The organism is Pseudomonas edaphica (assembly GCF_965277385.1).
GTDB classification, from domain to species: Bacteria; Pseudomonadota; Gammaproteobacteria; order Pseudomonadales; family Pseudomonadaceae; genus Aquipseudomonas; species Aquipseudomonas edaphica.
This window is the reverse complement of record NZ_OZ255725.1, coordinates 4,586,474-4,642,537: the sequence shown is the minus strand read 5'-3', so window position 1 is coordinate 4,642,537 and position 56,064 is coordinate 4,586,474. Positions and strand designations below refer to the sequence as shown.

Genomic DNA, 56,064 nt, shown 5'->3' with positions numbered 1-56,064 from the left:
CCCAGGAAACCACCCTGCCCCAATCGCTGGGTGAGCGCCTGGCGCGCTACAAACGCAACAAGCCAATGATCGCCATGGGCTTAGACCTTTTAGTGAGGTCCACTGCGGATAATGTGTGATCGGCCCGTGCAAGGCCCGTGCTAGCCTCGACAGCACAGTGGCCCCTTACAGGATGATCATGAAAACCACGCTTGCAGCGCTGTCTCTTACCGCCCTCCTCGCTCCGGCTTTGAGCCAGGCAGCGAATGCGCCGATTACCGCCGAGAAATACGCCAGCGTGCTGGCCGGCAGTTGGCGCGACCCGGCCAATAGCGCGCGTGACGGTTACCGCCACCCGCAGCAAACCCTGGAGTTCTTCGGCCTGAGCGCCACACAGAGCGTGATCGAAATCACCCCGGGTGGCGGTTGGTTCAGCGAAATTCTCGCGCCGCTGCTCAAGGACCACGGCCATTACATCGCCGCCGTGCAAGCTGCCAGCAGCAGTGCTTATGCTGCGACGTCCGAACAGAACCTGAAAAACAAATTCGCCGCCGACCCTGCGCGCTATGCCAAGGCCGAAGTCGTCGAGTTCAACCCAAAAGCCCCGGTGCTCGGCAAACCGGCTTCGGTGGACGCCGTGCTGACCTTTCGCAATGTGCATAACTGGGTAGACGCAGGCACCGCGCCAGCGACCTTCAGCGCGTTCTACACCGTGCTCAAACCAGGCGGTGTGCTGGGCGTGGAAGATCACCGGGCCAAAGACGGCGCGGACCTGGAAGCGATCAAGGACAGCGGCTACCTGACCACGGCGCAAGTGGTGAAGCTGGCGACGGACGCCGGGTTCAAGCTGGCCGGGCAGAGCGAGGTGAATGCCAACCCCAAGGACACCAAGGACTACCCGGGCGGCGTGTGGACATTGCCGCCGTCGTTGCGGTATGGGGAGCAGGATAAGGCCAGGTATGTCGCGATTGGCGAGTCGGATCGGATGACGTTGCGGTTCGTTAAACCCGCCCGATAACTCTGTTTGGAATGCATTCCAGATGTGGGAGCTGGCTTGTGTGGGAGCTGGCTTGCCTGCGATGCAGGCACCTCGGTTTATCAGTGTCACCGAGGCGATGCTATCGCAGGCAAGCCAGCTCCCACACAAGCTCAGCTCCCACATTTTTATCTCAGTGTGCCTGAGGGTTACTCGTCAGCCGTGGGATCCATATCCGGGAACATCACTTCGATAAACCCGAATTTGCTGAAGTCGGTAATCCGCGAGGGGTATAACCGGCCGATCAGGTGATCGCATTCATGCTGCACCACCCGTGCATGGAAGCCGTCGGCAACGCGCACGATCGGCTCGCCCTTGGGATCGAAACCCTCGTAGCGAATCTGCTGGTAACGATCTACCGCGCCACGCAGGCCCGGCACCGACAGGCAACCTTCATAACCCTCTTCGAGCACCGGGCTGAGCGGCGTGATCAGCGGGTTGATCAGGATGGTCTGCGGCACCGGCGGCGCATCCGGGTAGCGTTCGCTGGCCTCGAAACCAAAGATAACAAGCTGCAGGTCCACACCAATCTGCGGCGCGGCCAGGCCGACACCGCCGACGTGCTCCATGGTCTGGAACATGTCATCAATCAACTGCCACAGCTCAGGGCTGTCGAACATTTCCGGCGGAACCGGTGGCGCGATGCGCAGCAGGCGCTCGTCGCCCATTTTCAGGATTTCACGGATCATCGATCAGACTTCATCGGTAGTGGGCTTGGAGTGGTCCCGGCCCAGGCCTGAGACGTGCTGTTTTTCATTCGTGTGGCTGTCTTCATCAAATTCCTTTTCACCTGGGTCCTTGCCTTCGGCCGACATGTGCTCGATCACGGCATTCATCTCCGCGCCGAGCAACAACACGGCGGCGGAAATATAGAAGTACAGAAGCAGGACGATGATCGCACCGATACTGCCATACATCGCGTTGTAGTCAGCAAAGGTTTTGACGTAATAACCAAAGCCCAGCGAGGCGATGATCCACACCACCACGGCCAGCACTGAGCCTGGGGTGATAAAGCGGAATTTTTGCTCAACATCGGGCATCACGTAGTACATGAGGGCCACGGCGAACATCAGCAGAATCACGATCAAGGGCCAGCGCAGGATGGTCCATAAGGTGACCACGAATTCCTGCATGCCGATCTGCCCGGCGAGCCATTCCATCACTTGCGGGCCGAGCACCATCAGTGCGGCAGCAGCGAGCAACATGCCGGCGATGCCGACAGTGTAGAAAATCGACAGCGGGAAGCGTTTCCAGATCGGCCGGCCTTCGACCACGTCATAGGCGGCGTTCATCGCGCTCATCATCAGGCGCACGCCGGCCGAGGCGGTCCACAGCGCGATCACGATACCCACCGAGAGCAAACCGCCCTTGGACTGCTGCAACTGGTCGATCACCGGGTTGACCTGCTCCAGCGCCTGGGGCGGCAACACCAGTTCCGACTGCATGCGCAGCCAGGTAAAAAAGTCCGGCAGGTGCAGGAAGCCGATCAGGGCAATGAGGAACAGCAGGAAGGGAAACAGCGAGAACAGCATCTGGTAGGCCAGTGCCGAGGCGTAGGTGGGCATTTCGTCATCGACGAATTCCTTGACGGTGCGCAGCAGCACTTTGTGGAGCTTGAGGCCGTCTAGTACCGGAAAAATCATAGCGTCTCCTTTCGCCGCAAAAGGGTGAGGTCGTGGGCGACTCAGGGGCCGTTTTCTACATCAAAGTAGCCCATTTGGCGACTTTGAAACAATTTCCAAACTTTAGTTGCACGCTTCACATAAAAACGGCCATCCGTAGATGGCCGTCGGGCTGGATGAATCCAGCCGGCGATTCAGTGTTACTTGACGGCTTTTTTTACCGCATCTTTGGTGTCGCCGACGGCTTTCTGCACTTCGCCTTTCTTTTCCTGAACCACGCCTTCTGCGCGCAGTTTGTCGTTGCCAGTTACCTTGCCAACGCCTTGCTTGATGTTACCAACGGCTTCGTTGGCCAAACCTTTTGCCTTATCCGATGTGCTGCTCATGGTATTTCTCCGAAAGAACAATCAAGGGTTTTGGTCATTACCTAAAGATTGACCCGAGGCCGTTCGGCAGAGTTTCAATTATTTTCAGAGCGCATTTCATCGCCGGCGACAGGTTTGGCTTTATGTTTTGCCGCTAACCCATGAGAATGCCCGGCACATTCAGGCTATAACGCTGAATAACAGATCCCGTAGGAAGGTTATGAAACTCAATAAAGCACAGGCCATCGCCCGCAGAAACCAGGAACTGGGCGGTGCCGTACTCGGCGTCAACAACTGCCACTTCACCGACCTGGACAGCAAACGCAACATCTGGTGGTTCGACCTGCCGCTGGTGCGCATTGGTGTGGGCCAGTACGAGTGGGTTCACTTGTTGATGCACAACGCCGAGACTGACCAGTTGCTGCACCTGAAAGTGCCGACGGCGTTCCTGCGCGAACACATCGAAGGGTTGGTGGTGCGCAACGCGGGCAAGCGCAAGCCGGAGATTACCCTGGAGCTGAGCGCGGATAAGGATTCGTTCTTGAAGGATGTGCGCCCGGCAGGTGCTGGCGTGGGCTTCGCGCAGTTCGCCTTGTAACAACTCGATTAAAACATGTGGGAGCTGGCTTGCCTGCGATGGCGGTATACCCGTCACAGTTGGGCTAGCTGTTCCACCGCTATCGCAGGCAAGCCAGCTCCCACATTGGACTGTATTCCAGCTCAAGCTATAAAAAACCCCGCATCAGCGGGGTTTTTTATGGGTTACTTTTTAAGGCCCAGCTTCTTCAGCTCTTCATCGCGCAACTCACGGCGCAGGATCTTGCCCACGTTGGTGGTCGGCAATGCATCACGGAACTCCACGGCCCTGGGCACCTTATAGCCGGTGACGTTGGCGCGCATGTGTTCCATGACCTGGTCCTTGGTCAGGGTCGCGCCTGGCTTGACCACAATAAAGATCTTGATGTGCTCACCGGATTTTTCATCCGGCACGCCGATGGCCGCACATTGCAGCACGCCCGGCAGGCTTGTCAGCACGTCTTCCAGTTCGTTGGGGTAGACGTTGAAACCGGAGACCAGAATCATGTCTTTCTTGCGGTCGACAATGCGGATGTAGCCGTCTTGCTGGATGATCGCGATGTCACCGGTCTTCAACCAGCCTTCGTTGTCGAGCATTTCGGCGGTGGAGTCGTCGCGCAACCAGTAGCCCTTCATCACCTGCGGGCCTTTCACACACAGCTCGCCGGTTTCGCCCAGCGCCAACTCGGTGCCATCGTCGGCGATGACTTTGCACAGGGTGGAAGGCACCGGAATGCCGATGGTGCCGATCTGGATATGCTGGATCGGGTTGACGGTGGCCACCGGGCTGGTTTCGGTCATGCCGTAACCTTCACAGATGCCACAGCCGGTCACGGCTTTCCAGCGCTCAGCCGCAGCCAGTTGCAGGGCCATGCCGCCCGACAAGGTCACTTTGAGTGCGGAGAAGTCCAGCTTGCGGAACGCCTCGTTATTGCACAGCGCCACGAACAGCGTGTTCAAGCCGACAAAGCCGCTGAACTTCCACTTCGACAGTTCCTTGACCATCGCCGGCAGGTCGCGCGGGTTGCTGATCAGGATGTTGTGGTTGCCGATCAGCATCATCGCCATGCAATGAAAGGTGAACGCATAGATGTGGTACAGCGGCAGCGGCGTGATCAGGATCTCGCAGCCTTCGTTGAGGTTGGAGCCCATCAGCGCCTTGCACTGCAACATGTTGGCGACAAGGTTGCGGTGGGTGAGCATCGCGCCCTTGGCCACGCCGGTGGTGCCACCGGTGTATTGCAGCACGGCCACATCGCCGCTGGCCGGGCTGGCGTCGTTAACCGGTTGGCCGTGCCCCTTGGCCAGCACGTCGTTGAACTTGATCGCCTTGGGCAAGTGATAGGCCGGGACCATTTTCTTCACGTACTTGATGACGCTGTTGATCAGCAGGCGCTTGAACGGCGACAGCAAGTCAGCGACTTCGGTGACGATCACGTGCTTGACGGCAGTCTTGGGCACGACTTTTTCAGCCAGGTGCGCCATGTTTGCCAGGCAGACCAGGGCCTTGGCCCCGGAATCATTGAATTGGTGTTCCATTTCCCGCGCGGTGTACAGCGGGTTGGTGTTGACCACGATCAGCCCGGCACGGATGGCACCGAACACGGCCACCGGGTATTGCAGGACGTTGGGCAGTTGCACGGCGATTCGATCGCCGGGCTTCAAATCGGTATGCTGTTGCAGGTAGGCGGCGAAGGCGCCGGACAATTCGTAGAGTTCACCGTAGGTGATGGTCTTGCCCAGGTTGCTGAAAGCCGGTTTGTCGGCGAAGCGCTGGCAGGACTGTTTCAGTACCGCCTGAATATTCTGATACTCGTCTGGATTGATGTCTGCAGCAATCCCGGCGGGGTACTTATCCTTCCAAAAGTCTTCGTTCATGGAAGCCCACTCCTCAGCGACGCGAATTCATCATCGCATTTGATGCGATTATTATTGGTGTATGTTTTTTTAGGTGAATCTGGCGCTTTCAAGCAGGCCGAGAAGTCACAAAGCGCGCCGAGAGTAGCAGCTTTGCCAAGGGCCGCCTAGAGCCAAAAGAAGGCCCTACAGTCATAAACATGACTCAAGAATATCTAATGGTCATTTTTAGAGCAAAGATTCTATAAGCAGAGAAATAGCTCTGGAATGGGCTTTACAGAGCGATAAACAGCAATGTGGGAGCTGGCTTGCCTGCGATAGCGGTGAATCAGTCGATAAATCGGGTGACTGATACATCGCTATCGCAGGCAAGCCAGCTCCCACATTTTTTATTGCATTTCACATCAGGCGATGTCGCGCAGCTCCCTGCGCAAAATCTTGCCCACCGGCGTCATCGGCAACGACTCACGCAACACAATGTGCTTGGGCACCTTGTACCCGGTGAAGTTGGTCTTGCAGTACGCCTTCAACTCATCAACGCTCACACCTTGGGCGCGCGCCACCACAAACAGCTTCACCGCCTCGCCGGTGCGTTCGTCCGGTACGCCGATCACCGCGCAGTTGGCCACTGCTGGATGCGCCATCACCACGTCTTCGATCTCGTTGGGGTACACATTGAAGCCCGAGACGATGATCAGGTCTTTCTTGCGATCGACGATGCTGACAAAACCATCGGTGTCGATCACCGCAATATCACCGGTTTTGAGCCAACCTTCGGCGTCCAGGGTCTCGGCGGTGGCCACGGGTTGCTGCCAGTAACCCTTCATCACCTGCGGGCCTTTGATGCACAGCTCGCCGCGCTCGCCCAGGGGCAGCTCGCGGCCTTCATCATCAATCACTTTCATCGCCGTGCCCGGCACCGGAATGCCCACGGTGCCCAGCCGCGACTGGCTGCCGTAGGGGTTGGTGCTGGCCACCGGTGAGGTTTCGGTGAGGCCGTAACCTTCGCCGATGGAGCAACCGGTGAGTGCCTTCCAGCGCTCGGCGGTGGCCTTGACCAGCGCAGTGCCACCCGAATTGGTGATCTTGAGATGGGAGAAATCCAGGGTCTTGAAGTCGGGGTGATCCATGAGCGCCACGAACAGCGTGTTCAACCCGAGCAAGCAGGAGAACCGCCACTTTTTCAGCTCCTTGATAAACCCGCCGATGTCACGCGGGTTGGTGATCAGCACGTTGTGGTTTCCGGTCACCATCATGCACATGCAGTTCGCGGTAAAAGCATAGATGTGGTACAGCGGCAGCGGCGCAATCATCACCTCCTGCCCTTCTTTCACCAGCGGCTGGCCGTCATCGGTGACCTGGGACATGCACGCCCGCGCCTGCTGCATATTCGCCACCAGGTTGCCGTGGGTGAGCATCGCGCCCTTGGCCAGGCCGGTGGTGCCGCCGGTGTATTGCAGCACGGCGATATCATCCAGCGTCACCGGGTGGCGAACCACCGCCTGGCCCGCGCCCATGCGCAAGGCGCGCTTGAACGACACCGCACGTGGCAGGCTGTAGGCCGGGACCATTTTCTTGACCTTGTCGACCACGGTGTTGACCAGCCAGCCTTTGGCGGCGGGCATGAAATCGCCCATCCTGGCTTCGATCAGGTAGTCGATCTCGGTGTCGGTGCACACGTCCTGCACCCGCGAACCGAACAGGTTGAGATAGACCAGCGCGCGCACGCCAGCATCCTTGAACTGGTGGCGCATCTCACGCGGGGTGTACAGCGGGTTGGTGTTGACCACGATCAACCCGGCGCGCAGCGCGCCGAACACCGCAATCGGGTAATGCAGCACGTTGGGCATCTGCACCGCGATGCGCTCGCCAGGCTTGAGGTCGGTGTGGTTTTGCAGGTAGCCGGCGAACGCGGCACTCTGGCGCTCAAGCTCGGCGTAGGTCAGGGTGATGCCCATGTTGCTGAACGCCGGACGGTCGGCAAAGGCCTTGCAGGAGCGTTCAAAGACTTCGATCACCGATTTGTAGGTAGTGAGGTCGATATCATTGGGAACGCCCGCCGCGCGTTTGTCATTCCAGAAATCAGGTTGCATTATTCTTGTCCTCGTACCTGAGTGTGTCCGGCCGCTTTCTCATTGGTATAAAAAGCGGAGCTTTGGGGACGTTAGCAGCTATGGCCAAACAGGCAAATACGCGCAACTGTGTCATTTATTGTATGAATCTTGCCCCTAACGTGTAGGCAGATACACCAGCCCCGGCCAGATGAGCTATACACTGCAACGACCCTGAGCAAAGGAAGCGCTATGAATCACAGCACCTTCTGGCTGACCGCGAATGACCGCAGCCGCCTGTACGTCAATCAATGGCTGCCGGACGGGCCCGCCAAGGCCATGATCATGCTGTCCCACGGCATGGCCGAGCACAGCGGGCGCTATGCACGCCTGGCCGAAGCGCTGTGCGCAGCCGGCTACGGCCTGTACGCGCCGGACCAGCGTGGCCATGGCCGCACCGCCGATGAAGGCACGCTGGGCCTGTACGCCGAAAAGGATGGCTGGAATAAAGTGGTGGGCGACCTCGCCAGCCTCAACCAGCACATCGGCCAGCAGCAGCCGGGCCTGCCGATCATCTTGCTGGGCCACAGCATGGGCAGCTATATCGCCCAGGCGTACCTGTTGCACCATAGCGCGAGCCTGAACGGGGCGATTCTCAGCGGTTCGAATTACCAGCCGGTGGCGCTGTACCGCGCCGCCGGCGTCATTGCCCGACTGGAGCGCGCACGCCAAGGCCTGCGCGGGCGCAGTGCATTGATCGACTTTTTGTCGTTCGGCTCATTCAACAAGGCATTCAAGCCCAACCGCACCGCGTTTGACTGGCTAAGCCGCGACCCGCAGGAGGTGGACAAGTACATCAATGACCCGCTGTGCGGCTTTCGCTGTACCAACCAGTTGTGGATTGACTTGCTCGGCGGCTTGCAGCAAATCAGCAAAGCGTCCAACCTCGCACAGATCGATCCGGGCCTGCCAATTATGATAATGGGCGGCGAATGTGATCCGGTAAGTGAAGGCAAACGTCTCAAAAGCCTGGCCCATGCCCTGCGTGAGGCTGGTTGCCAGAACCTGCAATTGAATATCTACCCGCAGGCGCGTCATGAAGTGTTCAACGAAACCAACCGCGATGACGTGACAGCGGATGTTCTGAAGTGGCTCGACCAGGCCTTGACGTTACGCAGGCCGGCGCGCTGCGAATGACTTTTTCATTTAAAATCAATCTATTAAATTACCGATTAGCCACAGGATGCACCTTTAGATGACCCAGGTTACCAACACCCCATACGAAGCCCTCGAAGTCGGCCAGACCGCCAGCTACAGCAAGACCGTCGAAGAGCGCGATATCCAGCTGTTCGCGGCGATGTCCGGCGACCACAACCCGGTGCACCTGGATGCCGAGTACGCCAAGGCGACCATGTTCAAGGAGCGTATCGCCCACGGCATGTTCAGCGGCGCACTGATCAGTGCGGCGGTAGCCTGCGAGCTGCCTGGGCCGGGCACTATCTACATCGGCCAGCAGATGAGCTTCCAGAAGCCGGTGAAAATCGGCGACACCTTGACCGTGCGCCTGGAAATCCTGGAGAAGTTGCCCAAGTTTCGTGTGCGCATCGCCACCCGCGTCTTCAACCAGCGCGATGAGCTGGTGGTGGACGGTGAGGCTGAAATTCTTGCGCCGCGCAAGCAACAGGTTGTTACGTTGACTGAGCTGCCGCCGATCAGCATTGGCTGATAGAAATCTCAAAATCAATACAAAGCAAATGTGGGAGCTGGCTAGCCTGCGATACACACACCTCGGCGTATCAGTTACACCGGGGTGATGCTATCGCAGGCAAGCCAGCTCCCACATTCAGTTACAGCTTAGGCAGTTACAACACAGGGCTTACGAGTTAGCGCGAGCCTGGTTACGCAGGGCTTTCACCTGGTCGTGGTTACGTTGTGCGCCGTGGAACTGACGCTCAACCAGGTCACGAATACCCAGCAGGTTGTGCTTGTTGATTTTCTCGATCGCTTCCTTGTAAGCCTTCAGGGCGTGGTCTTCACCGCGCTCGGCTTCGTTCAGTACTGCCTCTTCATCTTTACCGGTGACCAGCGACTTCACGTCGACCCAGCCACGGTGCAGAGCGCCGGCAACCGAACCGGATTCTTCCGGATCGCCACCCAGGGCACGCACGGCGGTTTGCAGCTCGGCTGCGGCAGTGGCGCAATCGGCAGAGCGCTTCTGGAACAGCGCCTTGAGCTCCGGATGCTTGATGTCTTCAGCACAAGTCGCGAAGCCTTTCTGGCCGTCTTTGCTGGTTTCGATCAGGTCGTTGAGTACGGAGATCGATTCTTTGTTGATGTCAGTCATTTTTCAATTCCTTGTGCAGGTTAGAAGGTTGTCTTAATGATTGCAGCGCCCGTGCCAGGTTTTGAAAAATTAATTTATTGATATATATCAGCTGCTTACGAAATATTGAACCATCTGTATGTACGTTATTTGCATGATCTGTCATTTGGCCTTCATGCAGAATGCCTGTATTTTCCAAGGACTCGACACCAACCCTTGAAGCCCATGAACCCCGAAAAACTCGAATTGCTGATCACCCGCGAAATGCCCTTCGGCAAGTACAAGGGACGCATCATCGCCGACCTGCCCGGCCCTTACCTGAACTGGTTTGCCCGTGAAGGCTTTCCTCACGGCGAGCTGGGCGGTTTGCTGGCCTTGATGCAGGAAATCGACCACAACGGCCTGTCCGAACTGCTGGAGCCGCTGCGCGTAAAACACGGCAAACCTGCCCCCCGCCATTGAGAGCCCACGCTATGCCAAGGAATGCAGACAACGAACGTCACTGGCACGCCATCGCCCAGCGCTACGAGCTGGAGCCTGGCCCGATCAACCTGGAAAACGGTTACTTCGGGCGCATGAGCCGTGCCGTACAGGCGCAGTATCTGGAGCATGTAGCGTTTATCAACCGCAGCAATTCGCTGTATGTGCGTCAGCGCTTCGAGCAGGGTGAAAACGTCGAGATTCGTCGCCAACTGGCCGGGCTGATCGATGCGGACCCGGACGCGATCGCCTTCACCCGCAACGCCACCGAGGCATTACAGTCGCTGATCCGTAACTACAACGGCCTGCGGCCGGGCGATCAGGTGCTGATCAGTGATCTGGAGTACGACACGGTCAAAGGCGCCATGCGCTGGTTGGCCGGTGTTCGCGGCGTGGAAGTCGTCGAACTTGCCCACGCCCACCCGGCCAGTTTCGACAGCCTGGTGCAGACCTATCGCGATGCGTTCGTGCAGTACCCGCGCCTCAAGCTGATGGCGCTGACCCATGTCACCCACCGCACCGGCCTGGTGATGCCTGTCGCAGCCATCGCCAAGGCGGCGCGTGAGCATGGCGTGGACGTGATTCTTGATGGCGCCCATGCGTTGGGCCAGATTGACTTCAACCTCGCCGAACTGGGCATTCAGTTCGCCGGGTTCAACCTGCATAAATGGATCGGCGCGCCGCTGACCCTGGGCTTCCTGTACATCGCCCCGGAGCGCCTGGCCGATATCGACCCGGACATGGGTGAGTTTCACTACCCCGCCAGCGACGTGCGTGCGCGCACCTCCTACAGCACGCCGAATTTTCCGGCGTTGATGACCTTGCCGTTGGTGCTGGAGGAACATCGCAACCTCGGCGGCTCGGCGGCCAAGGGCGCGCGCGTCAATTACCTGCGTGATCGCTGGGTCAGCCAGGTGCGCGGGTTGCCGGGGATTGAGGTGCTGACACCGGATGATCCGCGGCTGTATTGCGCGATTACGGCGTTCAAGTTTACTGGGCGGGATCAGACGGCGATGGCGGACCGGTTGCTCAAGGAGTACGACCTGTTTACCACCACGCGCACAGGTGCGGCGTTTGGAACCTGTATTCGGGTGACGCCTGGGCTGGTGACCTCGGCGGCAGACATCGATGTGCTGGTCAACGCAATAACTGAGTTAAGCGCGGACTAAAACTGTGGGAGCTGGCTTGCCTGCGATGGCGGTGTATCAGTAGAAACATCCTAACCTGACCCACCGCTATCGCAGGCAAGCCAGCTCCCACAATTGATCTATGGTGGGCTTGAGTTTTTTGCAGGCAAAAAAAAGCGGTACACCGACCAAGTGCACCGCAAAAATGCCGTTAAGCACAGCAACAACGATTCGGTAAATCAGATCAGTCCAGCAATGCCAGCGCCTGTGCGGTGACTTCCTGGATACGGGCCCAGTCGCCGTTCTTGACCCATTCAGGGTCCAGCATCCAGCTACCGCCCACGCACATCACGTTTTTCAACGCCATGTAGTTTTTGATGTTGGCCGGGCCAACGCCGCCGGTTGGGCAGAATTTAACCTCGCCGAACGGGCCGCCCAGGGCCTTGATTGCAGCCACGCCGCCGCTGACTTCGGCCGGGAACAGCTTGAAGCGGCGATAACCCAGGCCATAGCCTTCCATGATGCCGGAAGCATTGCTGATGCCAGGCAACAGCGGAATCGGGCTGTGCACCGAGGCTTCCAGCAGGTCACGGGTAATGCCGGGGGTGACGATGAACTGCGAACCGGCAACCTCGGCCGCTTCGAGCATGTGGCGGTCGAGTACGGTGCCGGCACCGGTGCACAGTTCAGGGCGTTGCTCGCGCAGTACCTGAATGGCCTTGAGGCCGAACTCGGAGCGCAGGGTCACTTCCAATGCGGTCAAACCGCCGGCTGCCAGGGCATCGGCCAGCGGCAGGATGTCCTGTTCGCGGGCGATGGTGATCACCGGCAGGATCCGCGCCTTGGCGCAGAGGCTGTCGATCAGGGCAACTTTGTCCGCCATGGACACGGTCGGTTGAGGGCTTTTCATAGCGGCTGATCCTTGGCTCATGGGCACCAGTAAATCTCTAAAGTAGGTTGCAAAAACGCGCGAATCGGCATGGCAGCAACGTCGTCACTGGCCAGCGCGGCGCTCAAGGTGGTCAATTTCGAACTGCCGGAAATCGACAGCACGGTGTAATGGGCCGTGGCCAGCAGCGCGCGACTCATGGTCAGGCGCTGGTGCGGCACAGTCGGCGCCAGCATCGGCCAGCAACGGCGCGTGCCGTCAGGCTTGAGCGCCTCGCCCAGGTTGGGGCTGTTGGGGAACAGCGATGCGGTGTGGCCGTCATCGCCCATGCCGAGTACCAGCACATCGATCGCGGGTAGCTCTGCCAACTGGCGATCGGCCAGTTCGGCGGCGTCTTCCAGGTTCGCGGCAACGTTGTACAGGCTGAGGAACTTGGCCTTGGCCGCCGGGCCCTGGAGCAAATACTTTTTCAACAGGCCGGCATTGCTGTCGGCATGTTCCACCGGCACCCAGCGCTCGTCGGCCAGGGTGATGGTGACCTTGGACCAGTCCAGGCCTTGTTTGGCCAGGTTCTGAAAAAACGCCACGGGGCTGCGGCCACCGGACACTACCAGGGTCGCTTCGCCACGGGCACTGATGGCCGCGCGCAGTTGCTCGGCCACGTCAGCGGCCAGGCCATCGGCCAGCAACACCGGCGTGCGGTACTCATGGGCTGTCACGCCCTGAGGCAGTTTCAATTCAGATATCGCCATACCACGACCTCCCATCCCGCGTGATCAGTGCAATTGAGCTCATCGGCCCCCAGGACCCCGCCGCATACGGCTTGGGCGCATCACCGGATTTTTTCCACCCGGCGATCAACTGGTCACACCACTTCCACGCGGCTTCGATTTCATCTTTGCGAACAAACAGGTTCTGATTGCCGCGCATTACTTCCAGCAACAGCCGCTCGTAGGCATCGGGAATCCGTGCGCTGCGATAGGTGTCGGAAAAATTCAGTTGCAGCGGGCCGCTGCGCAGTTGCATGCCCTTGTCCAGGCCTTGCTCTTTGGTCATCACGCGCAAGGAAATACCTTCGTCCGGCTGCAGGCGGATGATCAGTTTGTTGCTGATCTGCAGGCGCTGCTCGGGGGCGAAGATATAGTGGGACGGTTCCTTGAAGTGAATGACGATCTGCGACAGCTTTTGCGGCATGCGTTTGCCAGTACGCAGGTAGAACGGCACGCCAGCCCAACGCCAGTTGCGGATATCGGCACGCAGGGCGACGAACGTCTCGGTGTCGCTCTGAGTGTTGGAGTTCTCTTCTTCCAGGTAGCCCGGCACCGGCTTGCCGGCGCTGTAGCCGGCGATGTACTGGCCGCGCACCACTTGGGTGGTCAGGCCTTCCGGGCTGATCGGCGCCAGCGCCTTGAGCACCTTGACCTTCTCGTCACGGATGCTGTCGGCGGACAGGTCGGCCGGTGGGTCCATGGCGATCAGGCACAGCAGCTGCAGCAAGTGATTCTGGATCATGTCACGCAGTTGGCCGGCCTTGTCGAAGTAACCCCAACGGCCTTCGATACCGACCTGCTCGGCCACGGTGATTTCCACGTGGGAAATGTAGTGCTGGTTCCACTGGGTTTCGAACAGGCTGTTGGCGAAACGCAGCGCAATCAGGTTCTGTACGGTTTCTTTGCCCAGGTAGTGGTCGATGCGGTAGGTGCGGTTTTCCGGGAAAAACTGCGCCACGGCGTCGTTGACCTTGCGCGAGGATTCCAGGTCCGAACCGATGGGTTTTTCCAGCACCACGCGGGTGTTGTCCGCCAGGCCGACCTTGGCGAGGTTCTCGCAGATCGCGCCATACACCGCCGCCGGGGTGGCGAAATAGGCGATCAGGCGTTGGTCGCTGCCGACTTTTTCGGCCAGAGCGACGTAGTCATCGGCTTTCATGAAGTCGACGTGCACGTAGGCCAGACGCGCCAGGAAGCGCGCGGCCACAGCTTCGTCGAGTTCCTTGCCGACGTAGTTACGCAGTTCTTTTTCGATATGGGCCAGGTGCTCCTGCTCGGAACCGGCTTCACGGGCCAGGCCCAGGATGCGCGTATCGTCGTGCAGCAGCCCGGCGCCATCGAGTTGGTAGAGGGCAGGAAATAACTTGCGCAGCGCCAGATCACCCAAGGCGCCAAACAGGGCAAAGGTGCAGGGTTCTACGGTTATCGAAGGCATGATGTTTGTTCTTTTATCAAGTTAAGCTACAAATACCTTTTTTCAAGGCATCACTCAAGGAAAAATGTAGTAATAACCACAACATTTTCCCGAAATACGCATTCCGAGTGGTGGTGTTCAGCTACCCTCAGTAGGATAGGCCACCGCAAAGGGCCACTCGTCGATGGGTTACCGCCCTTTATTTGCATCGTCGCCCGAAGGAAAGACTGAATGGACCGCGTGCGAAATCTTCTGGAACAGATCCGGAACCGCCTCGAAGAATTGAACAAGGCCGAGAAAAAAGTCGCCGAGGTCATCCTGCTGAACCCTCAGCAGGCGACCCGCTTCTCGATCGCCGCCCTCGCCCAAGCCGCTTCGGTCAGTGAACCGACGGTCAACCGTTTCTGCCGTTCGTTCGGCGTCAGCGGTTACCCTGAACTTAAATTGCAGCTGGCGCAAAGTCTGGCCAGTGGTGCGGCCTATGTCAGCCGCGCCGTGGAGGCCGATGATAACCCTGAGGCCTACACCCAGAAGATCTTTGGCAGCGCCATTGCCTCCCTGGACAGTGCCTGCCAGGCCCTCGACCCGGCACTGATCAGCAAGGCCGTGGACCTGTTGATCCAGGCGCGGCAGATCCACTTCTTCGGCCTCGGCGCTTCGGCACCGGTGGCCATGGATGCGCTGCACAAGTTCTTCCGTTTCAACCTGGCCGTGACTGCCCATGCCGACGTGCTGATGCAGCGCATGATCGCGTCTGTGGCGCACACCGGCGAGCTGTTTGTGATCATTTCCTACACCGGGCGCACCCGCGAGTTGGTGGAAGTGGCGCGTATCGCCCGCGAAAACGGTGCGTCGGTACTGGGCGTGACTGCCGAGAACTCGCCCTTGGCCAAGGCCAGTACGGTGAGCTTGAACATTCCATTGCCGGAAGACACTGACATCTACATGCCGATGACGTCGCGGATCATTCAGTTAACGGTGCTGGACGTGCTGGCAACCGGCATGACCTTGCGCCGCGGGGTGGATTTCCAGCCGCATCTGCGCAAGATCAAAGAGAGCTTGAATGACAGCCGGTATCCGGTGGGGGATGAGTTTAACTAGCAGCAATCTCCACCAGCAGTACCGACCCTATCGCAGGCAAGCCAGCTCCCACAGTGGACCGAGCTGCCCATTTGGAATGCATTCCCCTGTGGGAGCTGGCTTGCCTGCGATAGCGCCATAAGCTCCACCACTAAACCCCGGCCCGCGCCTGCAAACTCAGGTGCGCCCGCTCCCCCGGCGCCAGACTGGCTGCCGCCATCGCCGACTCCACACACACAAACCCCGACGCCTCGTTAAAGCTCACGCCCAACAACGGCCGGCTGCCTGGATGCCACACCACGGTGTCAGCGCTGTCGCCGGTGTCGATGCACAGCTCACGTTGCCAGGCGTGGTCTTTGAGCTGCAGTTCACCCTCATGCTGGAACACCCGCTGGCATCCACCATCCACCCTTAGCTCGCCTTCCTGCTGGCAAACCTGGCGACTGAGCTGGTCATAACCTTGCGCGCCATCAAGCCCAGACAGCGCTATCTCGTCGACGTGACCAATACGCCAGTAAGCGTGCAACGCATGGCTCAACTGGCACGGCAATTCGTCCTGGTGCTCGGTGCTCAAGCGCAACTCAAGGGTTTCGCCCAGGTGCGCGTGCAGGTCGACCTGCCAGTCGCACAGCTGCAATTGCCAGTGCAGGCGCACACCGTCGTCGTCGGTGCTGCTGTCGAGCAGTTTCCAGTCGATCAGCCGCGCCCAGCCATGGGACGGCCAGGCGTTTTCGCTCGGATGGCGCCCATACCAGGGCCAGCACACCGGCACGCCACCCCGGATGGCGCCGACTTGTGGCCACTTGGCTGCGCACCACAGCCAGGGTTTCTGGCCTGTGGGCTGAAAGTGCAGCAATTGCGCCCCCTGGCGGCTGAACACCGCCTGGCACAGCGGATGGTCGATCACCAATACATCGCGCATCTGAAAGCGCTCCCAGGCGAACACCGGTTGTTCACGCAGGGATTTGAAAAAGCGTTGCAGCGGATGCTCATGCATGTGCCACGGTCCTGGAGTTCATGGTTGCTCAAGCTTGGTTACCCTGTGGGAGCTGGCTTGCCTGCGATGGCATCGCCTCGGCCATCCAGGCAGACCGCGTCGTTTGCATCGCAGGCAAGCCAGCTCCCACATGGGTAGTGCAGCGCGCCCCAAAAAAAGCGGGTAGCCATGGCTACCCGCAAAATGCGCACAGAGAGAAGGAGCTTATCGCAACAGCGTTAGAACGTAGACTGAATTTTCAGGCCCGCTACCAACGCGTTGTCGACTTTATCGACGCCACCTGGGTGGGTAACGTATTGCAGGTTAGGACGCACGGTCAGCCAGTTGGTGACGTGGAAGCCGTAGTTGATTTCAGTGTTGTACTCGGTGTCACGCAGCGGCGCGTAGCCCACCTGATCGTAGTCGGTGAAACCACCGGCTGCGTTCAGCAACTCTGCGTTTTTCCTCACGTCCTGGTTGACATGGATGCGGGAGAAACCGATACCGACGTCATCTTTTGGACGCGCATCGAACGGGCCTTTGTAGACCAGCATCAACGACTGATAGTTGTCGACGAGGTTGGTGTCCTTGTCGTGGAAGGTGGCGTTGGCCGCGATGTTCAGGCCGCGCGACGCGTCGCCGTTATGGGTGGTAAGTTGCTGCTGCACAACGCCCCAATAGCCGCTTTTGCTGCTACGGGTACGGTAAGCCAAGCCTGAGGTGGCGGCATCGTTGCCGTTAACGTCTTCACGTACGTCGCTGGCATCCGCGGCGCTCTTGTAGTAACCCACGCGGTATTCGCCCGGCAGGCCATTGACCTTCGGCGACCAGACCAACTCCACCGGAATCACGGTGCCCTTGGTGCCGCTGCCGCTGAGTTTGAAGCCATTGCCGTGCTCAAGCTGCGACGGGTTCTGGTTGTACGCACCGATCTGCGCATACAGCTCAGGCGTGATGTTGTACTTCACGCGGATAGCGGCCTGGGCGACCGGCCAGTTGTACCAGGTGTTTACATAGTTACCCACCTGCGAGCCACAGAACGACAGGTTCTGGAAGTCGCATGGGAAGGTGTTGAAGTCTTCGCCTTCACCGAAGTAACCGAGTTTCACGTCCAGCTTGTTATCGAACATCTGGTGCTGAATCCAGAACTGGGTCAGACGCACCATGTGGCCACGACCATAGACTTCCATCGACGAACTCAGCGTGCCGGCACGCGGGTCACCGATACGGTCGTTGGAGATGTTTTGGCCATTACGGTTGGTCAACTGGATCTTGGCCTGGGTGTTGTCCCAGCCCCACAGCTTTTGCAGATCGAGCGCTACGCCCAACCCGAACTGGTCGGAGTAACGGCCGGTCTTGTCGTCGTTATAGCCGCCGTGCAGGTTGGCGCCCATTTCCCCTACGTAGTCAGCCTTGATGTCGATACCTTGCTCGATCAGCTTGGTACGCTCGCCACCCCAATCGCCGGTCATCCACTTGGAATCGGCGCTGAATGCATCGGCCGCCATCGCATTGGCGGACAATACCAGGGCTGCTGCTGCTGACAGTTGGCAGATCAGCCGAGTGTTGTTGTGTTGCTTTTTCATCCCTACATCCTCGTCTTTATTGTTATTTAACTGTTTTTATCTAACGCGGGTTACTTTTTTTTAACCAAAACAACAAGTTATCTGCTTCAGCGGCCTTTGAATTGGGCCACGTTGTCGGCATGCCCGTGTGCAGGCAATGAGGCAGCAGTGCCCAAGCGTTCTCCGGTTTTGGCGTCGAACAGCAATACCTTGGCCGGGTCGAATTGCAGGGTCAGGGTCTCACCGACCTGCGGTGCAACGTCCGGCGCGAGGCGGCAGCAGACTTTGGTGTCGTTGAGTTGCACAAACACCAACGTGTCCGGACCGGTTGGCTCAGTGACCTGGACTTCGGCACGAATGCTCGACGACCCATTCGCTTCACCCGTGGCCAGAACAATTTGCTCCGGGCGCAGACCCAGGATCACATCGCGATCTTCAAGCCCAGCATCACTCATACCCAGCGGCAGCTCGCAACGGGCCTGGCCGCTGTCGAGCAGTGCCACCAGGCGACCGTCCTTGCGTTGCAGGCGCAAAGGTATGAAGTTCATTGGAGGTGAACCGATAAAGCTTGCCACAAACAGGTTGGCCGGGTCGTTATAGATTTCTTTCGGCGTGCCAAATTGTTGAATGATGCCGTCTTTCATCACCGCCACTTTATCGCCCAGGGTCATTGCTTCGATCTGGTCGTGGGTGACGTACACGGTGGTGGTTTTCAGGCGCTGGTGCATCAGTTTCATTTCGGTGCGCATCTCGACACGCAGCTTGGCGTCGAGGTTGGACAGCGGTTCGTCGAACAGGTAGATCTTCGGCCGACGTGCCAGGGCGCGGCCCATGGCCACACGCTGTTGCTGGCCACCGGACAACTGACCTGGCTTGCGGTTAAGCAGGTGCTCGATCTGCAGCAGCTTGGCCACACGCGCCACTTCGGCGTCGATATCCGCCTGGGGCATCTTGCGGATCTTGAGGCCGAACTCGATGTTCTCGCGCACGCTCATGGTCGGGTACAGCGCGTAGGACTGAAACACCATGGCGATGTCACGGTCCTTGGGGCTCATGCCGCTCACGTCCTGGTCGCCGATCATGATCGCGCCGCCGGTGATGGTCTCAAGGCCGGCGATGCAGTTCATCAGCGTGGATTTACCGCACCCCGAAGGGCCGACCAGAATCAGGAACTCACCCTCTTTGATCGACAGTTCGATGTTCTTCAAGGTGTCGGGCAGGCCGGCGCCATAGGTCTTGTTTACATTGCGAAGTTCGAGCGTAGCCATGATTACCCCTTGACCGCGCCGGCCGTGAGGCCGCGCACGAAATACTTGCCTGCGATCACATAGACCAGCAGGGTCGGCAGCCCGGCGATCATCGCCGCCGCCATATCCACGTTATATTCCTTGGCCCCGGTGCTGGTGTTGACCAGGTTGTTCAGCGCCACCGTAATGGGCTGCGAGTCGCCGCTGGAGAACACCACGCCAAACAGGAAGTCGTTCCAGATCTGGGTGAACTGCCAGATCAGGCAGACCATGATGATCGGCGTCGACATCGGCAGAATGATCAGCCGGAAGATGGTGAAGAAACCTGCACCGTCCAGTCGCGCCGCCTTGATCAGAGCATCTGGAATGCTCACGTAGTAATTACGGAAGAACAGCGTAGTAAACGCCAACCCGTAGACCACGTGCACAAACACCAGGCCCGTGGTGGTACTGGCCAGGCCCATCTTGCCGAGGGTGAACGAGGCCGGCAGCAGCACGGTCTGGAACGGCAGGAAGCAGCCAAACAGCAGCAAGCCGAAGAACAGCTGCGAGCCTTTGAAGCGCCAGAACGACAGCACGTAGCCGTTCAACGCACCGATGGCGGTGGAGATCAGTACCGCCGGGACGGTGATCTTGATCGAGTTCCAGAAGTAACCGTCAACGGTGGCCCAGGCCTTGACCCAGCCGATGCCGGTCACGACGGTCGGCCAGCTCAGCAGGTTGCCGGTACTGATGTCTTCGGGGGTTTTGAAGCTGGTCAGCAGCATCACCACCAGCGGCACCAGATACAGCAGCACGGCGAGGATCAGCACCGCGTAGATCGCGATGCGACTCAGGCTGATGGCAGGTTTGGAGGCGAGACTAGTCATTGCGCTTGGTCCTCAGCTCGGAATACAGGTAAGGCACGATGATCGCGAGGATCGCGCCGAGCATCAGGATTGCACTGGCCGAGCCCATGCCCATCTGGCCACGGCTGAAGGTGAACGAGTACATGAACATCGCAGGCAGGTCGGACGAGTAGCCCGGGCCGCCGGCGGTCATGGCCGCTACCAGGTCGAAGCTCTTGATCGCGATGTGCGCGAGGATCATCACCGCACTGAAGAACACCGGGCGCAGGCTTGGCAGCACCACACTCCAGTAGATGCGCGGCAGGCTGGCGCCATCGATTTGCGCGGCGCGCACGATCGACTGATCAACGCCACGCAGACCGGCCAGGAACATCGCCATGATGAAGCCCGAGGCTTGCCACACGGCGGCAATCACCAGGCAATACACCACGCGGTCGGGGTCGATCAGCCAGTCGAGACGGAAGCCTTCCCAGCCCCAGTCACGCAGAAGTTTGTCCAGGCCCATGCCCGGGTTGAGCAGCCATTTCCAGGCCGTACCCGTCACGATCATCGAGAGCGCCATCGGGTACAGGTAAATGGTGCGGATAAAGCCTTCGCGGCGGATTTTCTGGTCGAGGAAAATCGCCAGTGTCACGCCGATCACCAAGGTGATGCCGATAAACATCCCGCCGAACAGCGCCAGGTTCTTGCTCGCCACCCACCAACGGTCGTTGTCGAACAACCGCGCGTATTGTGCAAGACCAGCCCATTTGTAGCTGGGCAGGAACGTGGACGTGGTGAACGACAGCACGAATGTCCACAGGATGTAGCCGTAGAAGCCCACCAGCACGATGAACATGCTCGGCGCCAGCACCAGCTTAGGGAGCCAGCGCTGCAGCGCATCGAACGGCGAGGCCTTGCTGAACACAGCAACAGAACTCATGGGAAAATCCAATAGAAGGATAAAGGCAGCTGCAAGTTACAAGCTACAAGTGGCAACACAGGCAACACACCACTTGCAGCTGTTAACTTGCAGCTTGCAGCTTATTTGGCAGACTTGATCGCAGCGCCGAGTTTCTTGGCGGTGTCGGCCGGGTCGGCTTTCGGGTCGTTGATGTAGTTGGTCACGACATCAAAGAACGCACCTTGTACCGCCAGGGTAGTGGCCATGTTGTGGGCCATACTTGGCTGCAGGCCACCGGTCTTGGCGTCCGCCAGGAAGTCTTTGGCAGCGGTCTGGGCGCAGGAGTCGAAACCGAGCTTGTCCATTTCATTGAGCATGTCGGTACGAACCGGGATCGAGCCTTTGTTGATGCTGAAGACTTTCTGGAAGTTTTCACCCAGTACCACTTTGGCGATGTCCTTCTGACCTTCCTGAGTGCCCTTGTCTTTAACTTTGAACACCGCCAGGGAGTCGATGTTGTAGGTAAAGGCTTTGTCGGTGCCCGGGAAGGCTACGCACTCGTAGTCTTTGCCGGCGACTTTCTTGGCGGCAGTCCACTCGGACTTGGCCCAGTCACCCATGATCTGCATGCCGGCCTTGCCGTTGATGACTTTGCCGGCTTCCAGGTTCCAGTCCTGGCCTTTGCCGTCGACGTCCATATAGGTCGCGACCTTTTTAAGCTCAGTCAGGACCTTGACCATTTGCGGGCCGGTCAGCGCGTCGTTATCCAGGTCAACCAGGGCTTTCTTGTAGCCGTCGGCACCCATCACCGACAGTACGACCGCTTCAAATACGGTGCTGTCCTGCCAAGGCTGGCCACCGTGGGCGAGCGGGATGAAGCCTGCGGCCTTGAGCTTGTCGCCGGCTGCGTAGAATTCTTCGAGGGTGGTCGGGTTCTTGGTGATACCGGCTTTCTTGAAGACTTCCGGGTTGATCCACAGCCAGTTTACGCGGTGAATGTTGACCGGTACGGCAACGTAGTTACCTTCGTACTTCACGGTATCGGAGACTTTCTTGTCGAGCAGCGAGTCCCACTTTTCTTCTTTGGCGACGTCTTTAAGCACGTCGGTGTCGAGCAAGCCAGTGGACGCCCATTCCTGAATGTCCGGGCCTTTGATCTGGGCAACGCCTGGCGGGTTGCCAGCGACTGCGCGGCTTTTCAGCACAGTCATTGCAGTGGCGCCACCGCCACCGGCTACGGCGCCGTCTTTCCAGACGAAGCCATCTTTCTCAACTTGAGCCTTCAGTACGTCTACTGCTGCTTTTTCACCGCCTGAGGTCCACCAATGCACAACTTCAACCGTCCCTTTCGAGTCGGCGGCAAATGCACTGAGGGGAAACAACGAGGCAATGGAAATAGCAACGGCGAGGCGATTAATCGCGTTCATCTGAATACCTTTTCTTGTTGTTATGCATGCAAGTCTAGAGCTTGCGCTGCACGGAGTTTAAACATGGATTTTTAGCGCGCAGGTAACAAAGGGACGCACAAATGTCACCACTTGGTGACATAACATCCTTGGCCCAATGCGCTGGTCATACTCGGTGACAAGGGTAGTACAGGCAGTACGACCGCTTGCCAGGCATGGTACAGGTCCGGCTTGCCACCCCAGATCTTGCTGCTGGGCTGGTTGTGCGGGCTGAGTTCGTGGTGCCAGCTGCCGTTGATACGGTCGATAAAGTGGCTTTCGCAGAACTCCCAAAAGCGCCGATACCAGGTTTCGTAATGCAGCTCGCCGGTGCGTTTGAGCAAAGCCTGGGCCGCCGCGCTGGCTTCGGCGTGGGTCCAGTGCAGGCGCTCGCGCACCACTGGCTGGTGCTTCCAGTCCAGGGTGTAGACGATGCCGGGAGCGCCGTCCACGGCCCAAGCGTATTCGCAGGCGCTGGCGAACAGGCCGCGGGCGTCGCTCACCAGCCAGTCCGGCGTGGCCAGCCCGGCTTGCAGGCGTGCGGCTTCCAGGTGCAGCACCAAACGTGCCCATTCGAAACCGTGGCCGGGGGTGATGCCATACGGGCGGAAGCCATCGGCAGGGTTGTCTTCGTTGTAGCCGAGCAAGGGTTGCCAGTGCGTGTCGAAATGCTCGATCACCATGAACTGGTTGCCGGCAGCGTGAGTGTGGATAACGCGCTCGACAATGCGCAGCGCGCGGTCCAGCCAGCGTGTTTCACCAGTGACATCGGCCAGTGCCAGGAAGGCTTCGGTGGCGTGCATGTTGCTGTTGGCGCCGCGATAGGCTTCGACGCCGCTCCAGTCCTGGGCGAAGGACTCGAGCATCACGCCCTCCTCCTCGCTCCAGAAGAACTGGTCGATGATATGCACGGCGTCGTTGAGCAGGTTCTGCGCACCGGGTGCGCCGGCCACTACGGCAGAGCTGGCAGCCAGGGCAACGAACGCGTGCAGGTAAGCGGCTTTGCCACGGTTGCCATCCAAGGCGTTGGGCGCGGCGAACCAGCCGCCGTGTTCGCTATCGCGCAAGGGGCCACTGAGGGCGGCAACGCCATGGGCAACCAGGTCGGCATAACCCGGCACCCCCATGGCATGGGCCATGGCAAAGCTGTGGGTCATGCGCGCCGTGTTCATGGTTTCGGCGTGGGCGTCGGCCGGCAGTTGGCCTGTATCGCCAAGGTTGCCGAAGCCGTCTGGCAGACGTGAGGCTTTGGCGAACGCCAGCAGGCGTTGGCCTTCGCTGGCGAGCCAGGCGTGATGGGCAGGTGCGTTCAGCCAACTGCTGGCAGGCAGTGGTTGCATGGTCATGGGTAGCCCTTTTTATTTTTTATGGGATGACCGGAGTCTAAACAAGGGCGAGACGAGGGCAAGTAACGAAGGGGAGGGGAAATGTCACCACCTGGTGACATTTGATCGCTCCCACGCAGAGCCCGTCGATCGTTCCCACGCGTGGGAACGATCATTGGGTTATTGGCCCAGTGGGGTGACCCGCGCTGGCGCGTTGAGCTGTTGGTTAAGGTTCTGCACCTGGCTCTGCAACGTGGTGATGTTGCGCGTGGTCTGGATGCGGAACACGTCAAACTCTTTATTGGTTGGCGCATCAGTATTGGCGGGCTGGTTCTCCTGCGCGCTTTTGAGCACCACCAGGTCCTGTTCCAGGCGGGCGATGGCCGCGCTCGGGTTGCCTTGCTTTTTAAGGGCCGCCACGTCGGCAGACAGATCCTTGACGTCACCCTGCGCCGCCTTAAGTGTGGCCACGGCATCGGTCAGCGCCTGCACCTGGCCTTGCAGCTTGGCATTCGCGTTCGACAGTTCGGTGGTGCTGGCGCTCATCTGTGCCAGGCGCTGGTCGAGCTCGGTCGCCTGCCCGGCCACGCCGACTTGCTGCTTGCCTTGCTCCAGCAATTGGGTTTCCAACTGCTTGATCTGCAACTTGAGGGCTTCGCTGCCGTTGTTCACGTTGGCCTCGCTGGCCACCACCTTGCCGGAAATGTCTTGCAGGCGCCCCGCCGCTTCTTCGCTGATGCGTGCAAAGCTTTCCTGGGTGGCGACCAACTGCTGGCCCATCAGGGAAATCTGCTGGAAGCTCCACCAGGCAAGCCCGGCGAAGGCGATCAGCAGCGCGCCGACCAAGGCCCACAGGGGGCCGGTGCTGGCGCTCTTGACCTTGACCACCTTGGTTGTGCGCGAGCGCACGGAGGTGGCGGGAGTCGGCTCGAAATCATCATCGTCCCCGATGTCAGCCCGCAGGCTGGGAACGTTGTCGAAATCGTCTTTGGCATCGTTACGCATGAATCAACCCTGAATCGGTGAGATGGCGACCGGAAAAGCCGAGCGAGCGGAGTATAAACCCCGTTGGCGCCGCATTGATCGACCCGGAAGCCTGAATTCGGTTCCCGATGTGTTGCTGGTTGTGAGCTTATTTCAGCCCCGGCTCCTGAGCTTTCCACCAACTGCAGAACTCATCGAGCGCCGTCCACAGGCTGACCTTGGGCTCGTAGTCGAGATAATGCCTGGCACGGCTGATGTCCAGGGTGAAATCTTTGTTCATGACCTGCATGCCCAGGCGCGACAACGACGGCTCCGGGCGGCCCGGCCACATTGCGCAGAATGCCTCGTTCAACGCCGCCACGCTGTAGGACAAACCGTACGACCGATACCGGGTGACCTGGGGCATGTCCATCTGGCGCATTACATAATTGACCACATCCCACACTGGCACCGGCGCGCCATTACTGATGTTGTAGGCCTTGCCCAACGCCGAGCCGGTGGCGAGCAAGCTGCTGAGCAGTGCCTCATTGAGGTTGTGCACACTGGTGAAGTCGACCTTGTTCAAACCATCACCGACGATAGCCAGGCGGTTCTTGCGCTGCATTTTAAGCAGGCGCGGGAAGATGCTCATGTCGCCGGCCCCGGTGACAAAACGCGGGCGCAGCGCAAGTACTTCGAGGCCGAACTCCTGGGCGCCAAACACCTTCTGCTCCGCCAGGTATTTGGTGGCGGCGTAGGGATGCTTGAAGCGCTTGGGCACTTGCTCCTCGGTCAGCCCCAGGTGGTCGCGGCCATCAAAGTAGATCGACGGCGACGACAAGTGCACCAGGCGCCCGACACGCTCCTTGAGGCAGGCCTCGACGACGTTTTCGGTGACCAGCACATTGCCCTGGTGGAAGTCCTGGTACTTGCCCCACAACCCGACGGCGCCGGCGCAATGCACCACGGCTTCGACATCGCGGCACAGCTCGCGCACCAGGTCGGCATCATTGAGATCACCCTGGATAAACTCGGCGCCGCGCCTTACCAGGTGCTCCACACCTTCGGCGCGCCGCCCGTTGACCCGCACGTCCAGGCCCTGCTCCAGGGCGAAACGCGCAAAACGCCCGCCGATGAAGCCGCTTGCGCCGGTGACCAGAATTTTCATGGTGTCTCCTACGGATACAGCTGCAAGCGCCAAGCCACAAGCTGCAAGTTAAATACGGTCTGCAAGCGTTTATCTTGCAGCTTGCAGCTTGACGCTTGTTACTGCTGATAGGGCACTAACCATTGGCCACAGGCCTGGGCCAAGTGATCGGTCAGCAGCCCCAACAATTGCCCACCACTGCGCCAATGATGCCAGTACAACGGCACGTCGATGGGCTTATCTGGCAACAACTCGACTAAAGCGCCGCTTTGCAACTGGTCGCGCACCTGTAATTCCGGCACCAGGCCCCAACCCAGTCCGGCTTCGGTCAGGCGAATAAAACCTTCGGAGGACGGGCACAAATGGTGCTCGAAACCGCCGTCCACGCCCAGCGATGCCAAGTAGCGGTGCTGCAGGAAATCGTCCGGGCCGAACACCAGCGCCGGCGTGCGTGCCAACTGATCGGCACGCACGCCCTCGGGAAAATGCCGCGTTATAAATGCAGGGCTGGCCAACGCACGGTAGCGCATGGCACCGAGCAACAGACTGCGCGCCCCGGCCACCGGGCGTTCGCTGGCGCAGATACAGGCCGCCACTTCACCGGCGCGCATGCGCTTGAGGCCCACGGTCTGGTCTTCCACCACCAGGTCCAGCAACAAATGCTGCTCGGCGCAAAAGTCGCTGACGGCCTCGGCCCACCAGGTGGCGAGGCTGTCGGCGTTCAAGGCGATGCGCAGGCGCTCTGGCATGCCCTCCTCGTCCAGCGCTGGCACCTGGCTTTGCAGGTCGCGCTCGAGTAAGCGCACCTGTTGCACATGGTTGAGCAAACGTCGCCCGATGTCGGTGGGTGTAGGTGGCGTGGCCCGCACCAGCACCGGTTGGCCAATACGCGCCTCCAGTAACTTGATGCGCTGGGAAATCGCTGACTGAGAAAGCCCCAGTACCTGCGCGCCACGCTCGAAGCCGGCCTGCTCCACCACCGCCGCCAGGGCGGAAAGCAATTTATAGTCGAACATCAGTTTCTCTAATGAGCGATCAGCAATATTGGTTTTTCTTATACAGCGTGGGCCGGGAGAATGACCAGCATTGCTTCTCTTTATTAAAGGAATCCACACATGGCTGGCGAAACCGCCCTGGCAACCCTGCTGCGCAGCATGAGCCCTCATCTAAACGAAGGCGACTACGTGTTCTGCACCCTGCCCGACTCAAGTATCCCGGCAGGTTGCGAGATCATCGGCAGCTTTCGCGAGCAGGAAGGTTTGACCCTGATTGTGGAGCGTGAGCAGGCGGAACACGCCGGGCTGGCCTTCGACTATGTGGCCGCCTGGATCACCCTGAATGTGCATTCGGCCCTTGAAGCCGTGGGCCTGACGGCGGCGTTCGCCAGTGCGCTGGGCAGCGCCGGTATCAGTTGCAACGTGATTGCCGGGTTTTATCACGACCACTTGTTCGTGGGCCGCGCCGATGCCGAGCGGGCCATGGATGTATTGCGCCAACTGGCAGCAAACGCGGAGTAATGGCTATGTGGCAAAGCTACGTAAACGGGCTGCTGGTGGCTCTCGGCCTGATCATGGCGATCGGCACCCAGAACGCGTTTGTATTGGCGCAAAGCCTGCGCCGTGAACATCACTTGCCGGTGGCGGCGCTGTGCATCGTGTGTGATGCAATTCTGGTCGCACTCGGGGTATTTGGCCTGGCTACCGTGCTGGCGCAAAACCCGCTGCTGCTGGCCGTTGCCCGCTGGGGTGGTGCGGCATTCCTGTTGTGGTACGGCACCCTGGCGTTGCGTCGAGCGTGTTCCCGACAAAGCCTGGAACAGGGGGCACACCTCAAGGTGCGTTCATTGCGCGCCGTGTTGCTCAGTGCCTTGGCAGTAACGCTGCTCAATCCCCATGTGTACCTGGACACCGTGCTGCTGATCGGCTCATTGGGCGCGCAACAAACCGAGCCCGGCGCCTATGTGGCCGGCGCTGCCAGCGCCTCGTTCCTGTGGTTCGCCACCCTGGCACTCGGCGCGGCGTGGTTGGCACCTTGGCTGGCGCGCCCGGCGACCTGGCGCCTGCTCGACCTTCTGGTCGCGGTGATGATGTTCAGCGTGGCCTACCAATTGATCAGTGCCGGATGAATATTCCAAAACGCTCTGGAACCTCTATCCCACACAGTTGTTGCGTGGTTTTGCCGCCCCCCCGGTGCTATGATCCGGACCCTGCGCCGCAAAGAGTACAAACTCCCCGGCGCTTGTTTGGCCGCCCGTGATCGGCCTTGCGCTCACCGCAACTGACCTGATTAGGAGAATCATCATGGCTTTCGAATTGCCGCCGCTGCCCTACGCACACGATGCCCTGCAGCCGCACATCTCCAAGGAAACCTTGGAGTACCACCACGACAAGCACCACAACACCTATGTCGTGAACCTGAACAACCTGGTGCCTGGCACCGAGTTCGAAGGCAAGACCCTGGAAGAAATCGTCAAGTCTTCTTCGGGCGGCATCTTCAACAACGCCGCTCAGGTCTGGAACCACACTTTCTACTGGAACTGCCTGGCGCCAAACGCCGGTGGCCAACCGACCGGCGCACTGGCTGAAGCCATCAACGCAGCCTTCGGTTCGTTCGACAAGTTCAAGGAAGAGTTCACCAAGACGTCCGTCGGCACCTTCGGTTCCGGTTGGGGCTGGCTGGTGAAAAAAGCTGACGGTTCCCTGGCCCTGGCCAGCACCATCGGCGCCGGCAACCCGCTGACCAGCGGCGACACCCCGCTGCTGACCTGCGACGTGTGGGAACACGCCTACTACATCGACTACCGCAACGTGCGTCCAAAATATGTGGAAGCGTTCTGGAACCTGGTCAACTGGAAGTTCGTGGCTGAGCAGTTCGAAGGCAAAACCTTTACTGCCTAAGCAACGTTTGCAGTAGAAAGAGCCCGGCAATTGCCGGGCTTTTTTGTGGCCGACGAAAACTGAACGTAATGCAGAATGTGTGGAACTCACCGAGAGGAACAGGCCACCCAGCATGCGAGAGAAATAACTCTCTCATTTTATCCTGTAGGAGAGTCCGCAATGGATCCGTTATCGATGGGTATGTCAGCTGTGTCTTCAGTGTTGCCACTCGCAGGCAAAGGCATGGACCTGGTGGGCAAGGGCATGGACTTGCTGGGCAAGCTGGTCAATTCAGCCAGTCAGGCCGCCGGCAAGGCGCAAGGCAAAATCGGCGGTGATGCTCACCAGCAGAACGATCATCAGATCACGTTCAATAACGTAAACCAAAATTCAATCAAAATTTCTTAAGCCCGCAACACTCGATGCCGGGATACCGAAGGCGTTCCCTTCCTTTCCAGCGCAGTACCCGAGGGCGATGGATATCATCGCCCTCTTCTTCCCAGGCACTCCCTCCACAGCCTCCACACGCCTTAGCCGCAATGTCCCTTTGACTGCCATCACGAGATTGCCAATACTCATGGCATATTGAGGCTACCCGCACGGAACAAGGAATGACCCTTTGAAGCTGGAACTCAAAAACAGCTTGTCGGTGAAGTTGCTACGGGTTGTGCTGCTCTCGGCATTGATCGTGGGCGTGACGCTGAGCGTGGCGCAGATCGTGTTTGATGCCTACAAGACGCGTCAGGCCGTGGCCGGTGACGCGCAGCGGATCCTCGACATGTTTCGCGACCCCTCGACCCAGGCTGTCTACAGCCTGGACCGCGAGATGGGCATGCAGGTGATCGAGGGCCTGTTTCAGGACGACGCCGTGCGCATGGCCTCCATCGGCCACCCCAACGAAACCATGCTGGCGGAAAAAAGCCGCGCCTTGCAGCAATCACCCACCCGCTGGTTGACCGACCTGATTCTTGACCAGGAACGCACCTTTACGACTGCACTGGTCGGCAAAGGCCCCTATAGCGAGTACTACGGCGACCTGAGCATTACCCTCGACACTGCCACCTACGGCAAAGGTTTTATTGTCAGCTCGGTGATCATCTTTATTTCCGGCGTGCTGCGCGCCCTGGCCATGGGCCTGGTGCTGTACCTGGTGTATCACTGGCTGCTGACCAAGCCGTTGTCGCGGATTATCGAGCACTTGACCTCAATCAACCCCGACCGCCCCAGCGAACACAAGATCCCCCAGCTCAAGGGCCATGAACGCAACGAGCTGGGGCTGTGGATCAACACTGCCAACCAGTTGCTCGAGTCCATCGAGCGCAATACGCACTTGCGGCATGAGGCGGAATCGAGCCTGTTGCGCATGGCCCAGTACGACTTCCTGACCGGACTGCCGAACCGTCAGAAGCTGCAGGAGCAGTTGGACAAGATCCTCACCGACGCCGGCCGCCGACAGCGCCGGGTGGCGGTGCTGTGCGTGGGGCTGGATGACTTCAAAAGCGTCAACGAACAGTTCACCTACCAGGCCGGCGACAAATTACTGCTGGCCCTGGCCGACCGCCTGCGCGCCCACAGCGGCCGCCTCGGCGCCCTCGCCCGCTTGGGCGGCGACCAGTTTGCACTGGTGCAGGCCGATATCGACCAGCCTTACGAGGCCGCCGAGCTGGCGCAAAGTATCCTCGACGACCTGGAAGCCGAATTCGCCCTTGACCAGGACCAGATTCGCCTGCGCGCCACCATCGGCATCACCCTGTTCCCGGAGGACGGCGACAGCACCGAGAAGCTGCTGCAAAAAGCCGAACAGACCATGACCCTGGCCAAGAGCCGCTCGCGCAACCGCTATCAGTTCTATATCGCCAGTGTCGACAGCGAAATGCGCCGGCGCCGCGAACTGGAAAAAGACCTGCGCGATGCCCTGGGTCGCGAGCAGTTCCACTTGGTCTACCAACCGCAGATCAGCTACCTCGACCACCGCGTGGTGGGCGTAGAGGCATTGCTTCGCTGGCAGCACCCGGAACACGGCCTGGTGCCGCCGGACTTGTTCATCCCGCTGGCGGAGCAGAACGGCACCATTATTCCGATTGGCGAATGGGTGCTGGACCAGGCTTGCCGGCAGTTGCGCGAATGGCATGACCTGGGCTTCACCGAACTGCGCATGGCGGTCAACCTGTCCACCGTGCAGTTGCACCACACCGAGTTGCCACGGGTGGTCAACAACCTGATGCAGATCTATCGCCTGCCGCCACGCAGCCTGGAGCTGGAAGTGACCGAGACCGGCCTGATGGAAGACATCAGCACCGCCGCCCAGCACCTGCTGAGCCTGCGCCGCTCCGGTGCCTTGATCGCGATTGATGACTTCGGCACCGGCTATTCATCCTTGAGCTACCTCAAGAGCCTGCCACTGGACAAGATCAAGATCGACAAGAGCTTCGTCCAGGACCTGCTGGATGACGACGACGATGCAACCATCGTGCGCGCCATTATCCAACTGGGCAAAAGCCTGGGCATGCAGGTGATTGCCGAAGGCGTGGAAACCGCCGAGCAGGAGGCCTATATCATTTCCGAAGGTTGCCATGAGGGCCAGGGCTACCACTACAGCAAACCGCTGCAGGCCCGTGAGCTGGCGGCGTTTTTGAAACAGTCCGAGCGCAACAACGCGGCGATTCTCTGAACCGACAAATCGATACCAAATATTTCCCTCGCATAAACCTTTACACAAAATGCAAATCTTTCGCATTATGTCGCAGTTTTTGCGCTTCCCCGCGCGCCCTATCAACAACCGAAGCAGGATGTTCGCCATGATTCGTATGCCCCTGGCCACCGCCAGTCTGCTGGCCATTGCCATTTCTCTCGCCGGTTGCGGCGAAGGTAAAGACAAGGCCGCCGCGCCGACGCCGGCAGCCAGCACCACCGCTCCAGCGGCTGCCACGCCTGCCGGCCAGGTCGACGAAGCAGCCGCCAAGGCCGTTGTCGCGCATTACGCCGACATGGTGTTCGCGGTGTACAGCGACGCCGAATCCACCGCGAAGACCCTGCAAACCGCAATCGACACCTTCCTCGCCAACCCGAGCGACGACACCCTGAAAGCAGCCCGCACCGCCTGGGTCGCCGCCCGTGTGCCGTACTTGCAAAGTGAAGTGTTCCGCTTCGGCAACACCATCATCGACGACTGGGAAGGCCAAGTGAACGCCTGGCCCCTGGACGAAGGCCTGATCGACTACGTAGACAAATCCTACGAGCACGCGCTGGGTAACCCAGGCGCCAACGCCAACATCATCGCCAATACCGAGATCCAGGTGGGCGAAGACAAGGTCGACGTCAAGGAAATCACCCCGGAAAAACTCGCCAGCCTCAATGAACTGGGCGGTTCCGAAGCCAACGTCGCCACCGGCTACCACGCCATCGAGTTCCTGCTCTGGGGCCAGGACCTCAACGGCACCGGCCCAGGCGCAGGCAACCGCCCGGCATCCGACTACATGACCGGCGACGGTGCCACCGGCGGTAACAACGAGCGCCGTCGCACTTACCTGCGCGCTGTGACCCAACTGCTGGTCAGCGACCTGGAAGAAATGGTCGGCAACTGGAAACCCAAGGTCGACGACAACTACCGCGCCACCCTGGAAGCAGAACCTGCCACCGACGGCCTGCGCAAAATGCTGTTCGGCATGGGCAGCCTGTCCCTGGGCGAACTGGCCGGTGAGCGCATGAAGGTTTCCCTGGAAGCCAACTCGCCGGAAGACGAACAGGATTGCTTCAGCGACAACACCCACAACTCGCACTTCTACGACGCCAAGGGCATCCGCAACGTCTACCTGGGCGAGTACACCCGCACCGACGGCACCAAAATGACCGGCGCAAGCCTCTCGTCGCTGGTGGCCAAGGCCGATCCAGCCGCCGACTCGGCGCTCAAGGCCGACCTGGCGTCGACCGAAGCGAAGATCCAGGTCATGGTTGACCAGGCCAACGCCGGTGAGCACTACGACCAACTGATCGCGGCCGGTAACGACAAGGGCAACCAGATCGTGCGTGACGCGATTGCGGCACTGGTCAAGCAGACCGGCGCGATCGAAACCGCCGCGGGCAAGCTGGGCATCAGTGATTTGAACCCGGATAACGCTGATCACGAGTTCTGATTGATCCTGCGCTGAATAAGGCGACCTTCGGGTCGCCTTTTTTGTGCGCGTTCCCCCCTTCCCATACCCACTGTGGGAGCTGGCTTGCCTGCGATAGCGATGGGTCTGCTACAGATGGGTGGCTGACAGGTCGCCATCGCAGGCAAGCCAGCTCCCACAGTCGAACTGCTTCGCCTCGTACACCCCGGTTTACAAGACCCGCACCGCAGGTAGAATGGCGCCACTCTCTCAAACCCGAGCTTTCTTCATGGCGTTGCCGACCCTGCGTATCATCGGTTTCATCATCGGCATCTTCCTGATCACCCTCGCGATCGCCATGGTCATCCCGATGGCCACCCTGGTGATCTTCGAACGCACCAGCGACCTGCCCTCGTTCCTGTGGGCCAGCATGATCACCTTCCTTGCGGGTTTGGCCCTGGTTATCCCCGGCCGCCCCGAACACGTGCACCTGCGCCCCCGGGACATGTACCTGCTGACCGTCACCAGCTGGCTGGTGGTGTGCATCTTCGCCGCGCTGCCGTTTCTGCTGACCCAGCACATCAGCTACACCGATTCGTTCTTTGAAAGCATGTCGGGCATCACCGCCACCGGCTCCACCGTCCTGAGCGGTTTGGACAGCATGTCCCCTGGCATCCTGATGTGGCGTTCAATGTTGCACTGGCTGGGCGGCATTGGCTTTATCGGCATGGCGGTGGCGATCCTGCCGCTGCTGCGCATTGGTGGCATGCGCCTGTTCCAGACCGAATCCTCGGACCGCTCAGAAAAAGTCATGCCGCGCTCGCACATGGTGGCGCGCCTGATCGTGGCAGCGTATGTGGGCATCACCATCCTGGGCAGCCTGGCGTTCTGGTGGGCCGGCATGGGCTTGTTTGATGCGATCAACCACGCGATGTCAGCAATTTCCACCGGCGGGTTTTCCACCTCCGATGAATCCCTGGCCCACTGGAAACAACCGGCGGTGCACTGGGTAGCGGTGGTGGTGATGATCCTCGGCAGCTTGCCGTTCACCCTGTATGTGGCCACATTGCGCGGCAACCGCCGGGCGCTGATCAAGGATCAGCAGGTGCAAGGCTTGCTCGGTTTGCTGATCGTGACGTGGCTGGTACTCGGCACCTGGTACTGGTGGACGACCAACCTGCACTGGCTGGATGCCCTGCGCCATGTCGCCCTGAACGTTACGTCGGTGGTGACCACGACCGGCTTTGCGCTGGGGGACTACAGCCTGTGGGGCAATTTCTCGCTGATGCTGTTCTTCTACCTGGGTTTTATCGGCGGCTGTTCGGGCTCGACGGCGGGCGGGATCAAGATCTTCCGCTTCCAGGTCGCCTACATCCTGCTCAAGGCCAACCTGAACCAACTGATCCACCCACGCGCAGTGATCAAGCAGAAGTACAACGGCCACCGTCTCGACGAAGAGATCGTGCGCTCGATCCTGACCTTTTCGTTTTTCTTCGCTATCACCATCTGCGCCATCGCCCTGGCCCTGTCACTGCTGGGTCTGGACTGGATGACCGCACTGACCGGTGCCGCCAGCACCGTGTCCGGTGTTGGCCCGGGCCTGGGCGAAACCATCGGCCCGGCCGGTAACTTCGCCAGCCTGCCGGATGCGGCCAAGTGGATCTTGTCATTCGGCATGCTGCTGGGAAGGCTGGAGATTATTACCGTGTTTGTTCTGTGCATTCCGGCGTTTTGGCGCCACTGACCGTCGATGCCTGCAGCAGCCGCACCCGGTACTCGCCGGGCGTGACGTCGAACCAGCGGCGGAACGCGCGGAAGAAATTACTCGGGTCGGCAAAGCCCAACAGGTAGGCGATTTCCAGCAAGGTCATGCTCGGCTGCGCCAGGTACTGTTCGGCAAGCTCGCGACGCGTATCGTCGAGCAACGTCTGGAAACTGGTGCCCTCCTCCTGCAAACGCCGCTGTAACGTGCGCTGAGACAAGTGCAGGGTCTGTGCCACCACTTCGCGCTTGGGCTCACCCTGGGGCAGCAAGCGGCACAGCACCTGGCGCGCCTTGTGGGTCACGCGGCTCTCGGAAAACCGCGCCAGGTATTCACCGGCAAACCGATCATGCAGCAGCGCCATCGCCTCATTGGCGGTGGGCAACGGTGCATCCATATCGGCCTGTTCGAAAATCAGCGCATCGTAGGGCGCATTGAACTCCATAGGCGCATGGAATGCTTGCTTATAGGGCGCCAGATCGGCCGGTTGGTCACCTTGCAACATTACCTTGCGTGGCTGCAGGGTGCGGCCAGTCAGCCAGCCACATAATGCCAGGGCACTGGCCAACGAGGCTTCAGCGCTTTGCCGGGTCGGCGGCAGGTGATCGCCATGTACCGTCAGAATCAGCGCATAGCCTTCAGGTAACAGGCGAAAACTCAAGTCGGCGCTTTCGGCGATGATGCGTTGGTAACGCACCAGGCGCATAAAACCTTCGGCCAGGGTGTTGCTGGACATCAAGGCGTAACCCGCCACATGAAACGACGCCGGGCGCACCACCTTGCCCATGTTCAAGCCGATCGCGGGGTTGCCTGACAGCTCGACAGCGCGCTGCCACAGCCGGGTCATGGAGTCTTGCGCAAAACGTGCGTCAGGGTCACTGAGGGCGGCGTAGTCCAGGCCCAGTTGCTTGAACAGGACGCGGCAATCCAGGCCGTCCATTTCCAACGCTTTGACGATGCCCATTGCCCAGCTTGCAGAAGTTGTTCGTTCGCTCATGGCGTCTTCTTGAAAAAGGCAGGCTTAAACGGCAGCCAGGAAGCCAAGGATACTAAAGTGGCATCTATTGTCACTGGCTGTTACCACTGATCACTCTAGACTCAAATAAGCTCCCCGCCGAACATCTGTTGGGCGGCATCACCAGCCCAGGGCCGATCACTGTGGAAAACGTCAAGCAATTCAACAGCTTCGCTGAGTTCTACCCTTATTACCTGAGCGAGCACGCCAACAGCACCTGCCGGCGCCTGCACTTTATTGGCACCACCCTGGTGATTGGGATTCTGGCTTATGCCATTGGCCGTGGCTCGTTGGGGTTACTGCTCGCATTACCGGTCGCCGGCTACACCTTTGCCTGGATCGGGCACTTCTTCTTCGAAAAGAACCGGCCTGCAACGTTTCAACATCCCTTCTACAGTTTGCTGGGGGATTTTGTGATGTATCGCGACATGATTTTGGGGAAGGTGCCTTTTTGAGGTGTTTGTGGTTTTTTGTGAATTTCGGGGGGGGTGGCTGAGTACATATCCGTTGCTGCGGTAACGGCTACTTAGGGTTCCGCCCTTACGGCGGGTCACTTTTGCAAGGACGCAAAAGTAACCAAAAAGTCCTCGCCCCACCACTCGGCACCTCGCTGTGGCTCGGTGTGCCCGCACTCCGGCTTGAATCCGTGGGCCGCCGCGATGGGCCATCCTTGGCCCAGCGCGGCTAACCCGGCGTCCTGCCGGGTTACCCACGGATTCAAGCCTGCGTTCGGCCATCGTGGTTAACGGGGCGTCTCAGATCAAAATCAAGATCAAGATCTACAGCACGGCGGCCTGAAAGCCGACCTGAGTGGTTGAATCAAAAGCCAGATCAAGTGCAAAGCAAAAGCCTATCTACCTGATGCAACACGGTCTAAATGTGGGAGCTGGCTTGCCTGCGATGCAGACACCTCGGTGTATTAGGCACACTGAGTTGATGCCATCGCAGGCAAGCCAGCTCCCACATTAGACTGAGTATGGCTTTGCTGTTGCTGTTGCTCTGGCTCTGGCTCTGGCTCTTACATCCTTTTCGCTGACGAAGTCAGCGGTCTTTTGATCTGCGCTTTTGATCTTGATCTGAAATCGCCCCGTTAAACACGATGGCCGGAATTCGACAGTGATTTGGGGGGTAAACCGGCAGGGATGCCGGTTTAGCCGCGCTGGGCCAAGGATGGCCCATCGCGGCGGCCCCCCAAATCACTGGCGGATTGCGGGCATGCCGAGCCATAGCGAGGCACCGAGTGTTGGGGCGAAGACCTTTTGGTTACTTTTGGGTCTTTCCAAAAGTGACCCGCTGTAAGAGCGGAACCCTACTCAGCCATCACCCAAATAACGGATATACCCCCAAACCCAACACCCACCCAGCCACCCAGCCACCCAGCCTGCGACCCCATGCCACTTGCGCAAAAAAATAAAAATTCGCACATCCGCCGACATAAAATTCTTTTTGTCATTTTCAGTGCTGTATCCTGCCAAGGCTTTTTGAGAGCGCGGAATCACCTGCGATTGATAAAACAGATCTTGCGAGGAGCGACGACGATGCACGAGATACCTAATCTCCCCTTCCCAAGCCTGCACCCAACTGAGCAGCCAACACCGCAGCAGGCCAGTGACAAACAGCCTGAAGCCAAAGAAGCAAAACCAGTCGACAGCAAACGCCAGGACTGACGCCGTACCAGACCGTGTGGAAAGCGCACTTCAAGCGCTTTCCACACTGCCTGAATCATCGAGACCCCCGCCATGACCGAATCCCTCCCCGACACCCCCGACGCCGCAGTACTGGACGCTGCCTTGCAGATGATCGAAGTCTGGAACCGCCTCAGCGCCGACAAACAAGCCCTGCTGCTCAAGCGTTTTGGCACCCAGGAAAACGCCTTGGCCGCCCTGGTGACCACGCAAATGCTGGCCCCGCCTCAAGCCTGATGTCTTTTTGAGCTGACGTTTTGCTTTTTACCGCCCTGCACAAGCCAAAGCATCGGTATCATTAGCAGCCTATCTTTACCTGCTGCGACGGTGGACCTCTCCCATGCCAGATACCCAGCGCCCCATGGCGGTCACGCTGCAAGTCGTTTCCATCGTGTTGTTTACCTTTATCGGCTACCTCAACATCGGCATTCCCCTGGCCGTATTGCCGGGCTATGTGCACAGCCAACTGGGCTACGGCGCAGTTATCGCGGGCTTGGTAATCAGCGTGCAATACCTGGCCACCCTGCTGAGCCGTCCGTATGCCGGCAAAATCATCGATAACCTGGGCAGCAAGCGCGCGGTGCTGATCGGCTTGGTCGGTTGCGGCCTGAGCGGCGTGTTCATGTTGCTGGCGGCGTGGTTTTCCAGCCTGCCGGGCATCAGCCTGATCAGCCTGCTGATTGGCCGACTGGTGCTGGGCAGCGCGGAAAGCCTGGTGGGCTCTGGCGCCATCGGCTGGGGCATCGGCCGGGTCGGCGCCGCCAACACGGCCAAGGTCATCTCGTGGAATGGCATCGCCAGCTACGGCGCGCTGGCCATCGGTGCGCCGCTGGGTGTGCTGCTGGTCAGCCACTTGGGGCTGTGGAGCATGGGCGTCAGCATCATCCTGCTGGCGGTGCTCGGCGTGCTGTTGGCCTGGAACAAGGAAGCCGCGCCAATTGTGGCCGGCGTGCGCCTGCCCTTCATGAATGTGCTGGGCCGCGTGTTGCCACACGGCTGTGCCCTGGCGTTGGGTTCGATTGGTTTTGGCACCATCGCCACCTTTATCACCCTGTATTACACCACCCAGCATTGGGACAACGCGGTGTGGGCATTGAGCCTGTTCGGCGCCAGTTTTATCGGCGCGCGCCTGTTGTTCGGAAATTTGATCAACCGGATCGGCGGCTTTCGTGTGGCGATTGCCTGCCTGTCGGTAGAAGCCCTTGGCCTGTTGTTGCTATGGCTGGCACCCGACGCGCAATGGGCGCTGGCCGGTGCGGCGTTGAGCGGGTTTGGCTTTTCGCTGGTGTTTCCAGCACTGGGCGTAGAAGCCGTCAACCTGGTGCCGGCCTCCAGCCGTGGCGCGGCGGTGGGGGCTTATTCGCTGTTTATCGACTTGTCATTGGGTATCACCGGCCCACTGGCCGGGGCGGTGGCGGCAGGCTTCGGCTTTGCGTCGATATTCCTGTTTGCCGCCCTCGCGTCGGTCGGTGGTCTGCTGCTGAGTGTTTACCTGTACCGGCAAGCCCCCAAGGCCCGCGAGGCGAGAGGCGCCTAGAAGTCGACCTTGCCGCGCCCGGCCTTGATGCTGCCGCGCTTGGTCTTGGATTCCAGGCGACGCTTTTTCGAACCCAGGGTGGGTTTGGTCGGGCGGCGCTTTTTTTCGACCTTGGTGGCGCTGAGGATCAACTCCACCAGGCGCTCCAGCGCATCGGCACGGTTCTGTTCCTGAGTGCGGTATTGCTGAGCCTTGAGCACCAACACACCTTCACTGGTGATACGACTGTCACGCAGTGCCAGCAAACGCTCCTTGTAGAACTCCGGTAGCGATGAAGCCGGGATATCAAACCGCAGGTGCACCGCGCTCGACACCTTGTTGACGTTCTGCCCACCGGCGCCCTGGGCGCGAATGGCGGTCAACTCGATCTCGGCATCGGGCAAGTGCACGTTGTTGGAAATTACCAGCATCAATCAAAAACCTTAGGCAACGGGCCACAACAACATAAACAACAAGGACGCAGCAATATGAAAAGGTTATTCATCACTGTGCTCGGCACTTTATCACTCATTCAAACGCCACTGTCCGTCGCGGACACTGCCAACGGCAAAAACCTGTATTCACAGCGATGCGCCATGTGCCACGGCCCGGACCTCAAGGCCTCCGGGCCATTGGCCAGGAAAAGCAGCCCGCCCACGCCCGACCTCACAACGCCTGCTTTCAAAAAACGGCTGGCGGATTATCCGGGCGTTATTGTGTCTTCGGTGATCCTTCGCCCGAATGGCAACCTGATCCCAAAAACCCTGCAAGACAATGGTGTGAAGGTTGCGCCGCATGCCTGGAGCGTCAAGGATTTTCGCGACTTGAACGCCTACATGAGTGGCGTTATTGCAAACAGCCGATGAATCTCATCGCAAAAAAATACCCCTCAATAGAGGGGTATTAATCGCCGATGGAGCGTCGCTTACTTCAGCGCTGCATTTGCCGTGGTCAATGCGGCTTCAGCACTGCGCTTGTTCTTGATCCAGTAACACACCGCCATGAACGCTACCCACACCGGGATTGCGTATACCGACACCTGAATCCCCGGAATCATCAGCATGATCACCAGGATAAACACCACGAACGCCAGGCAGATGTAATTGCCATACGGATACCACAGCGCCTTGAACAGCGGCACCTGGCCGGTGCGGTTCATGTGTTGGCGGAACTTGAAGTGCGAAAAGCTGATCATCGCCCAGTTGATTACCAGGGTGGCAACCACCAGCGACATCAACAACTCCAGCGCGTGTTGCGGGATGAAGTAGTTCATCAACACCGCCACCAGAGTGACCGCTGCCGAGGCGAGGATCGAGCGCACCGGCACGCCGCGCTTGTCGATTTTGGCCAATGCCTTGGGCGCATCACCCTGCTCAGCCATGCCCAGCAGCATGCGGCTGTTGCAGTAGGTGCCACTGTTGTACACCGACAATGCCGCCGTCAGCACCACAAAGTTGAGGATGTGCGCGGCGGTGTTGCTGCCCAGCATCGAGAACACCTGCACGAATGGGCTGCCGCTGTAGGCATCGCCGGACGCGTTAAGGGTCGCCAGCAGGCTGTCCCACGGCGTCAGCGACAACAGCACCACCAGGGCGCCGATGTAGAAAATCAGGATGCGGTAGATCACCTGATTGATCGCCTTGGGGATCACCGTACGTGGCTGATCGGCCTCAGCAGCGGTAAAACCGAGCATTTCCAGACCACCGAACGAGAACATGATGATCGCCATGGCCATCACCAAACCGCCGACGCCATGGGGGAAGAACCCACCGTGGTCCCACAGGTTGCTCACCGACGCTTGCGGACCGCCGCTGCCGCTGACCAGCAAATAGCTGCCCAGGGCAATCATGCCGACGATAGCCACGACTTTGATGATGGCGAACCAGAATTCGGCCTCACCGAAGACTTTGACGTTGGCCAGGTTGATCAGGTTGATCAATACGAAGAACGCCGCCGCCGAAACCCAGGTCGGGATCTCCGGCCACCAGTAGTGCACATACTTGCCGACCGCAGTCAGCTCCGACATGCCTACCAGGATGTACAAAATCCAGCAGTTCCAGCCCGACAGGAAGCCGGCGAAACCGCCCCAGTACTTATGGGCAAAGTGGCTGAAGGAACCGGCGACCGGCTCTTCGACGATCATTTCGCCGAGCTGGCGCATGATCATGAAGGCGATGAAGCCGCAGATGGCATAACCCAGGATCATCGAAGGGCCGGCGGATTTGAGCACGCCGGCCGAGCCCAGGAACAGGCCGGTGCCGATGGCGCCACCGAGGGCGATCAACTGGATATGCCGATTTTTCAGGCCGCGTTTCAGCTCGCCTGAAGAAGATTGGGGTCCACTCATGAAAAGGGTCTCACGCAAGGTTTGAGAATGTCGAATGCAGGTTGCTGCCTTGAATTACCGACTCAAGCAGCGCCGCTCAAACCCCAGCGCAGGCACCAGGAGTACAGCGTCTTTCTAACGGTCATGCGTCACCTGTTTGTTTTTATCTGTGACGAAATCGAACCCGTCCGACTCGTGGCCGGACGGAGTGATCAGGGTAGGTAAACCCTGAGGTCTTGGCCTTATGCGTGGATACGCAAGGGGGGTCACAGTAAAACGCGGCGCATTGTACACCGCTCAACAGCTTCAGCACGCCCCAACAGGGTGCACGCGACAAACTGTCAGCTAATCCTTACAGCGGAACGGCACTGCGCAATGCCTGGGCAAACTCGTAAAACTATCGTTACACCCCGGAAAGTCAGCGTTACAGCCAGACTTTTTCGTCGGCTAACGGAAAACTGTCAGTGGGACGCGTCTGAAGAATCGGTTCAGCCAATTGGCTGTTTTTTCTCGATAAAGGATTACACCGAAAAAACAGAAGAAAAAATCCAAATGAAACCGTGTCAATAAATATTTTGCATTTCCAAACACTCTCTCCTAGGTTCTTTCACTTGCCAGCGAAGCCCGTTGGCAAGCCGTTCTCAAACAACGTCCTCTAGGAGAAATACCATGCAAGCACTGGAAAACGACCTGGAAACCGAACTGCAACTCGACGATTGGTTTGAAGCGCCGACCCATGAGGCCGCCGTTGAAATGATGCAAGCCGATGCCGTTGTGCCCTTTGGCACTGCGATGTGGCCTTTCTAACACCCGGCAGGCATCCGGCAGGTGCTGTGCACGGCACCTGCCCCCTTACCCAAGGCACAGAAGGACACCCGTCATGGACAAGGCCCGCGCCGTCGAACACTTCCTCTACTACCTCGCACACCACCCGGCACTCAACGGCCTGAGCCGCCCGACGGTGTTGCTGGGCCATACCGAGCGCTACGACGCCATCGCCGAAGCAATCACCCACAGCAGCGCCGCACGCTTCAACTTCCAATGCCAGCGCCTGGACCTCACGCCCAGCGACACCCTGGCCCACGCCATCGAAGCCTGCGACCTGTACCTGTTTCTGTATGACTCTTCGACCCTGCCCAACCCACGTGCCGAAGGCCCGGATTTTATTCGCGCCCTGCAAGGCGTGATGGCCGAACACTGGAAGAAATCCCTGCTGTTCAAGGATTATGGCGACTATTTCTACGACACCTTCAGCGTCGAGCCGCAGCGCATCGCCGACCTCAACGCTACGCTGATCCGGCGCATGTCCCAGGCCAACGTGCTGAGCTTTACCGACAAGCACGGCTCCCGCCTTGAAGCGCCACTGAGCAGCATCAAGAAGTGGACCAATATCAACGGGGTCGGCAACCACGACCTGGCACCAGGCGAAATCGCCACCCACAGCGAAGCCATCAATGGCCAGGTGCGGTTTGTTGGCACCTTCCTCAGCACCATCCCGTTTGCGCGTAAGTACGGCGTGCTGCAATCACCGCTGGAGCTGTGGATCGAGAACTCGACGGTTTGCAGCGTGGCCAGCGAGGTGCCAGGGCTGGCGGACGACTTCAATAAATACCTGAATGCCAACCCGTCCAACCGCCGAGTGGAGGAGTTGGGGATTGGCACCAACGAGGGCGTAAAAGACTTGTATGCACGCAATGCCGGCTTCGAGGAGCGCCATTGCGGCCTGCACCTGGGCTTGGGCGGCGGGCAGAAAGGCAGCCATCACCTGGATTTGATCTTTGCCAGCGGGGTGTTGGCGCTGGATGACAAGCCGGTGTTTGATGGCAGATTTGCGTTCTAAACACACCTCGTTGAAACAAAGCGGATCCCTGTGGGAGCTGGCTTGCCTGCGATGCAGACACCTCGGTCCTTCAGTTGAACCGAGCTGATGTCATCGCAGGCAAGCCAGCTCCCACACTTGAAAGCATTTCAAATCAAGGGCCAAAAAAAACGCCAACCCTAAGGTTGGCGTTTTTTTATACAGCGGTTAAATCACTGCGGCTTCTTGCGACCAAAACCCGGACGCTGACCGGAACCGGCCGGCGCGCCACGGCGCTTGCCCGACGGCTCGTCGGCGACCAGTTTCGGACCAGGGCGCTTGTTCGCCGCGGGCTTGGCTGGGCGCTTGGTGCTGGCGTTGTCCGCTGGGCGGTCCGCTTCACCACGGTTGCTACGGCCGCCGCTTGGCGCTTCGCCACGGGCAGGACGCGGCGTGCGCGGTGCACGCTCGCCTTCCTGACGCGATGGCGCGGTTGGGCGACGCTCGCCTTCGATGTGCGGCTCACGGGAGATACGCCCACCGGTCGCCGGGGCATTCAGCGCCGGGCGCAAGGTGCGGGCAACACGCTCGGTACGCGCCACAGGACGCGAGGATTTACGCTGCATACGCTCAAGCTTGTCTTTGCTCTTGGCGTTCATCTGCGGCATGGCCACCGGCGTCAGGCCGACTTCGGCACTGAGGATGTCGACTTCGTACTGGCTCATTTCGCGCCAGCGGCCCATCGGCAGGTCGGAGTTGAGGAACACCGGGCCGAAACGCACGCGCTTCAGGCGGCTGACCACCAGGCCCTGGGATTCCCACAGGCGACGGACTTCACGGTTACGGCCTTCCATCACCACGCAGTGGTACCAGTGGTTGAAACCTTCGCCACCGGGCGCCTGCTTGATGTCGGTGAACTTGGCCGGGCCGTCTTCCAGCACCACGCCAGCCTTCAGGCGTTCGATCATCTCGTCATCGACTTCGCCGCGTACACGCACAGCGTACTCACGGTCCATCTCGTAGGACGGGTGCATCAAGCGGTTGGCCAGCTCACCGTCGGTGGTGAACATCAGCAAGCCAGTGGTGTTGATGTCCAGGCGGCCGATGTTGATCCAGCGGCCTTCTTTGGGCTTGGGCATCTTGTCGAACACGGTCGGACGGCCTTCCGGGTCGTCACGGGTGCAGATCTCGCCGTCGGGCTTGTTGTACATGATCACGCGGCGCACCGATTCGGCGGCCTCTTCACGCTTGATGACTTTGCCATCAATGGTGATTGCATCGTGCAGGTCGACGCGCTGGCCGAGGGTAGCCTCGACGCCATTGACCTTGATGCGCTTCTGGGTGATCCAGGCTTCGACGTCGCGGCGTGAGCCCACGCCGATACGCGCCAGCACCTTTTGCAGTTTTTCGCCTGCTGGGCCGATTTCCTGGCTGTCGTTCTGGTCTTGGTCGTTCATCTTAAGCACCTCCCGGTGGGTCGATTCAGGCGTGGCCTGAAGAGTATTGAAAGCGGGGCTTTGGCCGAATAGATCGGCAAAGGGTCGCGAATCATACGCGCATGGCGCGGGTTTCGCATCACAGACTAGTCGATAAGGCCCAAGTCATTTGCTTTTCCGCCGACCGGTGGCGCCCAGGGCCAGCAGGCGCAGCTCGGCTTCGGCCAGAACGGTGCGTTTGTCGGCTTTGTCGAGCTTCTTCCAGGCGCGGATTTCGCGCTTGCTGCGGCCACAGCCGACGCAGATGTCGTCGGCGAATTTGCAGATGCTGATGCAAGGGTCTTTGGTGGAACTCATTTGAATCCTCCCAGTAAGCTGGCTTTTCTGTGGGAGCTGGCTTGCCTGCGATGGCATCACCTCGGTACAACCGACAGACCGGGGCGCCCGCATCGCAGGCAAGCCAGCTCCCACAGGGTTTCCAGTGTCTGGCAGAGCGGGTCAGTCCTCGAACTGGCGGCGTTCGGCCTCGATGGCCTCAGCCAGCGCTCGGGCTTCGTCTTCTTCGTCGCTCAAAGGCGGCTGTTCAAGGGCGGCAACGGCGGCCAGGAGTTTTTCACGGGCTTGGGCCACGCCGAGGATATCTTCTTCCGGTTCCGGTTCGACTTCGGCCTCAACCTCAACGTTCACTTGGGTTTCAGGCTCGGCCGCACCATCGCGCAGCAAATCGTCGAAGTCAGTCTTGATGCCCTGCTCCATATCATCCAGTTCAAGCAGCAAGGTATGGAAACTGGTTTCGTCCTTCGGCTCTTCCGGCTCGGCGGTGGCGTCGGCCAGCTCCTGCAGGCTGGCCGGCACCGGCGCGTCGTCGAAGTCGAGCACCGGCTCGGCTTCCATCTCGCGCAGTTCGGCAAGCGGCGGCAGGTCGTCGAGGTTTTTCAGGTTGAAGTGGTCGAGAAACACCTTGGTGGTGGCAAACATCGCCGGCTTGCCGGGCACGTCGCGGTAGCCGACGATGCGGATCCACTCGCGCTCCAGCAGTGTCTTGACGATATGGCTGTTGACCGCCACACCCCGCACATCCTCAATCTCGCCCCGCGTGATGGGCTGGCGGTAGGCAATCAGTGCCATGGTCTCCAGCATCGCGCGGGAATAACGCTGCGGGCGCTCTTCCCACAAGCGGCCGACCCACGGGGAAAATTTCTCACGGATCTGCAAGCGATAACCTGACGCCACTTCGCGCAGTTCAAAGGCGCGGCCGTCGCAGGACTTGCGCAGAATCTCCAGCGCCTTCTTGAACACCGGTGGTTCAGGGCGCTCGGCCTCTTCAAACAACTCGAACAAGCGTTCCAGGGATTGCGGTTTACCCGAGGCCAGGAGAAAGGCTTCCAGCAAGGGCGCCAGTTCGCGGGGTTCAGTCAGATTCATCGATTCAGCTCTTTATTCGGCTCGCGCCCGCACGTGGATAGCCGCAAAAGGCTCATTCTGGACCAGCTCGACCAAGGATTCCTTGACCAGTTCGAGGATGGCCATAAAGGTCACCACCACCCCCAGGCGCCCTTCCTCTTTGGTAAACAGCTCGACAAACGGCACAAAGCCGCCGCCCTTGAGGCGCTCCAGCACATCGCTCATGCGCTCGCGGGTCGACAGCGCTTCGCGGCTGACCTGGTGGCTTTCAAACATGTCACCCCGGCGCAGCACCTCAGCCATGGACATCAGCAATTCTTCCAGGCTCACATCCGGCAACAGCTTGCGCGCCCGGGCTTCCGGGGCATCGAGCTTGGGCACCACCACATCACGGCCCACGCGGCTCAAGCCGTCGATGCCTTCGGCGGCGGCCTTGAAGCGTTCATATTCTTGCAGACGGCGGATCAGCTCGGCCCGCGGGTCGTCTTCTTCGGCCTCAATGGTCTCGGAACGCGGCAACAGCATGCGCGACTTGATCTCGGCGAGCATGGCGGCCATCACCAGGTACTCGGCGGCCAATTCCAGGCGTACCGACTGCATCAACTCGACATATCCCATGTACTGCCGAGTGATTTCCGCTACCGGGATGTCGAGGATATTGATGTTCTGTTTGCGGATCAGGTACAGCAGCAGGTCCAGCGGGCCTTCGAAGGCTTCAAGGAAGACTTCCAGCGCATCCGGCGGAATATACAGGTCCAGCGGCATTTCCATGACCGCCTGGCCATACACCATGGCAAATGGCAGTTCCTGCTGGGCGCCCGCCTGGGGATCAGCGGTTTCCACGGCCGACATTCAGGCCTCGACCATAAACGGCGTCGGGTCGCCGCAGCCCACGCGCACCACTTCCGGCTCGCCGTCGGCCAGGTTGATCACAGTGGACGCCTTGTTGCCGCCGTAGCCGCCGTCAATGATCAGATCGACGTGTTTTTCCAGCAGGCGGCGCATCTCGTAAGGGTCGTACAGCGGCTCTTCTTCACCGGGCAAAATCAGCGACACGCTCATCAACGGCTCACCCAGTTCTGCCAGCAACGCCAGGGCAATTGGGTGCTCGGGCACACGCAGGCCGATGGTGCGCTTTTTGGGGTGCAGCAACAGGCGCGGCACTTCGCGGGTGGCATTCAGAATAAAGGTGTACGGCCCCGGCGTGTGCGCCTTGAGCAGGCGGAAGGTGCCGGTGTCGACTTTGGCGAACAGCCCCAGTTGCGACAAGTCGCTGCAGATCAGCGCAAAGTTGTGGTTTTTGTCCAGGTCACGCAGGCGTCTGACCCGTTCAACTGCGCTCTTGTCGCCGATCTGGCAACCAATGGCGTAGGACGAATCCGTTGGGTAGATCACCACGCCACCGGCGCGAATGATCTCCACGGCCTGTTTAATCAGGCGCGCTTGAGGGTTTTCCGGATGAATCTGGAAGAATTGACTCACGTGTTCTACCTGTTCAGACGGTGGCAATAATGGGGTCATGCTTGAATCGCCCCCACAACAGCGGCAAGTCTTCCGGGACCTGGCGGTACTCGCCAATCTCGGACCAGCCGCCTGGGCCATGAAAATCACTGCCGGCGCTGACCAGCAGACCAAATTCGCGAGCAAGAATCGCCAGGCTGCCCACCTGCTCAGCGGGTTGATGCCCGTTGACCACTTCGATTGCGTGGCCGCCCGCTCCAATATAGTCGGCAATCAGCTTGCGGCGCTTGCTGCGGGTGAAATCGTAATGCCAGGGATGCGCCAGGCTCACCCAGGCTCCGGAGGCACGCAATGTGCCGACTGTATCTTCCAGCGTCGGCCAGTGTTGCTTCACATCACCCAACTTGCCGGCGCCCAGCCATTTGCGAAACGCTTCGGCGCGGTCCTTGACGAAACCTTCACGCACCATCCAGTCGGCAAAGTGCGGGCGGGCCGGTGCGTTGCCGCTGTCGCCCAGCTCTTGCTGGATGGCGCGGGCGCCGTCGAGGGCATTGGGCATGCCTTTAAGGCTGAGCTTGCGGCTTATTTCTTCGGACCGCAGCCAACGGCCATCGTGCAATTGGGCGATGGCCGCCACCAAAGGCGCGGCGTTTTGATCGAAGCCGTAGCCGAGCACATGAATGGTGGCGCCGCCCCAGGTACAGGACAATTCCACGCCGTTGACCAGTTGCATGCCCAAGGCATGCGCCGCCGTGCGGGCCTCGTCGAGGCCTTCGAGGGTGTCGTGGTCGGTCAACGACAAGACTCGCACGCCTTTTTCAAACGCACGCGCAACCAGTACCGCGGGCGCCAGGGCGCCATCGGAGGCCGTGCTGTGGCAGTGCAAATCAACATTCACGGGAGTGTGTAACCTCAAGTCAGCTGGCGCTTTCGCTACCAAGGATGTTTGTTATTATGCCGCCACATCCAGCTTCTGGCTCTTACTGTGAAACAATTCATCGACTTCATCCCGCTGTTGCTGTTTTTCATCGTTACCAAACTCGACCCCAGGGTCATCGATATCGCCGGTCATCCGCTCTCGTTCGGGGGCATCTACAGCGCCACTGCCGTGCTGATCGTCAGTTCTATCGTAGTCTACGGCGCCATTTTCATTTCCCAGCGCAAACTGGAAAAAAGCCAATGGCTCACCCTGGTTGCCTGCCTGGTCTTCGGCGGCCTGACCCTGGCCTTTCACAGCGAAACCTTCCTTAAATGGAAAGCCCCGGTAGTGAACTGGCTGTTCGCGCTGGTGTTTATCGGCAGCCACTTCATCGGTGACCGCTTGTTGATCAAGCGCATCATGGGCCACGCGCTGACCCTGCCGGAGCCGGTATGGGTGCGGTTGAACGTGGCCTGGATCGTGTTTTTCCTGTTCTGCGGCGCCGCCAACCTGTTCGTGGCCTTTACCTTCCAGGATTACTGGGTGGACTTCAAAGTCTTCGGCAGCCTGGGCATGACCGTATTGTTCCTGATCGGCCAAGGTATCTACCTGTCGCGCCATCTGCATGACACCGCCCCTACCACGCCGAAAACCGAGGACTGACATGCTCTACGCCATCATTGCCACCGACGTTGCCGATTCGCTGGAAAAACGCCTGAGCGTGCGTCCGGCGCACGTTGAGCGCCTGAAAACCCTGCAAGCCGAAGGTCGCCTGGTGATCGCAGGCCCGCACCCGGCCGTCGACAGCAATGACCCAGGCGCCGCCGGCTTCACCGGCAGCCTGATCATTGCCGAGTTCGCCTCGCTGGCCGACGCCAAGGCCTGGGCCAAAGCCGATCCCTACATCAAAGCGGGCGTCTACGCTGATGTGGTGGTCAAGCCGTTCAAGCAAGTCCTGCCTTAAAGCCCGGCTGCGCTGAACCTGATAGGTTCGGCGCGCTCTTAATTGCTCATTATTCTCGGTAACCTGCCGACAACGTTCTGAATATTCGTGTGGAATCAGGAGTTCCGATGCGCTTACGTCCGTTGTGTCTGTTGGCAGTGTTAATGATCGGGGCGACCGCCCATGCGGAAGAAACCTCAAACACCGGCAGCTCCACGCCCTTGTCCCTGGGCGCCGGCAGCCAGATCACCGAGTTGCAGCAACGCTTGAAAGAAAGCGAACGGCTGCGTGAAGAACTGAGCAAACAACTGCAAAGTGCAGATACTGCTCGCGAAAGCGCCCAACTGAGTCGCTTGCGCCAGGAGAACCAACGCCTGGTCCAGCAACTCAAAGAGACACAAGGCGGCGCCTTGACCCGCTGGCTGACCGAGCAACAACAGTGGTTTGTCACGGGCGCGGCCGTCGCACTGATCGCCCTGCTGTGCGGGATCTTCGCCAGTGGTGGGCACCGTCGCCGTCGACAATGGCTAAATTGAGTGAGTCATGAGCGAGCTGTTACTGATAGATGATGACCAGGAGCTCTGTGAGCTGCTGACCAGTTGGCTGAGCCAGGAAGGTTTCCAGGTGCGCGCCTGCCACGACGGCGTGAGCGCGCGCAAAGCCCTGGCCGAAGCCGCACCCGCCGCCGTCGTGCTTGACGTGATGCTGCCGGATGGCAGCGGCCTGGAGTTGCTCAAGCAATTGCGCAATGACCACCCGGAATTGCCGGTGGTGATGCTCTCGGCCCGTGGCGAACCGCTGGACCGTATCCTCGGCCTGGAACTGGGTGCCGACGATTACCTGGCCAAGCCCTGTGACCCGCGCGAGCTGACTGCGCGCCTGCGCGCCGTGCTGCGCCGCAGCCACCCGGCCGCCGTGTCGACGCAGATGGAACTGGGCGATTTGTGCTTCAGCCCGGTGCGCGGTGTGGTCAGCATCGACGAGCAGGAATTCACCCTCACGGTGTCCGAAAGCCGCCTGCTCGAAGCCTTGCTGCGCCAGCCCGGCGAGCCGCTGGACAAGCAGGAACTGGCGCAGATCGCCCTGGGCCGCAAGCTCACTCTGTACGACCGCAGCCTGGACATGCACGTGAGCAACCTGCGCAAAAAGATCGGCCCACACCCGGATGGTCGGCCACGGATCGTGGCGCTGCGCAGCCGCGGCTACTACTACAGCCTTTAATGATCGTTCCCACGCGGAGCGGGGGAACGATGAATTACCCTGTGGGAGCTGGCTTGCCTGCGATAACGCAGGGTCAGCTTGCATCTATGTAGCTGACCCGCCGCATTCGCAGGCAAGCCAGCTCCCACACTTGATCGCATCAATCCGACAGTTTTGTCAGTTCACATCAAAACCCTCTTTACCCAAGCTTTACCCTCCCCTGACCGCCGCTGACCTTGCGCTGCGTAACCTACTCACATCCGGACTCACCGGAATAGAGACAGGAGAAACACCATGCGCAAGACCCTTATCGCTCTGATGTTCGCCGCTGCCCTGCCGACCGTTGCCATGGCCGCAATGCCAGAAGGCCCAGGCCCGATGGGCGGCCCAGAAGGCCACATGATGGGTGGCCCGGGCCACGGCGGTGAACACGGTCCGCGTGGCAAAGGCGGCCCCTTCAGCCAGCTGGACCTGACCAAGGAACAGCGCCAGCAAATCGGCAAATTGATGGGTGACCAATGGCACGCCCGCAAAGACCTGGTCAAAAAGTACCTGGACAAGCTGCCGGCTGCTGACCAGAAAGCCATGCAGGATGAAATCGCCGCCGGCAAACAGAAAACCCAGGCTGACATCCGTGCCGTGCTCAAACCCGATCAACAGAAGAAATTCGACGAGATCGTCAAGAAGCAAGCCGAGCGCCGCGCCGAGTGGAAGGAATTCCAGGCCTGGAAAGCGCAACAGCCGCAAAAAGCGCAATAATGCTCTAGCGTTACCTCCCCAGCCCAGTGGCTCACGCCGCTGGGCTTTTCCTGCTTGAGGGTTTCCTGTGCGTTCATTGTTCTGGCGCATCCTGGCCAGTTTCTGGCTGGCCATCGCCTTGGTTGCCGGGCTGTCGATCCTGCTTGGGCACATGCTCAACCAGGACGCCTGGATTCTCAGCCGCCATCCCGGCCTCAACAACCTGGCGCAAGAGTGGACGCAACTCTACGAAGCCCAGGGTGAGGACGCCGCCCAGGATTTGCTGCAACAACGCAAACGCCAGTACCACATCGACGTGCAGGTACTCAACGAAAGCGGCGACCCGGTGGTACGCGGCACGTTCCCACGTCGCGCCGCCGCCTTCGAAGCCCGCCAGAATGACAACCAGGACAGCCACTTGCCCTGGCGCCGCCTGACCGCCGAGTACACCAGTGAAAAAACCGGGGACACGTACCTGCTGATCTACCGCATCCCCAACCCGGAACTGGACGCCTGGCACCGCAGCAGCCTGCTGTGGCCGTTTAGCGCGCTGGCGATTGCCCTGGTGGTACTGACGTTGTTCAGCCTGCTGGTGACCTTGTCCATCACCCGCCCACTCAGCCGCCTGCGCGGTGCGGTGCATGACCTGGGCCAGACCACCTATCAGCAAAACAGCCTGGCGCAACTGGCCAACCGCCGCGATGAGTTCGGCGTGCTCGCCACCGACTTCAACCGCATGGGCGCGCGCCTGCAAAGCCTGATCGGCAGCCAGCGCCAGTTGCTGCGCGATGTGTCCCATGAACTGCGCTCACCGCTGGCCCGACTGCGTATTGCCCTGGCCCTGGCCGAACGCGCCAGCCCGGAAGAACGCGAACGGCTGTGGCCGCGCCTGACCCGCGAGTGCGACCGCCTGGAAGCGCTGATCAGTGAAATCCTCGTACTGGCCCGTGTGGATGCTGACAACGCCAGCGCAGAGGACGTCGACCTCACCCCACTGCTCAGGACCTTGCAAAAGGATGCCCAACTCAGTGCGCCGGAACAGGTGGTGCAACTGAGCGCCGAGCCCGAGTTGCACCTCAAGGGTTGGCCGACCATGATCGAGCGCGCCGTGGACAACCTGCTGCGTAACGCCCAGCGCTTTAACCCCGTGGGCCAGCCGATCGAGCTAAGCGCCCGGCACCAGGGCGAGCGCATCCTGATCAGCGTGCGCGACCACGGCCCCGGCGTTGAAGCCGAACACCTGAGCCAGTTGGGCGAGCCGTTTTATCGCGCGCCTGGCCAGGCCGCACAAGGCCACGGGCTGGGCCTGGCGATTGCCCGTCGCGCCGCCGAACGCCATGGCGGCAGCCTGATCCTGGGCAATCACCCGGACGGCGGTTTTATCGCCAGCATCGACTTGCCGTTGGAGCCGGGAGTGGTCACAGCCGTGTGAGGATCTTCTATAGTGGCCCTTCTCTAACGGAGGGCCTTTGATGACTGACCTGCTGACATCCATCCAAGCCGCACTCGATTTACCGCAAACCCCGCTGACGTTTACCGAGGCCGGCGCCCTGCCCTCGACCTTTGCCGTGACCGAACTGGCCAGCGCCAGCCTCGGCGCTGCCGGCCAGGCGGTTGCTCAGCTTATCCAGCAACAAACCGGGCGCTTGCCCAGCGTAAGCGTGGACCGGCGCCTCGCTTCCTTCTGGTTCTCCTCCTCGATTCGCCCGGTGGGCTGGCAAGTACCGCCGCTGTGGGACCCGGTAGCCGGCGACTACGCCAGCGCCGACGGCTGGATCCGTTTGCACACCAATGCGCCCCACCACCGTGCCGCCGCCGAGCGCGTGCTGGGCAAGGTCAAGGACCGCGCCGAGATGGCCAGTAAAGTCGCGACCTGGAACGCCGCCGAACTGGAACAGGCGATCGTCGATGCCGGCGGTTGCGCGGCGCAGATGCGTACATGGCAGGCCTGGCAAACCCATCCGCAAGGGTTGGCGGTGAACGCCGAGGCATTGGTGCAGCGCCAGGCCTTCGACACCCCCTGCGACAAACCTTGGCTCGGCTCGGTGGCACGCCCACTGGCAGGCATCAAGGTGCTGGATTTGACCCGCGTGTTGGCCGGCCCCGTGGCCAGCCGTTTTCTCGCAGGTTTGGGCGCAGATGTACTGCGCATCGACTCGCCGACCTGGAACGAGCCCGGCGTAGTACCGGAAATGACCCTGGGCAAACGCTGCGCACGCCTGGACCTTAAAAGTGCTGAAGACCGCCAGGTGTTCGAAAGCTTGCTCAAGGACGCCGACATCCTGTTCCACGGCTACCGCGCCGACGCACTGGAGCAGTTGGGCTACACCGCCACTGAACTGCAAAACCTCGCCCCCGGCCTGATCGACGTGAGCCTCAACGCCTACGGCTGGAGCGGCCCGTGGCGTAACCGTCGCGGCTTCGACAGTTTGGTGCAGATGAGCAGCGGGATTGCCGACGCTGGCATGGCGTGGAAACAGGCAGATAAACCGGTGCCGCTGCCGTTGCAGGCGCTGGATCATGCGACCGGGTATTTGATGGCGGCCAGTGCGATTCAAGCGTTGAGTGAGCGGCTGAAAACCGGGCGCGGTGGTTCGGCGCGGTTGTCATTGGCGCGCACGGCGAAGTTGCTGGTGGAGGCCGGGCACGTGCCGGAGCAGCCGGCGTTGCGGGCTGAAGAACCGGGCGATCAGGGCTTGGTGGTGGAGCAGACGGCGTGGGGCCAGGCGCATCGTTTGCTGGCGCCGGTGAGCATCAGTGGCACGCCGTTGCAGTGGGATTTGCCCGCCGGCGAATTGGGCTCACATCGGGCTCAGTGGTGACTTGAGATCGCTATCGCAGGCAAGCCAGCTCCCACATTGGATGTGTGAACACAGTCAAATGTGGGAGCTGGCTCTCACACATTGAAAGTGTGGCCACAGTCAAATGTGGGACCTGGCTCTCACACATTGAAAGTGTGGCCACAGTCAAATGTGGGAGCTGGCTTGCCTGCGATGAGGCCCTGACAGCCACCCTCAATCCCCCCGACTCAACGACGTCCACAAATGCTGCGCCGCATACGCTCTTAAAGGCCGCCACGCCTCGGCACGCGCCAACAACTGCCGCGCCGACACCGGCCCGCCTTCCAGTGCCGCCAGCGCATTGATCAAGCCAATATCCCCCGACGCAAACGCATCCGGCTCACGCAACTGACGCATGGCGATGTACTGCGCGGTCCAGTCGCCGATTCCCGGCAAGGCCACCAGCCGCGCCACGCCGTCCTTGAGGTTGGCCTTGGGTGCAAATAACTGCGGATCTTCCAGCAACGCCTGAGCCACACCTGACAAAGTACGGCCCCGCGCCTTGGGCATGCCCAAGGTCGCGAGGTCCGCCGCCGCCAAGACTTCGGCAACAGGAAACACATGGGTAATACCGGCATAGGGCGTTTGCAGCGGCTGGCCATACTGCACCACCAATTTACCCGCCAGGCGAATGGCCGCGACCACCGTGATCTGCTGGCCCAGCACCGCACGAATCGCCAGTTCCAAACCGTCCCACGTCCCCGGTACACGCAGGCCAGGGCGCGCAGCCACCAGTTGTGCCATCAACGGGTCGGCGGCCAGCTGCGCATTGATCAACCCAGGCCGGGCGTCCAGATCGAACATGGCCCGCAGGCGCCGCTCGATCTCGGGCAGCGCCGCCGCGTCGAGGAACTCAACACCCACTTCCAGCCAATCGCCCGCACCCGGTGCCACGCTGATGCAGCCGTGCTGCCCGTTCACGCTGATGCTGCGCCGATACACGCCGGCCTCAACGGTCTCCAGCCCTGTGATGGCCCGCGCCGATAAAAAACCCAGCATTGCCGCCCAGTCATAGGGCGGCTGATATGCCAATCTCACAACGACAACACCCCGCTATACAGCCCATAAGCCGCCAGCCCCGCGCCCGCGATCACGCAGCTGAAAATGCCCTTTTCCATGTGCGTAAACAAGGGCTGGCCCTGCTCGCGCTTGGCCAGGGCAAACAGGATCACGCCGGGCGCATACAACAGCGCCGAGAGCAGCAGGTACTTCAAGCCGCCGGCGTACAGCAGCCAGACGGCATAGCCGAGGGCGATCAGGCCGACCAGCAAATCCTTATAGCGCTGGCGCTGGGCACCGGCATAGGTTTCACCGCGCCCGCTCAACAGCACCGCGTAGGCCGCCGACCACAGGTACGGCACCAGGATCATCGACGAGGCCAGGTAAATCAGGGTGGTGTAGGTGCTGTGGGAAAACAGCGTGATCACCAGGAACACCTGGATCATCAGGTTGGTCAGCCACAGCGCGTTGACCGGCACCCGGTTGGGGTTTTCCTTTTTCAGGAACGCCGGCATGGTCTTGTCATGGGCAGTGGCGTAGAGGATTTCCGCACACAGCAGCGCCCATGAGAGCAAGGCGCCGAGCAGTGACACGGCCAACCCGATGCTGATCGACATCGCGCCCCACGGCCCGACGATATGTTCCAGCACACCTGCCAGTGAAGGGTTTTGCAATTGCGCCAGCTCCGGCTGGCTCATGATCCCCAGGGACAGCACATTCACCAGCACCAGCAGTGCCAGCACGCCGAGAAAGCCGATCACGGTGGCGCGGCCCACGTCCGAGCGCTTCTCCGCGCGCGCCGAATACACGCTGGCGCCCTCGATGCCGATAAACACGAACACGGTGACCAGCATCATGCTGCGCACCTGATCGACCACGCTGCCAAATTGCGGGTTGCCCAGGCCCCAGATATCACGGGTGAAAATATCCGCCTTGAACGCCACGGCGGCGATCACGATAAACATCAGCAACGGCACGATCTTCGCCACGGTGGTGATCTGGTTGATGAACGCCGCCTCCTTGATGCCGCGCAACACCAGAAAATGCACGGCCCACAGCAGCAGTGAGGCGCAGCCGATGGCGACGG

Annotated in this window: 59 protein-coding genes (2 of these 59 only partly in view); 28 read left to right on the top strand and 31 right to left on the bottom strand. The window is 60.0% G+C overall.

The window, feature by feature from the left end; translation table 11 throughout:
• Both ACQY47_RS21115 and ACQY47_RS21110 read left to right on the top strand, forming a co-directional pair.
• Positions 1-119: the final stretch of a GNAT family N-acetyltransferase gene (locus tag ACQY47_RS21115; protein WP_138452722.1), read on the top strand. Its footprint begins 319 nt before the window's first position; the window shows 119 of its 438 coding nt (coding positions 320-438); the start codon falls outside the window, past its left edge; the stop codon is at positions 117-119.
• Between the two features lie 59 nt (positions 120-178).
• Positions 179-997 (top strand): class I SAM-dependent methyltransferase, encoded by an 819-nt coding sequence (locus ACQY47_RS21110; RefSeq protein WP_428551545.1) that lies wholly within the window; start codon positions 179-181, stop codon positions 995-997.
• Between the two features lie 167 nt (positions 998-1,164).
• Here ACQY47_RS21110 and def read toward each other — a convergent pair whose 3' ends face one another.
• The 3 genes from def to ACQY47_RS21095 all read right to left on the bottom strand — a co-directional run bounded on the left by def (position 1,165) and on the right by ACQY47_RS21095 (position 3,023).
• Complete coding sequence (gene def / locus ACQY47_RS21105) at positions 1,165-1,704, bottom strand: peptide deformylase (RefSeq protein ID WP_286839396.1); 540 nt, start codon at positions 1,702-1,704, stop codon at positions 1,165-1,167.
• 3 nt (positions 1,705-1,707) lie between these two features.
• A complete protein-coding gene (locus ACQY47_RS21100) occupies positions 1,708-2,658 on the bottom strand; it encodes a YihY/virulence factor BrkB family protein (RefSeq protein WP_017139198.1) in 951 nt (316 codons plus the stop codon).
• 179 nt (positions 2,659-2,837) lie between these two features.
• The gene (locus tag ACQY47_RS21095) at positions 2,838-3,023 is read right to left on the bottom strand and encodes a CsbD family protein (RefSeq protein ID WP_003213044.1); all 186 of its coding nucleotides are present in this window, start codon (positions 3,021-3,023) and stop codon (positions 2,838-2,840) included.
• Positions 3,024-3,222: 199 nt separating this feature from the next.
• Here ACQY47_RS21095 and ACQY47_RS21090 point away from each other — a divergent pair, with 199 nt between their 5' ends.
• On the top strand, positions 3,223-3,600 hold the full coding sequence (locus tag ACQY47_RS21090; protein ID WP_017139196.1) for a hypothetical protein: 378 nt from the start codon (positions 3,223-3,225) through the stop codon (positions 3,598-3,600).
• Positions 3,601-3,764: 164 nt separating this feature from the next.
• On the opposite strand, the gene fadD1 is transcribed toward ACQY47_RS21090, so the two are convergent.
• Together fadD1 and fadD2 are read right to left on the bottom strand one after the other, a co-directional pair.
• Positions 3,765-5,456 carry a long-chain-fatty-acid--CoA ligase FadD1 gene (gene fadD1 / locus ACQY47_RS21085; protein ID WP_170039766.1) on the bottom strand — a complete coding sequence of 564 codons (1,692 nt, stop codon included), beginning with the start codon at positions 5,454-5,456 and terminating at the stop codon, positions 3,765-3,767.
• A 383-nt stretch (positions 5,457-5,839) separates the two neighbouring features.
• Complete coding sequence (gene fadD2, locus ACQY47_RS21080) at positions 5,840-7,528, bottom strand: long-chain-fatty-acid--CoA ligase FadD2 (RefSeq protein WP_017139194.1); 1,689 nt, start codon at positions 7,526-7,528, stop codon at positions 5,840-5,842.
• Positions 7,529-7,738: 210 nt separating this feature from the next.
• Here fadD2 and ACQY47_RS21075 point away from each other — a divergent pair, with 210 nt between their 5' ends.
• Both ACQY47_RS21075 and ACQY47_RS21070 read left to right on the top strand, forming a co-directional pair.
• Positions 7,739-8,683 carry an alpha/beta hydrolase gene (locus ACQY47_RS21075; protein ID WP_428551538.1) on the top strand — a complete coding sequence of 315 codons (945 nt, stop codon included), beginning with the start codon at positions 7,739-7,741 and terminating at the stop codon, positions 8,681-8,683.
• Positions 8,684-8,741: 58 nt separating this feature from the next.
• Positions 8,742-9,212, top strand: coding sequence for a MaoC family dehydratase (locus tag ACQY47_RS21070; RefSeq protein WP_003175719.1), 471 nt, complete (start codon positions 8,742-8,744; stop codon positions 9,210-9,212).
• Positions 9,213-9,362: 150 nt separating this feature from the next.
• Here the strand turns inward: ACQY47_RS21070 and ACQY47_RS21065 are convergent, their stop codons facing one another.
• Positions 9,363-9,830, bottom strand: a complete 468-nt coding sequence (locus tag ACQY47_RS21065) for a ferritin-like domain-containing protein (protein ID WP_017139192.1) — start codon at positions 9,828-9,830, stop codon at positions 9,363-9,365.
• A 204-nt stretch (positions 9,831-10,034) separates the two neighbouring features.
• Between ACQY47_RS21065 and ACQY47_RS21060 the strand changes: the two genes are divergently transcribed.
• Both ACQY47_RS21060 and ACQY47_RS21055 read left to right on the top strand, forming a co-directional pair.
• Positions 10,035-10,271 carry a DUF3820 family protein gene (locus ACQY47_RS21060; protein ID WP_017139191.1) on the top strand — a complete coding sequence of 79 codons (237 nt, stop codon included), beginning with the start codon at positions 10,035-10,037 and terminating at the stop codon, positions 10,269-10,271.
• Positions 10,272-10,282: 11 nt separating this feature from the next.
• Entirely contained in the window at positions 10,283-11,458 is a 1,176-nt protein-coding gene (locus ACQY47_RS21055; protein WP_428551533.1) for an aminotransferase class V-fold PLP-dependent enzyme, read from the top strand.
• 202 nt (positions 11,459-11,660) lie between these two features.
• Here the strand turns inward: ACQY47_RS21055 and ACQY47_RS21050 are convergent, their stop codons facing one another.
• Genes ACQY47_RS21050 through zwf form a run of 3 tightly spaced genes read right to left on the bottom strand, consistent with a single transcriptional unit; the run spans position 11,661 to position 14,510 of the window.
• Positions 11,661-12,326, bottom strand: a complete 666-nt coding sequence (locus ACQY47_RS21050; protein ID WP_026013852.1) for a bifunctional 4-hydroxy-2-oxoglutarate aldolase/2-dehydro-3-deoxy-phosphogluconate aldolase — start codon at positions 12,324-12,326, stop codon at positions 11,661-11,663.
• 17 nt (positions 12,327-12,343) lie between these two features.
• Positions 12,344-13,057, bottom strand: coding sequence for a 6-phosphogluconolactonase (pgl, locus tag ACQY47_RS21045; protein ID WP_428551530.1), 714 nt, complete (start codon positions 13,055-13,057; stop codon positions 12,344-12,346).
• Positions 13,044-14,510 (bottom strand): glucose-6-phosphate dehydrogenase, encoded by a 1,467-nt coding sequence (gene zwf, locus ACQY47_RS21040; protein WP_099550450.1) that lies wholly within the window; start codon positions 14,508-14,510, stop codon positions 13,044-13,046. The genes pgl and zwf overlap by 14 nt, the downstream gene beginning before the upstream one ends.
• Positions 14,511-14,729: 219 nt before the next feature.
• Between zwf and ACQY47_RS21035 the strand changes: the two genes are divergently transcribed.
• Complete coding sequence (locus tag ACQY47_RS21035) at positions 14,730-15,590, top strand: MurR/RpiR family transcriptional regulator (protein ID WP_170039859.1); 861 nt, start codon at positions 14,730-14,732, stop codon at positions 15,588-15,590.
• A 130-nt stretch (positions 15,591-15,720) separates the two neighbouring features.
• Here ACQY47_RS21035 and ACQY47_RS21030 read toward each other — a convergent pair whose 3' ends face one another.
• The 10 genes from ACQY47_RS21030 to ACQY47_RS20985 form a co-directional block, all read right to left on the bottom strand.
• Complete coding sequence (locus ACQY47_RS21030) at positions 15,721-16,566, bottom strand: D-hexose-6-phosphate mutarotase (RefSeq protein WP_017139187.1); 846 nt, start codon at positions 16,564-16,566, stop codon at positions 15,721-15,723.
• Positions 16,567-16,784: 218 nt separating this feature from the next.
• Positions 16,785-18,131: a carbohydrate porin gene (locus tag ACQY47_RS21025; RefSeq protein ID WP_017139186.1), complete on the bottom strand. Its 1,347-nt coding sequence runs from the start codon at positions 18,129-18,131 to the stop codon at positions 16,785-16,787.
• 86 nt (positions 18,132-18,217) lie between these two features.
• The gene (locus ACQY47_RS21020) at positions 18,218-19,378 is read right to left on the bottom strand and encodes an ABC transporter ATP-binding protein (RefSeq protein ID WP_017139185.1); all 1,161 of its coding nucleotides are present in this window, start codon (positions 19,376-19,378) and stop codon (positions 18,218-18,220) included.
• Between the two features lie 2 nt (positions 19,379-19,380).
• Positions 19,381-20,226 carry a carbohydrate ABC transporter permease gene (locus ACQY47_RS21015; protein ID WP_017139184.1) on the bottom strand — a complete coding sequence of 282 codons (846 nt, stop codon included), beginning with the start codon at positions 20,224-20,226 and terminating at the stop codon, positions 19,381-19,383.
• A complete protein-coding gene (locus tag ACQY47_RS21010; RefSeq protein ID WP_017139183.1) occupies positions 20,219-21,127 on the bottom strand; it encodes a carbohydrate ABC transporter permease in 909 nt (302 codons plus the stop codon). Before ACQY47_RS21010 ends, ACQY47_RS21015 begins: the two co-directional genes overlap by 8 nt.
• A gap of 101 nt (positions 21,128-21,228) precedes the next feature.
• The gene (locus ACQY47_RS21005) at positions 21,229-22,515 is read right to left on the bottom strand and encodes an ABC transporter substrate-binding protein (RefSeq protein WP_428551522.1); all 1,287 of its coding nucleotides are present in this window, start codon (positions 22,513-22,515) and stop codon (positions 21,229-21,231) included.
• Between the two features lie 104 nt (positions 22,516-22,619).
• Positions 22,620-23,879 carry an AGE family epimerase/isomerase gene (locus ACQY47_RS21000; protein WP_428551519.1) on the bottom strand — a complete coding sequence of 420 codons (1,260 nt, stop codon included), beginning with the start codon at positions 23,877-23,879 and terminating at the stop codon, positions 22,620-22,622.
• 159 nt (positions 23,880-24,038) lie between these two features.
• The gene (locus tag ACQY47_RS20995; protein ID WP_428551516.1) at positions 24,039-24,863 is read right to left on the bottom strand and encodes an ATPase; all 825 of its coding nucleotides are present in this window, start codon (positions 24,861-24,863) and stop codon (positions 24,039-24,041) included.
• A 127-nt stretch (positions 24,864-24,990) separates the two neighbouring features.
• Positions 24,991-25,989 carry an NAD-dependent epimerase/dehydratase family protein gene (locus tag ACQY47_RS20990; RefSeq protein ID WP_099550447.1) on the bottom strand — a complete coding sequence of 333 codons (999 nt, stop codon included), beginning with the start codon at positions 25,987-25,989 and terminating at the stop codon, positions 24,991-24,993.
• A 98-nt stretch (positions 25,990-26,087) separates the two neighbouring features.
• A complete protein-coding gene (locus ACQY47_RS20985) occupies positions 26,088-26,984 on the bottom strand; it encodes a LysR family transcriptional regulator ArgP (RefSeq protein WP_428551512.1) in 897 nt (298 codons plus the stop codon).
• Positions 26,985-27,083: 99 nt separating this feature from the next.
• Between ACQY47_RS20985 and ACQY47_RS20980 the strand changes: the two genes are divergently transcribed.
• From ACQY47_RS20980 to ACQY47_RS20950, 7 genes are all read left to right on the top strand, one after another.
• Positions 27,084-27,485, top strand: coding sequence for an ACT domain-containing protein (locus tag ACQY47_RS20980; RefSeq protein WP_428551509.1), 402 nt, complete (start codon positions 27,084-27,086; stop codon positions 27,483-27,485).
• Between the two features lie 5 nt (positions 27,486-27,490).
• Positions 27,491-28,093, top strand: coding sequence for a LysE/ArgO family amino acid transporter (locus ACQY47_RS20975; protein WP_026013850.1), 603 nt, complete (start codon positions 27,491-27,493; stop codon positions 28,091-28,093).
• A gap of 175 nt (positions 28,094-28,268) precedes the next feature.
• A complete protein-coding gene (locus tag ACQY47_RS20970) occupies positions 28,269-28,865 on the top strand; it encodes a superoxide dismutase (protein ID WP_003212997.1) in 597 nt (198 codons plus the stop codon).
• Between the two features lie 159 nt (positions 28,866-29,024).
• Entirely contained in the window at positions 29,025-29,252 is a 228-nt protein-coding gene (locus ACQY47_RS20965; protein WP_428551504.1) for a hypothetical protein, read from the top strand.
• A 211-nt stretch (positions 29,253-29,463) separates the two neighbouring features.
• The gene (locus tag ACQY47_RS20960; protein WP_428551501.1) at positions 29,464-31,515 is read left to right on the top strand and encodes a putative bifunctional diguanylate cyclase/phosphodiesterase; all 2,052 of its coding nucleotides are present in this window, start codon (positions 29,464-29,466) and stop codon (positions 31,513-31,515) included.
• Positions 31,516-31,642: 127 nt separating this feature from the next.
• Complete coding sequence (locus ACQY47_RS20955; protein ID WP_428551498.1) at positions 31,643-32,977, top strand: imelysin family protein; 1,335 nt, start codon at positions 31,643-31,645, stop codon at positions 32,975-32,977.
• A 247-nt stretch (positions 32,978-33,224) separates the two neighbouring features.
• Entirely contained in the window at positions 33,225-34,679 is a 1,455-nt protein-coding gene (locus ACQY47_RS20950; protein ID WP_017139173.1) for a TrkH family potassium uptake protein, read from the top strand.
• On the opposite strand, the gene ACQY47_RS20945 is transcribed toward ACQY47_RS20950, so the two are convergent.
• Positions 34,636-35,694, bottom strand: coding sequence for an AraC family transcriptional regulator (locus ACQY47_RS20945; protein WP_017139172.1), 1,059 nt, complete (start codon positions 35,692-35,694; stop codon positions 34,636-34,638). The genes ACQY47_RS20950 and ACQY47_RS20945 overlap by 44 nt on opposite strands.
• Before the next feature lie 161 nt (positions 35,695-35,855).
• Between ACQY47_RS20945 and ACQY47_RS20940 the strand changes: the two genes are divergently transcribed.
• Positions 35,856-36,167, top strand: a complete 312-nt coding sequence (locus ACQY47_RS20940) for a DUF962 domain-containing protein (protein ID WP_099550496.1) — start codon at positions 35,856-35,858, stop codon at positions 36,165-36,167.
• A gap of 858 nt (positions 36,168-37,025) precedes the next feature.
• Here ACQY47_RS20940 and ACQY47_RS20935 read toward each other — a convergent pair.
• Positions 37,026-37,256: a hypothetical protein gene (locus ACQY47_RS20935; RefSeq protein WP_428557413.1), complete on the bottom strand. Its 231-nt coding sequence runs from the start codon at positions 37,254-37,256 to the stop codon at positions 37,026-37,028.
• A 195-nt stretch (positions 37,257-37,451) separates the two neighbouring features.
• Between ACQY47_RS20935 and ACQY47_RS20930 the strand changes: the two genes are divergently transcribed.
• Together ACQY47_RS20930 and ACQY47_RS20925 are read left to right on the top strand one after the other, a co-directional pair.
• Positions 37,452-37,634: a hypothetical protein gene (locus tag ACQY47_RS20930; RefSeq protein WP_138453795.1), complete on the top strand. Its 183-nt coding sequence runs from the start codon at positions 37,452-37,454 to the stop codon at positions 37,632-37,634.
• A gap of 103 nt (positions 37,635-37,737) precedes the next feature.
• Positions 37,738-38,934, top strand: a complete 1,197-nt coding sequence (locus ACQY47_RS20925; protein WP_099549416.1) for an MFS transporter — start codon at positions 37,738-37,740, stop codon at positions 38,932-38,934.
• On the opposite strand, the gene arfB is transcribed toward ACQY47_RS20925, so the two are convergent.
• A complete protein-coding gene (gene arfB, locus ACQY47_RS20920; protein ID WP_016975416.1) occupies positions 38,931-39,344 on the bottom strand; it encodes an alternative ribosome rescue aminoacyl-tRNA hydrolase ArfB in 414 nt (137 codons plus the stop codon). The genes ACQY47_RS20925 and arfB overlap by 4 nt on opposite strands.
• 57 nt (positions 39,345-39,401) lie before the next feature.
• Here arfB and ACQY47_RS20915 point away from each other — a divergent pair, with 57 nt between their 5' ends.
• Positions 39,402-39,779 (top strand): c-type cytochrome, encoded by a 378-nt coding sequence (locus ACQY47_RS20915; protein ID WP_138453797.1) that lies wholly within the window; start codon positions 39,402-39,404, stop codon positions 39,777-39,779.
• A gap of 59 nt (positions 39,780-39,838) precedes the next feature.
• On the opposite strand, the gene ACQY47_RS20910 is transcribed toward ACQY47_RS20915, so the two are convergent.
• Positions 39,839-41,260 (bottom strand): amino acid permease, encoded by a 1,422-nt coding sequence (locus tag ACQY47_RS20910; RefSeq protein WP_017139166.1) that lies wholly within the window; start codon positions 41,258-41,260, stop codon positions 39,839-39,841.
• Between the two features lie 648 nt (positions 41,261-41,908).
• Between ACQY47_RS20910 and ACQY47_RS20905 the strand changes: the two genes are divergently transcribed.
• Positions 41,909-42,046: a hypothetical protein gene (locus tag ACQY47_RS20905; protein WP_003175756.1), complete on the top strand. Its 138-nt coding sequence runs from the start codon at positions 41,909-41,911 to the stop codon at positions 42,044-42,046.
• A 73-nt stretch (positions 42,047-42,119) separates the two neighbouring features.
• Positions 42,120-43,079: a hypothetical protein gene (locus ACQY47_RS20900; protein WP_017139165.1), complete on the top strand. Its 960-nt coding sequence runs from the start codon at positions 42,120-42,122 to the stop codon at positions 43,077-43,079.
• Between the two features lie 191 nt (positions 43,080-43,270).
• On the opposite strand, the gene rluB is transcribed toward ACQY47_RS20900, so the two are convergent.
• From rluB to ACQY47_RS20870, 6 genes are all read right to left on the bottom strand, one after another.
• Positions 43,271-44,494: a 23S rRNA pseudouridine(2605) synthase RluB gene (rluB, locus tag ACQY47_RS20895; RefSeq protein ID WP_017139164.1), complete on the bottom strand. Its 1,224-nt coding sequence runs from the start codon at positions 44,492-44,494 to the stop codon at positions 43,271-43,273.
• A gap of 144 nt (positions 44,495-44,638) precedes the next feature.
• Positions 44,639-44,830, bottom strand: a complete 192-nt coding sequence (locus tag ACQY47_RS20890; RefSeq protein WP_017139163.1) for a DUF1289 domain-containing protein — start codon at positions 44,828-44,830, stop codon at positions 44,639-44,641.
• Positions 44,831-44,971: 141 nt separating this feature from the next.
• Complete coding sequence (scpB, locus tag ACQY47_RS20885; protein WP_428551488.1) at positions 44,972-45,898, bottom strand: SMC-Scp complex subunit ScpB; 927 nt, start codon at positions 45,896-45,898, stop codon at positions 44,972-44,974.
• Positions 45,899-45,910: 12 nt separating this feature from the next.
• Positions 45,911-46,609, bottom strand: a complete 699-nt coding sequence (locus ACQY47_RS20880; protein WP_169875663.1) for a segregation and condensation protein A — start codon at positions 46,607-46,609, stop codon at positions 45,911-45,913.
• A 120-nt stretch (positions 46,610-46,729) separates the two neighbouring features.
• Positions 46,730-47,359, bottom strand: a complete 630-nt coding sequence (locus ACQY47_RS20875; RefSeq protein ID WP_017139161.1) for an L-threonylcarbamoyladenylate synthase — start codon at positions 47,357-47,359, stop codon at positions 46,730-46,732.
• A 13-nt stretch (positions 47,360-47,372) separates the two neighbouring features.
• Positions 47,373-48,236 (bottom strand): PHP domain-containing protein, encoded by an 864-nt coding sequence (locus ACQY47_RS20870; RefSeq protein WP_099549411.1) that lies wholly within the window; start codon positions 48,234-48,236, stop codon positions 47,373-47,375.
• Between the two features lie 87 nt (positions 48,237-48,323).
• Here ACQY47_RS20870 and ACQY47_RS20865 point away from each other — a divergent pair, with 87 nt between their 5' ends.
• The 7 genes from ACQY47_RS20865 to ACQY47_RS20835 all read left to right on the top strand — a co-directional run bounded on the left by ACQY47_RS20865 (position 48,324) and on the right by ACQY47_RS20835 (position 53,960).
• Positions 48,324-48,920 (top strand): septation protein A, encoded by a 597-nt coding sequence (locus ACQY47_RS20865; protein WP_428551485.1) that lies wholly within the window; start codon positions 48,324-48,326, stop codon positions 48,918-48,920.
• Position 48,921: 1 nt separating this feature from the next.
• Entirely contained in the window at positions 48,922-49,221 is a 300-nt protein-coding gene (locus tag ACQY47_RS20860) for a YciI family protein (protein WP_428551482.1), read from the top strand.
• 107 nt (positions 49,222-49,328) lie between these two features.
• Positions 49,329-49,736: a translation initiation factor 2 gene (locus ACQY47_RS20855; RefSeq protein ID WP_428551479.1), complete on the top strand. Its 408-nt coding sequence runs from the start codon at positions 49,329-49,331 to the stop codon at positions 49,734-49,736.
• 7 nt (positions 49,737-49,743) lie between these two features.
• On the top strand, positions 49,744-50,421 hold the full coding sequence (locus ACQY47_RS20850; RefSeq protein ID WP_017139157.1) for a response regulator transcription factor: 678 nt from the start codon (positions 49,744-49,746) through the stop codon (positions 50,419-50,421).
• Positions 50,422-50,694: 273 nt separating this feature from the next.
• Positions 50,695-51,159 carry an LTXXQ domain-containing protein gene (locus ACQY47_RS20845; protein WP_017139156.1) on the top strand — a complete coding sequence of 155 codons (465 nt, stop codon included), beginning with the start codon at positions 50,695-50,697 and terminating at the stop codon, positions 51,157-51,159.
• 67 nt (positions 51,160-51,226) lie between these two features.
• On the top strand, positions 51,227-52,570 hold the full coding sequence (locus tag ACQY47_RS20840) for a sensor histidine kinase (RefSeq protein WP_177033312.1): 1,344 nt from the start codon (positions 51,227-51,229) through the stop codon (positions 52,568-52,570).
• 40 nt (positions 52,571-52,610) lie between these two features.
• Positions 52,611-53,960 carry a CoA transferase gene (locus tag ACQY47_RS20835; RefSeq protein WP_170039875.1) on the top strand — a complete coding sequence of 450 codons (1,350 nt, stop codon included), beginning with the start codon at positions 52,611-52,613 and terminating at the stop codon, positions 53,958-53,960.
• 192 nt (positions 53,961-54,152) lie between these two features.
• Here ACQY47_RS20835 and ACQY47_RS20830 read toward each other — a convergent pair whose 3' ends face one another.
• Together ACQY47_RS20830 and arcD are read right to left on the bottom strand one after the other, a co-directional pair.
• Entirely contained in the window at positions 54,153-55,016 is an 864-nt protein-coding gene (locus ACQY47_RS20830; protein WP_428551473.1) for a DNA-3-methyladenine glycosylase family protein, read from the bottom strand.
• Positions 55,013-56,064, bottom strand: partial view of an arginine-ornithine antiporter gene (gene arcD, locus ACQY47_RS20825; RefSeq protein WP_428551470.1) — the 3' portion only. Its footprint extends 376 nt past the window's final position; 1,052 of the gene's 1,428 nt are visible here — the last part of the coding sequence; its start codon lies off the right edge, out of view; it ends in the stop codon at positions 55,013-55,015. Before arcD ends, ACQY47_RS20830 begins: the two co-directional genes overlap by 4 nt.

Coding starts and splice junctions, on each gene's coding strand:
- ACQY47_RS21060 (WP_017139191.1), top strand. CDS start 10,035: ATGAACCCCGAAAAACTCGAATTGCTGATCACCCGCGAAATGCCCTTC.
- ACQY47_RS20860 (WP_428551482.1), top strand. CDS start 48,922: ATGCTCTACGCCATCATTGCCACCGACGTTGCCGATTCGCTGGAAAAA.
- scpB (WP_428551488.1), bottom strand. CDS start 45,898: ATGAATCTGACTGAACCCCGCGAACTGGCGCCCTTGCTGGAAGCCTTT.
- ACQY47_RS20955 (WP_428551498.1), top strand. CDS start 31,643: ATGATTCGTATGCCCCTGGCCACCGCCAGTCTGCTGGCCATTGCCATT.
- ACQY47_RS21095 (WP_003213044.1), bottom strand. CDS start 3,023: ATGAGCAGCACATCGGATAAGGCAAAAGGTTTGGCCAACGAAGCCGTT.
- pgl (WP_428551530.1), bottom strand. CDS start 13,057: ATGGCGATATCTGAATTGAAACTGCCTCAGGGCGTGACAGCCCATGAG.
- ACQY47_RS20975 (WP_026013850.1), top strand. CDS start 27,491: ATGTGGCAAAGCTACGTAAACGGGCTGCTGGTGGCTCTCGGCCTGATC.
- ACQY47_RS20905 (WP_003175756.1), top strand. CDS start 41,909: ATGCAAGCACTGGAAAACGACCTGGAAACCGAACTGCAACTCGACGAT.
- ACQY47_RS21020 (WP_017139185.1), bottom strand. CDS start 19,378: ATGGCTACGCTCGAACTTCGCAATGTAAACAAGACCTATGGCGCCGGC.
- ACQY47_RS21090 (WP_017139196.1), top strand. CDS start 3,223: ATGAAACTCAATAAAGCACAGGCCATCGCCCGCAGAAACCAGGAACTG.
- ACQY47_RS21000 (WP_428551519.1), bottom strand. CDS start 23,879: ATGACCATGCAACCACTGCCTGCCAGCAGTTGGCTGAACGCACCTGCC.
- ACQY47_RS21070 (WP_003175719.1), top strand. CDS start 8,742: ATGACCCAGGTTACCAACACCCCATACGAAGCCCTCGAAGTCGGCCAG.
- rluB (WP_017139164.1), bottom strand. CDS start 44,494: ATGAACGACCAAGACCAGAACGACAGCCAGGAAATCGGCCCAGCAGGC.
- fadD1 (WP_170039766.1), bottom strand. CDS start 5,456: ATGAACGAAGACTTTTGGAAGGATAAGTACCCCGCCGGGATTGCTGCA.
- ACQY47_RS21015 (WP_017139184.1), bottom strand. CDS start 20,226: ATGACTAGTCTCGCCTCCAAACCTGCCATCAGCCTGAGTCGCATCGCG.
- ACQY47_RS20925 (WP_099549416.1), top strand. CDS start 37,738: ATGCCAGATACCCAGCGCCCCATGGCGGTCACGCTGCAAGTCGTTTCC.
- ACQY47_RS20845 (WP_017139156.1), top strand. CDS start 50,695: ATGCGCAAGACCCTTATCGCTCTGATGTTCGCCGCTGCCCTGCCGACC.
- ACQY47_RS20990 (WP_099550447.1), bottom strand. CDS start 25,989: ATGAAAATTCTGGTCACCGGCGCAAGCGGCTTCATCGGCGGGCGTTTT.
- ACQY47_RS21010 (WP_017139183.1), bottom strand. CDS start 21,127: ATGAGTTCTGTTGCTGTGTTCAGCAAGGCCTCGCCGTTCGATGCGCTG.
- zwf (WP_099550450.1), bottom strand. CDS start 14,510: ATGCCTTCGATAACCGTAGAACCCTGCACCTTTGCCCTGTTTGGCGCC.
- ACQY47_RS20930 (WP_138453795.1), top strand. CDS start 37,452: ATGACCGAATCCCTCCCCGACACCCCCGACGCCGCAGTACTGGACGCT.
- arfB (WP_016975416.1), bottom strand. CDS start 39,344: ATGCTGGTAATTTCCAACAACGTGCACTTGCCCGATGCCGAGATCGAG.
- ACQY47_RS20835 (WP_170039875.1), top strand. CDS start 52,611: ATGACTGACCTGCTGACATCCATCCAAGCCGCACTCGATTTACCGCAA.
- ACQY47_RS20915 (WP_138453797.1), top strand. CDS start 39,402: ATGAAAAGGTTATTCATCACTGTGCTCGGCACTTTATCACTCATTCAA.
- ACQY47_RS21055 (WP_428551533.1), top strand. CDS start 10,283: ATGCCAAGGAATGCAGACAACGAACGTCACTGGCACGCCATCGCCCAG.
- ACQY47_RS21025 (WP_017139186.1), bottom strand. CDS start 18,131: ATGAAAAAGCAACACAACAACACTCGGCTGATCTGCCAACTGTCAGCA.
- ACQY47_RS20855 (WP_428551479.1), top strand. CDS start 49,329: ATGCGCTTACGTCCGTTGTGTCTGTTGGCAGTGTTAATGATCGGGGCG.
- def (WP_286839396.1), bottom strand. CDS start 1,704: ATGATCCGTGAAATCCTGAAAATGGGCGACGAGCGCCTGCTGCGCATC.
- ACQY47_RS20950 (WP_017139173.1), top strand. CDS start 33,225: ATGGCGTTGCCGACCCTGCGTATCATCGGTTTCATCATCGGCATCTTC.
- ACQY47_RS21065 (WP_017139192.1), bottom strand. CDS start 9,830: ATGACTGACATCAACAAAGAATCGATCTCCGTACTCAACGACCTGATC.
- ACQY47_RS20850 (WP_017139157.1), top strand. CDS start 49,744: ATGAGCGAGCTGTTACTGATAGATGATGACCAGGAGCTCTGTGAGCTG.
- ACQY47_RS20945 (WP_017139172.1), bottom strand. CDS start 35,694: ATGAGCGAACGAACAACTTCTGCAAGCTGGGCAATGGGCATCGTCAAA.
- ACQY47_RS21050 (WP_026013852.1), bottom strand. CDS start 12,326: ATGAAAAGCCCTCAACCGACCGTGTCCATGGCGGACAAAGTTGCCCTG.
- fadD2 (WP_017139194.1), bottom strand. CDS start 7,528: ATGCAACCTGATTTCTGGAATGACAAACGCGCGGCGGGCGTTCCCAAT.
- ACQY47_RS21075 (WP_428551538.1), top strand. CDS start 7,739: ATGAATCACAGCACCTTCTGGCTGACCGCGAATGACCGCAGCCGCCTG.
- ACQY47_RS21030 (WP_017139187.1), bottom strand. CDS start 16,566: ATGCATGAGCATCCGCTGCAACGCTTTTTCAAATCCCTGCGTGAACAA.
- ACQY47_RS21005 (WP_428551522.1), bottom strand. CDS start 22,515: ATGAACGCGATTAATCGCCTCGCCGTTGCTATTTCCATTGCCTCGTTG.
- ACQY47_RS20965 (WP_428551504.1), top strand. CDS start 29,025: ATGGATCCGTTATCGATGGGTATGTCAGCTGTGTCTTCAGTGTTGCCA.
- ACQY47_RS20910 (WP_017139166.1), bottom strand. CDS start 41,260: ATGAGTGGACCCCAATCTTCTTCAGGCGAGCTGAAACGCGGCCTGAAA.
- ACQY47_RS20970 (WP_003212997.1), top strand. CDS start 28,269: ATGGCTTTCGAATTGCCGCCGCTGCCCTACGCACACGATGCCCTGCAG.
- ACQY47_RS21100 (WP_017139198.1), bottom strand. CDS start 2,658: ATGATTTTTCCGGTACTAGACGGCCTCAAGCTCCACAAAGTGCTGCTG.
- ACQY47_RS20900 (WP_017139165.1), top strand. CDS start 42,120: ATGGACAAGGCCCGCGCCGTCGAACACTTCCTCTACTACCTCGCACAC.
- ACQY47_RS20890 (WP_017139163.1), bottom strand. CDS start 44,830: ATGAGTTCCACCAAAGACCCTTGCATCAGCATCTGCAAATTCGCCGAC.
- ACQY47_RS20995 (WP_428551516.1), bottom strand. CDS start 24,863: ATGCGTAACGATGCCAAAGACGATTTCGACAACGTTCCCAGCCTGCGG.
- ACQY47_RS21110 (WP_428551545.1), top strand. CDS start 179: ATGAAAACCACGCTTGCAGCGCTGTCTCTTACCGCCCTCCTCGCTCCG.
- ACQY47_RS20980 (WP_428551509.1), top strand. CDS start 27,084: ATGGCTGGCGAAACCGCCCTGGCAACCCTGCTGCGCAGCATGAGCCCT.
- ACQY47_RS20985 (WP_428551512.1), bottom strand. CDS start 26,984: ATGTTCGACTATAAATTGCTTTCCGCCCTGGCGGCGGTGGTGGAGCAG.